Origin of the sequence: Aeromonas sp. 604176, assembly GCF_049170755.1 — a bacterium.
Lineage (GTDB): Bacteria > Pseudomonadota > Gammaproteobacteria > Enterobacterales > Aeromonadaceae > Aeromonas > Aeromonas veronii_A.
Genome location: NZ_JAAKNE010000008.1, coordinates 1 through 57234, shown reverse-complemented (window position 1 = coordinate 57234; position 57234 = coordinate 1). Strand labels below are relative to the sequence as shown.

Annotated in this window: 51 protein-coding genes, 2 tRNA genes and 1 pseudogene (1 of these 54 only partly in view); 25 read left to right on the top strand and 29 right to left on the bottom strand. The window is 60.4% G+C overall.

Annotation, left to right across the window (positions count from 1 at the left end):
- Positions 1–662: pseudogene (gene glk, locus G5358_RS02830) on the top strand (glucokinase) (its annotated part extends 310 nt beyond the left edge of the window); the annotation flags it as partial.
- Between the two features lie 205 nt (positions 663–867).
- On the opposite strand, the gene G5358_RS02825 reads toward glk, so the two are convergent.
- The gene (locus G5358_RS02825; protein WP_421254481.1) at positions 868–1368 is read right to left on the bottom strand and encodes an SRPBCC family protein; all 501 of its coding nucleotides are present in this window, start codon (positions 1366–1368) and stop codon (positions 868–870) included.
- Between the two features lie 155 nt (positions 1369–1523).
- Between G5358_RS02825 and G5358_RS02820 the strand changes: the two genes are divergently transcribed.
- Positions 1524–1946: a GNAT family N-acetyltransferase gene (locus tag G5358_RS02820; RefSeq protein ID WP_421323573.1), complete on the top strand. Its 423-nt coding sequence runs from the start codon at positions 1524–1526 to the stop codon at positions 1944–1946.
- Between the two features lie 154 nt (positions 1947–2100).
- Here G5358_RS02820 and G5358_RS02815 read toward each other — a convergent pair whose 3' ends face one another.
- The 3 genes from G5358_RS02815 to G5358_RS02805 all read right to left on the bottom strand — a co-directional run bounded on the left by G5358_RS02815 (position 2101) and on the right by G5358_RS02805 (position 6188).
- Positions 2101–3627, bottom strand: coding sequence for a methyl-accepting chemotaxis protein (locus G5358_RS02815; protein ID WP_421203055.1), 1527 nt, complete (start codon positions 3625–3627; stop codon positions 2101–2103).
- A 40-nt stretch (positions 3628–3667) separates the two neighbouring features.
- Positions 3668–4399, bottom strand: a complete 732-nt coding sequence (locus G5358_RS02810) for a substrate-binding periplasmic protein (protein WP_227342193.1) — start codon at positions 4397–4399, stop codon at positions 3668–3670.
- A gap of 550 nt (positions 4400–4949) precedes the next feature.
- On the bottom strand, positions 4950–6188 hold the full coding sequence (locus G5358_RS02805) for a uracil-xanthine permease family protein (protein ID WP_005334784.1): 1239 nt from the start codon (positions 6186–6188) through the stop codon (positions 4950–4952).
- A 305-nt stretch (positions 6189–6493) separates the two neighbouring features.
- Between G5358_RS02805 and G5358_RS02800 the strand changes: the two genes are divergently transcribed.
- Positions 6494–7777 (top strand): hypothetical protein, encoded by a 1284-nt coding sequence (locus G5358_RS02800; RefSeq protein WP_421323571.1) that lies wholly within the window; start codon positions 6494–6496, stop codon positions 7775–7777.
- Positions 7774–8115: an RT0821/Lpp0805 family surface protein gene (locus G5358_RS02795; protein ID WP_216953134.1), complete on the top strand. Its 342-nt coding sequence runs from the start codon at positions 7774–7776 to the stop codon at positions 8113–8115. Before G5358_RS02800 ends, G5358_RS02795 begins: the two co-directional genes overlap by 4 nt.
- Before the next feature lie 87 nt (positions 8116–8202).
- On the opposite strand, the gene G5358_RS02790 is transcribed toward G5358_RS02795, so the two are convergent.
- Positions 8203–9918 (bottom strand): NAD-dependent malic enzyme, encoded by a 1716-nt coding sequence (locus G5358_RS02790; protein ID WP_421323570.1) that lies wholly within the window; start codon positions 9916–9918, stop codon positions 8203–8205.
- Positions 9919–10193: 275 nt separating this feature from the next.
- Between G5358_RS02790 and G5358_RS02785 the strand changes: the two genes are divergently transcribed.
- Positions 10194–10958 carry a substrate-binding periplasmic protein gene (locus tag G5358_RS02785; protein ID WP_216953132.1) on the top strand — a complete coding sequence of 255 codons (765 nt, stop codon included), beginning with the start codon at positions 10194–10196 and terminating at the stop codon, positions 10956–10958.
- A gap of 87 nt (positions 10959–11045) precedes the next feature.
- Here G5358_RS02785 and G5358_RS02780 read toward each other — a convergent pair whose 3' ends face one another.
- The 10 genes from G5358_RS02780 to G5358_RS02735 all read right to left on the bottom strand — a co-directional run bounded on the left by G5358_RS02780 (position 11046) and on the right by G5358_RS02735 (position 20933).
- Positions 11046–11456, bottom strand: coding sequence for a DNA breaking-rejoining protein (locus G5358_RS02780; RefSeq protein ID WP_288729494.1), 411 nt, complete (start codon positions 11454–11456; stop codon positions 11046–11048).
- Between the two features lie 159 nt (positions 11457–11615).
- A complete protein-coding gene (locus G5358_RS02775) occupies positions 11616–12587 on the bottom strand; it encodes a formate dehydrogenase subunit gamma (protein ID WP_216953131.1) in 972 nt (323 codons plus the stop codon).
- A complete protein-coding gene (gene fdh3B, locus G5358_RS02770) occupies positions 12584–13210 on the bottom strand; it encodes a formate dehydrogenase FDH3 subunit beta (RefSeq protein WP_005334799.1) in 627 nt (208 codons plus the stop codon). The genes G5358_RS02775 and fdh3B overlap by 4 nt, the downstream gene beginning before the upstream one ends.
- Positions 13211–13214: 4 nt before the next feature.
- Entirely contained in the window at positions 13215–16091 is a 2877-nt protein-coding gene (locus G5358_RS02765; protein ID WP_421323569.1) for a formate dehydrogenase subunit alpha, read from the bottom strand.
- Positions 16092–16114: 23 nt separating this feature from the next.
- Complete coding sequence (locus G5358_RS02760; protein ID WP_041208942.1) at positions 16115–16318, bottom strand: transcriptional initiation protein Tat; 204 nt, start codon at positions 16316–16318, stop codon at positions 16115–16117.
- Positions 16319–16419: 101 nt separating this feature from the next.
- Positions 16420–17037 (bottom strand): TorD/DmsD family molecular chaperone, encoded by a 618-nt coding sequence (locus G5358_RS02755; protein WP_421323568.1) that lies wholly within the window; start codon positions 17035–17037, stop codon positions 16420–16422.
- A 10-nt stretch (positions 17038–17047) separates the two neighbouring features.
- The gene (locus G5358_RS02750) at positions 17048–18787 is read right to left on the bottom strand and encodes a 4Fe-4S dicluster domain-containing protein (RefSeq protein ID WP_421323567.1); all 1740 of its coding nucleotides are present in this window, start codon (positions 18785–18787) and stop codon (positions 17048–17050) included.
- 103 nt (positions 18788–18890) lie between these two features.
- Positions 18891–19484 carry a DUF3306 domain-containing protein gene (locus G5358_RS02745; RefSeq protein ID WP_421323566.1) on the bottom strand — a complete coding sequence of 198 codons (594 nt, stop codon included), beginning with the start codon at positions 19482–19484 and terminating at the stop codon, positions 18891–18893.
- Positions 19477–20031, bottom strand: a complete 555-nt coding sequence (locus G5358_RS02740; RefSeq protein WP_421323565.1) for a DUF3305 domain-containing protein — start codon at positions 20029–20031, stop codon at positions 19477–19479. The genes G5358_RS02745 and G5358_RS02740 overlap by 8 nt, the downstream gene beginning before the upstream one ends.
- A 251-nt stretch (positions 20032–20282) precedes the next feature.
- Positions 20283–20933 carry a hypothetical protein gene (locus tag G5358_RS02735; RefSeq protein WP_421323564.1) on the bottom strand — a complete coding sequence of 217 codons (651 nt, stop codon included), beginning with the start codon at positions 20931–20933 and terminating at the stop codon, positions 20283–20285.
- Positions 20934–21202: 269 nt separating this feature from the next.
- Here G5358_RS02735 and G5358_RS02730 point away from each other — a divergent pair, with 269 nt between their 5' ends.
- Entirely contained in the window at positions 21203–22060 is an 858-nt protein-coding gene (locus tag G5358_RS02730; RefSeq protein ID WP_421323563.1) for a formate dehydrogenase accessory sulfurtransferase FdhD, read from the top strand.
- A gap of 15 nt (positions 22061–22075) precedes the next feature.
- A complete protein-coding gene (locus G5358_RS02725; protein WP_013723539.1) occupies positions 22076–22942 on the top strand; it encodes a helix-turn-helix transcriptional regulator in 867 nt (288 codons plus the stop codon).
- A gap of 80 nt (positions 22943–23022) precedes the next feature.
- On the opposite strand, the gene G5358_RS02720 is transcribed toward G5358_RS02725, so the two are convergent.
- The gene (locus tag G5358_RS02720) at positions 23023–25101 is read right to left on the bottom strand and encodes a sensor histidine kinase (protein ID WP_421323562.1); all 2079 of its coding nucleotides are present in this window, start codon (positions 25099–25101) and stop codon (positions 23023–23025) included.
- Positions 25102–25126: 25 nt separating this feature from the next.
- Entirely contained in the window at positions 25127–26482 is a 1356-nt protein-coding gene (locus tag G5358_RS02715; RefSeq protein ID WP_421323561.1) for a sigma-54-dependent transcriptional regulator, read from the bottom strand.
- A gap of 251 nt (positions 26483–26733) precedes the next feature.
- Here G5358_RS02715 and G5358_RS02710 point away from each other — a divergent pair, with 251 nt between their 5' ends.
- From G5358_RS02710 to G5358_RS02685, 6 genes are all read left to right on the top strand, one after another.
- Entirely contained in the window at positions 26734–27576 is an 843-nt protein-coding gene (locus tag G5358_RS02710) for a substrate-binding domain-containing protein (RefSeq protein WP_421323560.1), read from the top strand.
- Between the two features lie 64 nt (positions 27577–27640).
- Positions 27641–28342 carry an ABC transporter permease gene (locus G5358_RS02705; RefSeq protein WP_005347674.1) on the top strand — a complete coding sequence of 234 codons (702 nt, stop codon included), beginning with the start codon at positions 27641–27643 and terminating at the stop codon, positions 28340–28342.
- A 34-nt stretch (positions 28343–28376) separates the two neighbouring features.
- Positions 28377–29072: an energy-coupling factor ABC transporter ATP-binding protein gene (locus G5358_RS02700; protein WP_201907221.1), complete on the top strand. Its 696-nt coding sequence runs from the start codon at positions 28377–28379 to the stop codon at positions 29070–29072.
- The gene (gene mobA, locus G5358_RS02695) at positions 29044–29688 is read left to right on the top strand and encodes a molybdenum cofactor guanylyltransferase MobA (RefSeq protein ID WP_111900511.1); all 645 of its coding nucleotides are present in this window, start codon (positions 29044–29046) and stop codon (positions 29686–29688) included. Before G5358_RS02700 ends, mobA begins: the two co-directional genes overlap by 29 nt.
- Entirely contained in the window at positions 29685–31448 is a 1764-nt protein-coding gene (locus tag G5358_RS02690) for a bifunctional molybdopterin-guanine dinucleotide biosynthesis adaptor protein MobB/molybdopterin molybdotransferase MoeA (protein ID WP_421323559.1), read from the top strand. The genes mobA and G5358_RS02690 overlap by 4 nt, the downstream gene beginning before the upstream one ends.
- Before the next feature lie 62 nt (positions 31449–31510).
- Positions 31511–32569, top strand: coding sequence for an FUSC family protein (locus tag G5358_RS02685; RefSeq protein ID WP_042082535.1), 1059 nt, complete (start codon positions 31511–31513; stop codon positions 32567–32569).
- Positions 32570–32627: 58 nt separating this feature from the next.
- Here G5358_RS02685 and G5358_RS02680 read toward each other — a convergent pair whose 3' ends face one another.
- The 8 genes from G5358_RS02680 to G5358_RS02645 all read right to left on the bottom strand — a co-directional run bounded on the left by G5358_RS02680 (position 32628) and on the right by G5358_RS02645 (position 38331).
- Positions 32628–33182 carry a DUF3332 domain-containing protein gene (locus tag G5358_RS02680; RefSeq protein ID WP_421323558.1) on the bottom strand — a complete coding sequence of 185 codons (555 nt, stop codon included), beginning with the start codon at positions 33180–33182 and terminating at the stop codon, positions 32628–32630.
- A gap of 180 nt (positions 33183–33362) precedes the next feature.
- The gene (locus G5358_RS02675) at positions 33363–34664 is read right to left on the bottom strand and encodes a methyl-accepting chemotaxis protein (protein WP_421323557.1); all 1302 of its coding nucleotides are present in this window, start codon (positions 34662–34664) and stop codon (positions 33363–33365) included.
- Between the two features lie 90 nt (positions 34665–34754).
- Positions 34755–35234: a GNAT family N-acetyltransferase gene (locus G5358_RS02670; RefSeq protein WP_421323556.1), complete on the bottom strand. Its 480-nt coding sequence runs from the start codon at positions 35232–35234 to the stop codon at positions 34755–34757.
- Between the two features lie 97 nt (positions 35235–35331).
- Positions 35332–35775 (bottom strand): DoxX family protein, encoded by a 444-nt coding sequence (locus G5358_RS02665; RefSeq protein WP_005362129.1) that lies wholly within the window; start codon positions 35773–35775, stop codon positions 35332–35334.
- Positions 35772–36524: a putative DNA-binding domain-containing protein gene (locus tag G5358_RS02660; RefSeq protein ID WP_421323555.1), complete on the bottom strand. Its 753-nt coding sequence runs from the start codon at positions 36522–36524 to the stop codon at positions 35772–35774. The genes G5358_RS02665 and G5358_RS02660 overlap by 4 nt, the downstream gene beginning before the upstream one ends.
- Positions 36517–37365 carry a DUF692 domain-containing protein gene (locus G5358_RS02655; protein WP_421323554.1) on the bottom strand — a complete coding sequence of 283 codons (849 nt, stop codon included), beginning with the start codon at positions 37363–37365 and terminating at the stop codon, positions 36517–36519. The genes G5358_RS02660 and G5358_RS02655 overlap by 8 nt, the downstream gene beginning before the upstream one ends.
- Before the next feature lie 72 nt (positions 37366–37437).
- Positions 37438–37701: a DUF2282 domain-containing protein gene (locus tag G5358_RS02650; protein ID WP_005334862.1), complete on the bottom strand. Its 264-nt coding sequence runs from the start codon at positions 37699–37701 to the stop codon at positions 37438–37440.
- A 429-nt stretch (positions 37702–38130) separates the two neighbouring features.
- Positions 38131–38331: a YbfA family protein gene (locus G5358_RS02645; protein ID WP_005334863.1), complete on the bottom strand. Its 201-nt coding sequence runs from the start codon at positions 38329–38331 to the stop codon at positions 38131–38133.
- 212 nt (positions 38332–38543) lie between these two features.
- On the opposite strand from G5358_RS02645, the gene G5358_RS02640 reads away from it, so the two are divergent.
- The gene (locus G5358_RS02640; RefSeq protein ID WP_005347702.1) at positions 38544–38837 is read left to right on the top strand and encodes a hypothetical protein; all 294 of its coding nucleotides are present in this window, start codon (positions 38544–38546) and stop codon (positions 38835–38837) included.
- Between the two features lie 48 nt (positions 38838–38885).
- Here the strand turns inward: G5358_RS02640 and G5358_RS02635 are convergent.
- Positions 38886–38959, bottom strand: a tRNA-Cys gene (locus G5358_RS02635).
- 57 nt (positions 38960–39016) lie between these two features.
- A tRNA-Gly gene (locus tag G5358_RS02630) sits at positions 39017–39092 on the bottom strand.
- A 249-nt stretch (positions 39093–39341) separates the two neighbouring features.
- On the opposite strand from G5358_RS02630, the gene G5358_RS02625 reads away from it, so the two are divergent.
- The 11 genes from G5358_RS02625 (at position 39342) to G5358_RS02575 (ending at position 55676) form a co-directional block, all read left to right on the top strand.
- The gene (locus G5358_RS02625) at positions 39342–42779 is read left to right on the top strand and encodes an ATP-binding protein (RefSeq protein WP_421245051.1); all 3438 of its coding nucleotides are present in this window, start codon (positions 39342–39344) and stop codon (positions 42777–42779) included.
- 415 nt (positions 42780–43194) lie between these two features.
- Positions 43195–44880, top strand: coding sequence for an ABC transporter substrate-binding protein (locus G5358_RS02620; protein ID WP_005347706.1), 1686 nt, complete (start codon positions 43195–43197; stop codon positions 44878–44880).
- Positions 44881–44998: 118 nt separating this feature from the next.
- The gene (locus G5358_RS02615; RefSeq protein ID WP_421245052.1) at positions 44999–45982 is read left to right on the top strand and encodes an ABC transporter permease; all 984 of its coding nucleotides are present in this window, start codon (positions 44999–45001) and stop codon (positions 45980–45982) included.
- 1 nt (position 45983) lies between these two features.
- A complete protein-coding gene (locus G5358_RS02610; protein WP_421323553.1) occupies positions 45984–46904 on the top strand; it encodes an ABC transporter permease in 921 nt (306 codons plus the stop codon).
- The gene (locus tag G5358_RS02605; protein WP_421323552.1) at positions 46901–47920 is read left to right on the top strand and encodes an ABC transporter ATP-binding protein; all 1020 of its coding nucleotides are present in this window, start codon (positions 46901–46903) and stop codon (positions 47918–47920) included. The genes G5358_RS02610 and G5358_RS02605 overlap by 4 nt, the downstream gene beginning before the upstream one ends.
- Before the next feature lie 11 nt (positions 47921–47931).
- A complete protein-coding gene (locus tag G5358_RS02600; protein ID WP_421323551.1) occupies positions 47932–48924 on the top strand; it encodes an ABC transporter ATP-binding protein in 993 nt (330 codons plus the stop codon).
- A 114-nt stretch (positions 48925–49038) separates the two neighbouring features.
- On the top strand, positions 49039–50772 hold the full coding sequence (locus tag G5358_RS02595) for a glycoside hydrolase family 9 protein (protein ID WP_421323550.1): 1734 nt from the start codon (positions 49039–49041) through the stop codon (positions 50770–50772).
- Positions 50765–51637 carry a BadF/BadG/BcrA/BcrD ATPase family protein gene (locus G5358_RS02590; protein WP_421245199.1) on the top strand — a complete coding sequence of 291 codons (873 nt, stop codon included), beginning with the start codon at positions 50765–50767 and terminating at the stop codon, positions 51635–51637. The genes G5358_RS02595 and G5358_RS02590 overlap by 8 nt, the downstream gene beginning before the upstream one ends.
- Positions 51622–53487, top strand: coding sequence for a beta-N-acetylhexosaminidase (locus G5358_RS02585; protein ID WP_421323549.1), 1866 nt, complete (start codon positions 51622–51624; stop codon positions 53485–53487). Before G5358_RS02590 ends, G5358_RS02585 begins: the two co-directional genes overlap by 16 nt.
- A 212-nt stretch (positions 53488–53699) precedes the next feature.
- The gene (locus G5358_RS02580; protein WP_421323548.1) at positions 53700–55253 is read left to right on the top strand and encodes a methyl-accepting chemotaxis protein; all 1554 of its coding nucleotides are present in this window, start codon (positions 53700–53702) and stop codon (positions 55251–55253) included.
- Between the two features lie 66 nt (positions 55254–55319).
- Positions 55320–55676 carry an MGMT family protein gene (locus G5358_RS02575; RefSeq protein WP_337072399.1) on the top strand — a complete coding sequence of 119 codons (357 nt, stop codon included), beginning with the start codon at positions 55320–55322 and terminating at the stop codon, positions 55674–55676.
- 16 nt (positions 55677–55692) lie between these two features.
- On the opposite strand, the gene G5358_RS02570 is transcribed toward G5358_RS02575, so the two are convergent.
- Together G5358_RS02570 and G5358_RS02565 are read right to left on the bottom strand one after the other, a co-directional pair.
- The gene (locus G5358_RS02570; RefSeq protein WP_005334891.1) at positions 55693–55857 is read right to left on the bottom strand and encodes a hypothetical protein; all 165 of its coding nucleotides are present in this window, start codon (positions 55855–55857) and stop codon (positions 55693–55695) included.
- Positions 55858–55965: 108 nt separating this feature from the next.
- Positions 55966–57234: DNA topoisomerase (locus G5358_RS02565; RefSeq protein ID WP_421323547.1), on the bottom strand; the 1269-nt coding region annotated here is incomplete at its 5' end.

Sequence of the window (57234 nt, the reverse complement as noted above, 5' to 3'; positions counted from 1 at the left end):
CCGCGGTCTCGATGGCGGTACCGGTATTGGCCGAATCGGATCGCATCCAGCTGGGCGGCGCCGCACCGGTGGCTGGCAAACCCATCGCTATCTATGGAGCGGGCACCGGCCTTGGGGTTGCGCATCTGGTCAAGGCGGGCGATCAGTGGTTGAGCCTGCCGGGCGAAGGGGGTCATGTGGATTTTGCCGCCAACACCGAAGAGGAAGATGCGGTGCTGCAGGTGATGCGTGGCGAACTGGGCCATGTCTCGGCCGAGCGTTTCTTATCCGGCCCGGGCCTGGTCAATCTCTATCGCGGGCTGGTGAAATCCGATGGTCGTGAGCCGGAGCCGTTCGCCCCTAAAGACATTACCGAACGTGCGCTGGCGGGCGAGTGTCTGGATTGCCGCCGCACCCTGAGCCTGTTCTGCGTGCTGATGGGCCGCTTTGCCGGCAACCTGGCGCTCAATATGGGTACCTTTGGCGGCGTCTATATCGCAGGGGGCATAGTGCCGCGCTTCCAGGAGTTCTTCACCAGTTCCGGTTTCCGGGTTGCCTTTGAAGACAAGGGCCGTTTCAAATCCTACCTCAAGGATATTCCGGTATTCCTGATCACCCATGAAGGGCCTGGCCTGCTCGGCGCTGGCGCTTACCTGCGCCAGTCGATGGGGATTACCATCTGATTGTAAGGTGGAGTGAAACTGAAACATCCGTGGTTCAGCATCGATTCAGTGTGGATGGCATATAGTAATGGCACGTAACCAAGAGGGTTGTACTTCACAAGGAGTGGAAAGCGACTCTCATCCGCTGGATACGTTTGTCACCTGACAAGCCTGAACTGTTTCAACCGGCCTTTTGGCCGGTTTTTTTTATCTCTGTGCCCCGAAATTACTGGGACAACGCCTTCAGCTGTGCCTTGTCGGGCGGGTTGTTCCAGTCGATGGGGCCGTGGGTAAAGCGGTACTGCAGCCGTGGCAGGCTGGTCTCCAGCCACTCTTCCCTAAAGTAGGCATACCCATGATTCCAGTCAGGATCATTGGCCCAACCAGTTTGCAGGAAGTAGAGGCGAGTGCCCTGCCCTTCCGGCACAAAGCGCAGACAAACCTGAGTCTTCTGCTGACGAATATGGGGCAGACTGGGCGGAAAATTCCAGCTAAAGCTGAGCAAATCATAGGGCATGACAGCCATGACCCTGCACCCTTCACTGCCCCGTTCACCCAGTGGAGCATCCGGCCTGAAGTAGATTTCGAAGGGGCCATTCGGTTCGGCTACCATCAAACACTCGGGAGCCAGAAAACTGCGCAGACCACTCTCTGTCGTCCAGGCGTGCCACACGTCATCGATATGAGCCGGAACAAAAATGTTGCCTTCAATCTGTTTATTGTCCATAAATCAACAATCCTCACGCCATCCATACAGGGGACTTCGGCAGTATAGCCCCATGACAAATGTATTGGACAGCCCTTAATCACACCCTTGTCATTTGCCCCAGATAACCTTGCCCGCGTGCAACAGGGAACAGTGACCGCCCTTGGGAGAGCATGATGATCAGGCGCATGGAAGAACGTGATATCACCCCGCTGGCCAAGCTGTTTTTACAAGGCCGCAGACAAACCTTTCACTGGGTAGACCCCTCCCTGTTTCACCTGGATGACTTTATCGAGCAGACCCGGGGAGAAGAGATATGGGTGGCTGAGCGAGGGGGGACGCTCTGCGGATTTATCGCCGTATGGCAACCCGATCACTTTGTGCATCATTTGTACGTTGCGAGCGACTGGCATGGTCAGGGGATTGGGCGAGCGCTGCTCGAACATGGTCTGGCAAATAATCCCCGCACGGCATCACTCAAGGTGGCAACCCGCAATACGGCGGCCGTGGCCTTCTATCATCGGCTTGGCTGGCAGCATGGCGACGAGACCGGGTACTGCGAGCTCACCGGTTCCTGGTGCAAGCTGTGTCGTGAGTAGACAACAGCTCTCCAGACTGTCATGCATGGGCCCGTAAAGGGAAAATATCGATCCGGGATTGCATGGCAGAATATGAGAACACCACGACCCCCGTTGCGCGCGTGATCGCGACCACCGCTCGCACCGAGGATCCCCCGCAGGGCGTATGTGCTCTCTAGACCCGAAACAGCTTGAGCAGGGTATCGAGCTGACCGGAGAGCTGGCGCAAATCGCTGCTGGCTTCAGCCACTTGCACCACCCTGGCCGCGCTCTCGCTATTAAGGGTGGCAATCCGGTTCACGCTATGGCTCACCGCCTCTGCTACCGAGTGTTGCTCTTCCGAGGCTTGGGCAATATACATGTTCATCTCGCGGATCAGACTGACCTGGTTTTTAATTTTCTCCACCGATACCTGTACATCGGCGGCTTCGGCTCCCGCACGAGAGGCCTGCTCCTGGCTCAACTGCATCCCGGCACCGACATTCTGGGTCGCCTGTTGCAGCCGTTTGATGCTGGCACTGATCTCTTCGGTCGACTGACGAGTGCGCCCCGAGAGGGTTCGCACTTCATCGGCCACCACCGCAAAACCTCGCCCCTGATCCCCAGCCCTCGCCGCCTCGATGGCGGCATTGAGCGCCAGCAGATTGGTCTGCTCGGCAATACCATTGATCACTTCGATAATATTGCCGATGCTGCTGCTCTCGGTAGAGAGGGAGCGCATCAGCCCCGCCACCCGTTCCACCTCTCCCACCAGCTGATGAATCGCCTGATTGGCATGACCGGCCAGATTGTAGCCCTGCTCGACATAAAGGTTGGCCTCATCGGTCGCCGTAGCAGTCTTCACTGCATTACCTGCCACCTCCTGCACCGCCTGGCTCATCTCGGTAATGGCAGTCGCGACCTGATCCAGCTCCAGTTGCTGGGCATCACTGGCGCCCCGAGTATCCGCCGCAAGGGTGTCACAACGTTCCGCGGTCTGCAGCACGCCAGCAGAGAGCTCGTTGATTTCGGCCACCATCTCCTGAAGCTTGGCAATAAAGTGATTGATGTTGGTGGCCAGCGCGCCCATCTCATCCTGACGGAGGATCTTGAGACGCCGGGTCAGATCCCCCTCTCCCCTGGCCAAATCGAACACCGCCAGATTCATCTGATGAAGTGGTCTCAGCACATTGCGATGAATGAGTACCATCAACAAGGCAATGATACAGATATCAAGTACCAGGATCTGCCAGACAGTGGTGATCAACTGCTGGCGCAAGTTGGCCTGAATGGCCGCATCACTGGTTTCGACCAGCAATCTGGCCACGGTATTTTTCTGGCCGCTGTCGTCGTAGACCAGATCATACCCCCCATAGGCCGCCGTATCGGCGGGTATGGCCGCTACAGGGGAAATAGTGCCCGCTGCATCGCGGGCAAACCCGGCCACCAGCTTCTCCTTGTTGACCACCAGCAGTGTGCTGAGCATATCGGCCGCCAGCTCGGATTTGAGCGATGCCTCGATAAAGGCCGACTCATAATTCCACAAAGGGCCAGGTAAGGAGAGCTGCAGTCGCTTGATCGCCTGCTCGACCAGCTGAGCCTGTTTGCTGTAGCTCTCTTCCCTCACCGAGCTGTAGTTATAACCACCAAACAGTACCAATAGCAGACTCACCGAGAGGGAAGTCAGTACGGCAATCCTGAACTTCAGACTTTTCCAATCCATGACTTCCTCCCGGTATTAACGGCAGCAGGAACAGTACAACTTACTGGTACTTGGCGTTGATTTTCTCGATGGTGCCGTCGGCTTTCATGGCTGCCAGAACCTCGTTGAGCTTGTTGATGAGTTCATCGGGCGTATCCTTGTTAAACGCCAAACTCATCTGGGTTTCCTTGAACACGAAGACCGGCTTGGGTGAGGCCACCTTCTCCTTGCTGGCCAGATAAGGCGCCAGATACTGGCCGGTTGCCCAGAGATCGATACGACCGGCCTCCAGTTTTTTCACGTTGGCGGTGTCATTGGCTGCCAGCTGCAACTTGGCAAATCCCTGTGCCTTGAGATACTCGGCTGCCGCATCACCGTTGTAGCCCCCCACCGAATACTGCTTGGCCTCTTCCAGTGAAGAGACTGTGATATTGGCCGTCGAGCTGGAGAAGAACACCCAGTTGTTATTGACCAGCGGCCCCACCCATTTAAACAGCGCCTCACGCTCCGGGGTACGAGTCGTGGAGTAGAGTGCGGTGTTGGGAGTGCTGAGGGTATCTTCATACGCCCGCTTCCAGGGCATCAGGGTCAGCTTGTATTCGACGCCGGCACGCTTGAGCAGCTCTTCGACCACCTCGGTCGATAGCCCGACAATCTTGCCCCCCTCCCCCTGCATGTTGAACGGAGGGTAATCCTCGGTCATCACGTTCAGTGGCGCAGCCTGAACCGCGCTTATCGCCATCATGGAAGAGACTGAAAAAATTGCACTTTTCCACAGCAGTTGATAGTTCATTGCAACCTCGCTTTGCTTGCCATTCATCCCTGAACATCCGCCGTTACCGATGGCGGTGCACATCTGACCCGCAGGGGTCATGCCGGCTTTCACGGCTCGCCGCCCACCCATGTGCAGCAGCAAACAGATCCAGATTTTGCCAGTGCGCAACGAAACGCAATCGGCGGGGGAGGCTCACGACAAATCGAGGTGGAAACATGCCAGGGCAGCATGAGGGGAGTGTGGAGGGGGCGGATAAACCTCTGCCATACAACAGCGCTGTGGCGAAGCAGAAGCGCATCGTTTAATGACCAGGGTCTGGGAGAGAAATGATAGAAAACGCCAACATCCATTTTCCCATACTGCTCGAGGAGACCTCAGAGCCAAACCTGTCCTTTAGCTAAGGTCACGAAAAGAGATACGTCAAATGAGAATGCTAACCCCCTCATCTGCTTCCAAATTAGATTCCAGACGAGCTCCGCCGAGCAGAAAAGTGGCGCGAGATACCCGAAAAAGAGAAGGCCACCGCGAGGTGGCCTTCTCCAAATCAACAATCAACGTCTGGTGGAACTCAGTCCTTGGCCGCGTCCATCACACCCTCTTCGGAGTGCGCAGGCAGGATCAGGTTGAGCAGGATGGCGGCAACGGAGGCCAGGCCAACACCGGCCAGCGCGAAGTCGCCAATCTTCATCTCCAGCGCACCGACACCGACGGTCAGAGTCACGGCGACGATGGCGATATTGCGTGACAGTCCCAGATCCACCTTGGATTCCACCAGCGTCTTGAGACCGATGGCAGCGATGGATCCGAACAGCAGCAGCATGATACCGCCCATCACCGGCATCGGGATGGAGGTGAGCAGCGCATTGAACTTGCCGAAGAAGGCCAGAATGATGGCAAACACCGCAGCCCAGGTCATGGTGACCGGATTGAAGTTGCGAGTGATCATCACGGCACCGGTCACTTCGGCGTAGGTGGTCACGGGTGGGCCACCGATGAAACCGGCGAAGCAGACGCCGATGCCGTCACCGGCCAGCGTACGGTGCAAACCCGGATCCTTGGTGTAATCCTTGCCAGTCACGCCACCAATCGCCAACACGCCACCGATATGCTCGATACAGGGGGCGATGGCTACCGGCAACATGAACAACGCAGCAGCCCAGTTGATCTCCGGGGTTTCGAAGTGGGGCAGCGCCAACCAGGGGGCGTTCACCATGCCATCGAAACTCACCTGGCCCATGAAGACCGCCGAGACATAACCGGCAATCACGCCGCACAGGATGGGGATCAGCTTGATCCACCCCTTGCAGAACACAGCTGCAATCAGGGTGACCGCCAGCGAGATACCGGCCAGCGTCAGCGCAGTCCCCGCAGGAACCACCTGCTCACTACCGGCGCGGCCCATCGCCATGTTGCAGGCAACCTGCGCCACAGAAAGACCGATCACCATGATCACCGGGCCAATCACCACCGGGGGCAGCAATTTGTGCACAAAACCCATCCCTTTTGCCCGGATCAGCGCAGCCAGAATGAAATACATGAAACCGGCGGCAAACAGGCCAAACATGGTGGATGGCAATCCCCAGGTCTGGGTGGCGTAGATGATGGGAGCGATAAAGGCAAAGCTGGAACCGAGGAAAATCGGTACCTGGCGGCGGGTGCAGAGCTGGAACAACAGGGTGCCCACACCGGCGCCAAGCAGGGCCATGGAGGGGTTCAGTCCGGTGAGCAGGGGCACCAGAACCATGGCACCGAAGGCGACAAACAGGATTTGCAGCCCGGCGACACTTTGCTTGACTAAGGAAAACATGGATGTCCTTAATTTTTTGATAACTGATGGGGATATTTATCACTTTTCAGTTATCACAAGACTTTTCCAAGGCACAAAATGAACACAAATGCGTCACTTGTTACCTTTTACTGCTTGGGAAGGGCATGAAACTGGCTTTTTAGGCGGGATTCGTTGCTACAAGCATCGAGTATGCGATTTTACGCATTATTGTGACGAACGCCAATCGTTTTTCCATCATGTTTATTGTGTTCATAGTCAAAAATGCCGCCGCTTGGGGGCGCTCTATACTGGATCCTGTGAATCAAGATGGACAAGGAGTCCCCATGTCACAGCCCTCATTCAAGGCCAGCCAGCGCAGATTGCTTATTGGCTCGGCCATCGCACTCGCCCTGTTTGCGAACCCGTTCAGTTATGATTTCGCCCACAATGAGTGGCAAATGAATCAGGCCTATGCCAAGTCCTGCTTTATCGCCGGCACTCGCATCACGATGGCCGATGGCTCCACCCGCCCCATAGAGACGCTCAGGGTCGGTGAACGAGTGCTGGATCAACACGGCGGCAGTAACCGGATCCTGGCGGTCGAACGGGTCATACTGGGCAAACGCAGACTCTACGGGATCAATGATCTGCCCCCGTTCTTTACCGCAGAACACCCTCTGCTGACCACGCGGGGCTGGGCAGCCATCTCACCGGCCATGACACGAACCGAAAACCCGCAACTGGCAGTGCTGCCGCTATTTACCGGCATGCAGATAATGTGTCGCCCGGCACCTGTCATGGTGACGGGCAACCTGGCCCTGCAATCCCAGCCGGAATTACTGCTGGTTGAGTCACTCTGCTGGATCGAGGCGCCTCCCACTACCGCACTCTTCAATCTGCTGCTCGATGGCAGCCACAGCTACATCGCCAATGAGCTGATCGTTCACAACAAAGATGGCGATGGTGGCAGTGGGGGCAGCAGTGGTGGGGGCAGCAGCAGTGGTGGTGGCAACAGCGGCGGAGGCAGCAACAGCGGCGGAGGCAGCAACAGCGGCGGTGGCAGCAACAGCGGCGGAGGCAGCAACAGCGGCGGAGGCAGCAACAACGGCGGAGGCAGCAACAACGGCGGAGGCAGCGACAGCGGCGGTGGCAGCGATGGGGGCAGCGATGACAGTGGCGGCCAAGGCGAGCATGCCGGCGGAGAGCAGCATGGTGGAGGTGAACGGCATGCTGGTGGAGAAAAACATGCAGGGGGAGAACGCCATGGGGGTGGCCGCGGGTTTGGCAATGGCGTTGATGACAACGGTGTGGATGCCGTCGATGCCAACGGCAACAAGCTCAGAGGCGATGGCACCATCGATGACAACGGCGTAGATGCCGTCGATGCCAACGGCAACAAGCTCAGGGGGGATGGAACCATCGATGACAACGGTGTGGATGCTGTCGATGCCAACGGCAACAAACTAAGAGGTGATGGCACGGTCGATGACAACGGTGTGGATGCTGTCGATGCCAACGGCAACAAACTAAGAGGTGACGGCACGGTCGATGATCGCCAGCAAGTGCTTACCGATGAGCAGGAGCGGGTGCTGCTCAACAACGGTTTTCGCCAACAGGGGCAACCATGATGCGATATCTGTTACCACTCCTCCTGCTCGGCCTCACTGGCTGCGCCACGGTCGACACTCCGCCGCTTTACCATCAGATGGATAAGGCAGATGTTCAACTGGCCAATCAGGCCCTTGCCAAGGCGCTGGAAACCCGTACCAAAGGGCAGAGCCTCACCTGGTTCAATCCGGCTAATCGTCACTCGGGCAGCGTCACGCCGCTACGCACCTTCCGCCATGCCAGCGGGGAGTGGTGTCGCGACTATCGCGAGCAACTCTATATCGGCCAGGCCAGTCAGCAGTGGCAGGATACCGCCTGTCGCAATCAGCAAGGGCGCTGGCGACCATTGCGAACTTAGTGAATGCCACGGGGTAAACGAAAGGGGGTAGCAGCGCTACCCCCTTGTCATCTTTACCGACCCTTTATCGGGGCGGTGAATACGCGGTTATACCCGACGATAGGGCAGGTAAACCGGCTCCCACATGTGGTTGAGGATATGCTGCTGCAGATCCTGCCCGATCAGCGGGTGGGACGGATCCCGACGCACGATATCCTTGAGCACGGCGGTGGCCACATGCACCGAGATGTTGCGCAGTTCGCGAATACGCGGATAGACGGCTCCCTTGGCCAGATCCTCTTCGCTTACGCACTCGGCCAGCGCAAAGGCGGCGGTGGTGAAGATATCCGGGCTGATCTCGCGGATCTGGCTGACGATGGCCGCCAGACCTACACCGGGGAAGATAAAGACGTTGTTGCCCTGCCCCACCCGGAACTCCTGCCCCTCGTAGCTCACGTCCTTGAAGGGACTACCGGTCGCCACGATCGCCTTGCCCTTGCTCCAGCGGTAGATATCCTCCGGCAGCGCTTCACAGTTGGCGGTCGGGTTGGAGAGCGGGAACACCATGGGGCGCTCGCAATGCTGCAGCATCAGCTGGATGTGTTCTTCCTGGAAGGCACCGCCCGAGCCACTGGTACCCAGCAACACGGTAATGGGCACATGACGCAGTACATCGGCAAGATTGGCCTTGCCGGGCACCTCGGTGTCCCAGCCTGCCAGCAGCAGCCCCGGTTTGGCGTAACGACGCTTGTACTCGTCAAGTCCCTCGCGGTTGTCGCACACCAGCCCCTGGGTATCCAGGATGTAGATGCGATCCCGCGCGGCCTGCGGATCCATCCCCTCACGGATCATCCCCGCGCAGATCTGATCCGCGACACCAACCCCGCCAGCGCCAGCGCCATAGACCAGATAGTTCTGCTGGCCCAGGGTCTCCCCCTTGACCTTGACCGCGCCTATGATACCGGCCAGCACCACGGCACCGGTGCCCTGAATGTCATCGTTGAATGACGGCAGTGCCTGCTGGTAGCGGGCCAGATTGTTGAAGGCGTTGGATTTGCTGAAGTCTTCCCACTGCAGCACGGCGTTGGGGAAGTGACGCTTGACCCCCTGCACGAACTTGTCGATGAACTCTTCGTACTCCTTGCCACGAATACGCTTGTGGGGGCGGCCCAGATACATGGGATCATCGAGCAGTTTCTGGTTGTCGGTGCCCACATCCAGCGCGATGGGCATGCAGCAGGCGGGGTGAATACCGGCCCCAAGGGTATAGAGCGCCAGCTTGCCGATGGGGATCCCCATGCCACCAACACCCTGGTCGCCGATCCCCAGAATGCCCTGGCTGTCGGTGACGACTATGATGCGGATCGATTTGGCATCGAAGTGACGGGCCTGACTGCCCATATCATCTACGTTGTCCGGGGTGATGTAGAGGCCGCGCGGCTTCTGGAAGCGGTGGCTGAACTCCTGGCACGCCTTGCCCACGGTCGGGGTATAGATGTAGGGAGTCATCTCCTCCACATGGCGTGACAACAGGGCATAGAAGAGAGTCTCGTTGCGATCCTGCAGAGCACGCAGGTTCTGGTACTTCTCGATATCGCTGCAAGCGCTCTTGAACCCCTCATACACTCGCTCGAGCTGGGCTTCAAAGGTTTGTACCTGAGGCGGCAGCAAACCATCGAGATCAAAATCGGCCCGCTCCTGTTCGGTAAAGGCCGTGCCCTTGTTGAGGTATCGATTGTTAAGCAGATCAGTGCCGGTCAGTGCAACGGGGCGAAAATCCTCTCCCTGTGCATCTTTCCACAGCAGATATTGTCCGGTAGCCATAGTCATTCTCTTTGATTTACGTGAAATTGCCGTTCGGCAGGAGAGCAAGACTCATAATGAAATCAATCATATGACGTTTACTCGATCGGTTTTGTGAGCTTGGGCATACCCTGTGGCCAAAATCCGCTCATCTCGCTCCCCGAGTGATAAATATCCACGGAGAGGAATGAGACTCATGCTAGCATTGCGATCAATTCCGCAACGTTTCACCATGCCGCAGCCGGGAGTGACCTGATGCCCTCGACTTTTTCAGCCAGCTTTTGCCTCCTCTCGCCATGCGTCTGATACTGCTCCTTGCCCTGTCACAACTGCTTGCCTGCCAGTCAGCTCTCGCCGCACAAGGGAGAGAACTGAACATCATCGTGGGTGAATGGCCCCCTTTCGTCTCCGAGCAGTCAAAACAGCACGGTCCCGTGGCCCACCTTATCAGCGATCTGTTCAAGGAGGCGGGCTATGAGGTGAAGTTCCACTTCGCCCCCTGGGGCCGGGTCTATTCGCTGGCGGCCAACAGCCAGCTCTACGACGCCACCGCCGTCTGGATGCACAAACCGGAGCGGGAGCAGGATTTTCTGTTCAGCGAAGCGGTGCTGCAGGAGCAGTTTGTCTTCTTCTCCCTCAAATCACGGCAGCTGCAAGCCGAGCGCCTTGAGCAGATCATCGGCATGCGGTTGGGGGGCGATATCGCCTATAGCTACGGGCCAGATCTGGACAAGATGGTGGTCGATGGCAAGGTAACCCAACAGAAAGTCACCGACGTGAAACAGAATTTCGGCAAGCTGCTGCGCGGGCGGATCGACCTCTATCCGCAAGAGCTGCGAGTCGGTCTGGCCGAGTTGCAGAGCCAGCTCGACCCCGCCAGCGCGGCACTCATCACCCACAGTCAGACCCCTTTTCTGCGCAACGACAGCTTCGTGATGTTCCCGCGCAAAATGCCGGATTCAGCCAAACTGCGGGATCAGTTCAATCAGCAGTTGCAGCAGGCCATCGCCAGCGGACGTTATAAGCGCTACTTCGAACGGCTGGCCCGGGGGGGCTATTAACCTTGGCGAGGCAAAAACAGAGGGGATAAAACAACGGTGGCGGCCCTTTGTGGCCGCCACCTCTGTGATGCTTGTCAGCTGCTGGCATTAGCCGCTGATGCCCACTTCCAGCTTGAACGGCGTCTTGGCCTTGCTGCTCTCGGCCGCCCCCATCTGGTAGACCCGAATGGTATAAGTGCCCTTGGCGGGCAGGGTTGCCTCAAAGTTGTTCCCTTCCGTAGAGCCGATAAACATCGCCTCCCCCTTGCTGCCCGGCGGCAGAATATTGAAGTAGGGCTTGCCGGTCAGGATCACCACCATGCTCTGGCCCTTGTTGGCCGTCAGCTTGTAATCGAGGGTCTGGCTACCTTGAATGGTGCCGTTGATGGTTGCCCCTGACTCCCCCTTCTTGAACTGCACCTGCTGGGTCTTGATCCCGTCAGCCGCATGCGCCACGCCCGCAATACCACCGAATAGCGCAGATGCACATACCGCTGCCAGCCATGCTTTTCTCATCATTTGTCATCCCTTGTGTGAATGGAACCCCTGTTACTGTTGCTCAAGGTGGCCCAAAAAACCATCGCCGTTTGCGGCATCGCTCAATCAATTTGCCATCACGATCGACCCGCCATCAAAAGGGGCGCCGCAGCGCCCCTTCTCTTTACTCTTTGTCGACCATCAGCTTGATTTGCCCGCCTTGGGCTCATCGAGAGTGTGTTTCACCTCTTCATACCAGAGGTCGTGGTGCTCCTTGGCCCAGGTCTCGTCCACCTCGCCGGTCACCATCCCCTCCAGCGCCCCTTCCAGCTGGAACAGACCCATGTAGATATGGAAGATAAAGCCGCAGATAAGGATCAAGGCGCCTACGATATGGATAAAGCTGGCCCACTCCATCTGACGGCGCAGCTGGCCGAAGATGGGGAAGTCGAGGAACAGCCCGGTCGCCACGACGATGCCGCCAAACCAGATCAGTAGCCAGAAGATCGCCTTCTCGCCGCCGTTGGAGAAGCCCGCCGAGGGGTGACTTCCCTTGTGCTTACCGAGCATGCCGCCAAACTTCATGAACCACTGCACATCCACCATATTGACGATGTTGTGGCGGAACCACTTGATGAGTACCCCCATCAGGCAGAGGAAGAAGAGCGGCCCCATATAGTTGTGGAACACCTTGGCAAACCAGATCCAGTTCTCCCACACCCCGAGGCTCACCACCGGCTTGATGAAGTACTTGCCGTAGATGATGGCCAGCCCCGACCCGGAGAGGGTCAGGAACATGGCCGCCGTGGTCCAGTGCAGCGCCCGATCCAGCCGACTCCAGCGCTTGAGCTTGCGCCCGGTGCGCGGTTTGGAGAGCTTGGTCTGCCCCACCACCAGATACATCAGGCCACACATGGCGAGCGACCCGAAAATGGCGATGGCACCGAGCGGCGACACCCACTTGGTCTTCACCTCGAACCAGAGCTGACCCGGCACCGAGATAAGCACCCCGTGCTCCGGCGAGCGGGAGGTGGTCACCCCCTCCTGCCCATCCTTCACCGCACGCCAATAATCGGCGCCGGCAAAGCCGACCGCCTCTTTCTCGGCATCGGCGAAACTTGCGGTACTCACCAGCAGCAGGGCCGCAAACAGGGCCATTAGCCAGGTTTTCATGCCGCCCCTCCCTGCTTGTTCAGCTTGCTGGCATCGTGGAACAGCTCATCGCCATTACCCCAAGCCGCATCCTTGGCACCGCGATAGGCAACCCGCTCGCGGAAGATGTCGGAGATCACCTGCGCATCCCCCGCCAGCAGCGCCTTGGTGGAGCAGAGCTCGGCACACATCGGCAGCTTGCCTTCGGCGATGCGGTTGGCACCGTACTTCTGGCGCTCCGCTTCGCTGTGATCCTCTTCCGGGCCACCGGCGCAGAATGTGCACTTGTCCATCTTGCCCCGATCGCCAAAGGCGGCGGTCTTCGGGAACTGGGGCGCCCCGAACGGGCAGGCAAATAGGCAGTAGCCGCAACCGATGCAGAGATCCTTGTTGTGCAGCACTATGCCGTCGTCGGTGTGATAGAAGCAGTCGGCCGGGCAGACCGCCATGCAGGGGGCATCGGTGCAGTGCATGCAGGCGACCGAGATGGAGGTCTCCCCCGGTAGGCCGTCGTTGAGGGTCACCACCCGGCGGCGCTGGATGCCCCACTCCAGGGCATCGTCGTTCTCGTTCTTGCACGCCGTCACACAGCCGTTGCATTCGATGCAGCGCTTTGTGTCACACATGAATTTCATTCTGGCCATGGGATCAGGCTCCTACTTTGCGAAAACGGCACAGGGTGACCTTGGTCTCCTGCATCTGGGTGACCGGGTCATAACCATAGGTGGTGACTATGTTGACCGACTCCCCCAGCACATAGGGGTCAGACCCTTCCGGATACTTGGATCGCAGATCCTTGCCCTCGAAGTGGCCGCCGAAGTGGAACGGCATAAAGGCGAGCCCCGGTTTGACCCGCGGGGTCACCAGCGCCTTCACCTTGACCCGGCCCCCTTCCGGCCCCTCGACCCACACATCCTGACCGTCGCGCACGCCGACGTCATTGGCATCCGCTGGGTTCATCTCGACGAACATCTCCTGCTGCAATTCAGCCAGCCAGGGGTTGGAGCGGGTCTCGTCGCCGCCCCCCTCGTATTCGACCAGACGGCCGGAGGTGAGGATGATGGGGAACTCCTTGCTGACATCCTTCTCCTGCACCGAGGCGTACTGGGTCGGCAAGCGCCACAGGCTCTTCGAATCAGGCCAGGTGGCGTAGTCGGCCAGCAAGTCGCGGCGCGGGGTGTAGAGCGGCTCGCGGTGCTTGGGCACCTGATCCGGGAAGGTCCACACCACGCAGCGCGCCTTGGCGTTGCCGTAAGGGACGAAGCCGTGCTTGATGGCGACCCGCTGGATACCGCCGGAGAGATCGGTCTTCCAGTTCTTGCCCTCGGCCTCTTTCTTCTCGGCCTCGGTCAGCTCATCCCACCAGCCGAGCTGTTTCATCAAGTCGGCGGTGATCTCGGGATAACCGTCTTCCACCTCGCTCCCTTTCGGCCAGGAGTCTTCGGCGAGCAGCGAGACGCCCTGATACTCGATGCCGAAGCGGGCGCGGAAACCGCCACCCCCTTCCGAGACCGGAATACTGGTGTCGTAGAGGATATGGCTGCCGGGGTGCTTCATCTCAGGGGTGCCCCAGCAGGGCCAGGGCAGACCATACACTTCGCCGCTGACCGGGCCGCCTTCGGCCTTGAGGTTGGTCTTGTGGAAGGTGTGCCAGTTCTGCTGGTGTGCCTTGAGCCGCTCCGGGCTCTGGCCGGTGTAGCCCACGCTCCACATACCGCGGTTGTATTCACGGGTGATGTCTTCCAGCAGTGGCTGGTTGTTCTCCACCTTGATGTGTTTGAACAGCTGGTCGGCAAAGCCGAGCTTCTTGCTCAGGAGATACATGATCTCGTGGTCGACCTTGGATTCGAACAGGGGCTCAATCACCTTGTCGCGCCACTGCATGGAGCGGTTGGTGGCGGTGACGGAACCATAGGTCTCGAACTGGGTGGTGGCCGGCAGCAGGTAGACGCCGTCGGTGCGATCGTTCATCACCGAGGCGACGGTGGGATACGGGTCGACAATCACCATCATGTCGAGCTTTTGCATCGCCTTCTTCATCTCGGGGCCGCGGGTCTGGGAGTTGACCGCATGACCCCAGTAGAACATGGCGCGGATGTTGGAGCCCTGCTCGATCAGATCGGCATTCTCCAGCACCCCGTCCACCCAGCGGGAGACCGGAATGCCGTTGTTGTTCATCGGCAGCTTGCCGTTGTAGGCCTTGTTGTCGAAGCGCGCCTTGATCCACTCGTAATCGACATCCCACACCCGGGCCCAGTGCTTCCAGGAGCCCTCTTCCAGCCCGTAGTAACCGGGCAGAGAGTCGGAGGTGACGCCAAAGTCGGTGGCACCCTGCACGTTGTCGTGGCCACGGAAGATGTTGGTGCCCGCCCCGCTCTTGCCCACGTTGCCGAGGGCCAGTTCGAGGATGCAGTAAGCGCGGGTGTTGTTGTTGCCGGTGGTGTGCTGGGTGCCGCCCATGCACCAGACCACGCAGCCGGGGCGGTTGTCGGCCAGCAGCTTGGCTGCGCCATAGACCTGCTGTTCGTTGAGGCCGGTTACCCGCTCAACTTCCGCCGGGGTCCAGCGCGCCACCTCTTTTTGCACCTCGTCCATGCCATAGACGCGGGTACGGATAAACTCCTTGTCTTCCCAGCCGTTCTTGAAGATGTGCCAGAGCATGCCCCAGATAAAGGCGACGTCGGTGCCCGGACGCAGGGAGAGGTACATGTCCGCCTTGGCGGCGGTGCGGGTGCGGCGCGGGTCGACCACCAGGATCTTGCAACCGTTGCGCTCTTTCGCCAGCAGGATGTGCTGCATGGCGACCGGGTGGGCCTCCGCCGGGTTGGAGCCGATAAACATGATCGACTTGCTGTTGTGCATGTCGTTCAGGCTGTTGGTCATGGCGCCGTAGCCCCAGGTATTGGCTACGCCAGCAACCGTGGTGGAGTGGCAGATGCGCGCCTGGTGATCCACGTTGTTGGTGCCCCACAGGGAGGCCATCTTGCGAAACAGGTAGGCCTGCTCGTTGGAGTGCTTGGCAGAGCCGAGCCAGTAGACGCTGTCGGGGCCGGACTCCTTGCGCAGGCGCAGCACCTCGTTGCCCACCTCTTCGATGGCCTGATCCCAGCTGATGCGCTGCCACTTGCCGCCCACCAGCTTCATCGGGTACTTGAGGCGACGCTCACCGTGACCGTGCTCGCGCAGGGCCGCCCCCTTGGCGCAGTGACCGCCAAGGTTGAAGGGGTGATCAAAGGCCGGCTCCTGACCGGTCCAGACGCCGTTTTGCACCTCGGCATAAACGCCGCAGCCCACCGAGCAGTGGGAGCAGATGGTGCGCTTCACCTCGACCGGCACCTCGGCCGCCACTGTTTTGGCCTCGGCCCGCTGCATCATGGCTGGCGCCAGCCAACCGGCGGCCACGGCGCCACCGGCCACCAGACCCGAGTTGACCATAAAGGCGCGACGGGTCAGCCCCTGACCGCGAACAGTATCATTGCCCTGCTCGCCCGCGCGGGGCTGCTCGGCACGTTTTGTCAGTTTCATGAATTCTCCTTCACTGATCCGGCTCAGTCAGTGCCGCGCAGGGTGCGATAAAAGTCGTGAACATGGGGGGTCTCCCTATAGCCCTGATCAGGCTTGGTATCGTGGGTCAGCGCCTCTTTGCTCACCACCCGACCGGCAGCACCGGCCAGCACGCCTATGGTGGCGACCACGCCAACTCCCTTGATCAGATTGCGGCGAGACGGGTCTTTCAGCTTTTCATCGCTCATTCTTGTGACCTCTGTTGTTGTTCTTGCCGGCGCCTGCGCGCCAGCTTCGCGTCCAATGGGATATCTCGTCTGCTCGTCTTGTTGTGGGTGGATAAGGGCGTTCAGCCCGTCACCACGCAGGCGCCAAACGGCAGGCGCAATTCGTTTTCCAGCTTGAAGAAATCTTCGGCAAGGGCCCCGACCGCCCGGTAGAAGCTGCCCCCTTTCGCCTGTTGTTGATCGCGGCAGCAGGCGAGTACCCAGGGGGCAAGGTGGCGTTCATAGAAGCGGTTGCGCTCCGGGTGCTGCTCGGCAATCAGTACCGCCATCACCTCGCAGAGGGCGGCCAGATGATCTTCCGGCTCGCACACTCCGCTCTGGCGCTCGAAGCCGAGGGACTGCAGATCTGCGCGCAGTACCGCCAGCGGCAGCTCCATCAAAGAGCCGGTGAGATACCAAGAGGCAAACGGCACAATCTCCCCGCGCCCCAGCCCGATAAAGAGATCCTGATACTCCTCGGCAAGCTCGTTTTCGTGGTGGCTGCTGGCCGCCAGCTGCACCAGCCCCAGCCCTCTGGCAAAGGGGCCCGGCATCGGCTGCAACCCTTGCAGCCAGGCGAGCTGTTCACCACGGGGGGCGGCGCGCCAGAGGCTTGCCAGCAGGGCGTAGAGATCGACGCTGCTCTGTTCCAGTTCGGTCATGGTCAGTTCGCCAGCCTTTTCGTTATGTTGTTCATTCATCACTGCCCCCTCATACCTTGAGCTGGGAGACGGGATCCGCCGCCAGCGCCGCAAACACATCCTTGACCCGGCACTCCTCGCACATCAGCAACCGCTGGGCGGCCTCGTTCTGGAAGTGGGAGTGACCGGCCAGTTTTTGCTGGATACGGCGGATCATCGAGGCAGGCGCGAACGGCTTGGCGCAGCGAATGCAGCAGGCAGCCTCTTCGGCTTTCAGGCTCTGCACGGCGCGGCGCGCCTCGGGCACCGGCTGCAGGCGGGGCGTGAGCACGATGGCCTGCTCGGGGCACGCCTTTTCGCACATGCCGCACTGGATGCAATCCTGCTCGATAAAGTTGAGGCCGGGGACATGACCCACCGCATGCAGGGCGCGACTCGGGCAGACCGCCACGCAGCCCATGCAGAGGGTGCAGTCTGCGTCTTTCAGCTCCACGCTGCCGTATGGAGCGCCATGAGGCACCGCCAGCGGCTCGCGGCTCCCCTCGTTGGCCTGCCAGAGGACATCGAAGGCGGCAAACAGGTTCTCCCGTTTGTCTCCTTTCAGCGGCTTATCCAGCAGGGCAACGGTTGGCTGGCCGGAAACAGGCTCACCAGCATCTGCGTCAAACAGAGCAATACGATTGGCAGCAAGGCCGGCGCCCGCCAACAGCACGGCGGCGCTCGCCAGCTCCCGCTCAACCAATGCCCGCACACTTGCGGGAGCATCATCACCGAGCGCAATGCACACCGCACTGGCGCCATAGGCGAGGGCGGCGAACCAGCTCTCGATACCCAAACTCGCGCTCTCCTCCACCCAGACTGGCAGCCAGTTGGCAGGCAAACGGGTGAGTTCGGCTTCCACCCATTCGCGCTCGTTTTCGCCGGCGATCAGCAGTCGAGGCGCTTCGCCGCCCGCATCCCGGTAGTGCTTGAGCAAGCGCAGCAGATAGTCGCCGCTGGTGTTGGCGTCGGGCTGGTGATAGGCAATCGCCCCGGTCGGACAGGCCGAGGCGCAGCTACCAAAGCCCTGACAGAGATGGGGATCGATCTGGATGCGGCCATTGATGGGCTTGAGCGCATCAGTCGGACAGACATCAAGGCAGCGGCTGCAACCGGGCACGCCACGGGCGGTAAAGGCGCAGGCCTCGGGGTCGAGACGAAAATAGCGAGGTTTGTCGAAGATACCGGTCAGCGCACAGAGCTCAGCGAGTCGTTCGACCAAGCCAACATCATCGGCCAGATGCAGATAGCCGACCGGCGGGCGCTCCAGCGCAAAGAGCGGGGCACGGCCCAGATCGGCCACCAGATCAAAGCGTGGTTCGCCATTTTCCGCAGCCTGCTGAGTAAAACAGAGCGCCGCCAGATTAACCCGCTCACCCTGACCATTGAGGCCGGTAAGCTGGAACTGCCCCAGATACCCTGTCAGGCCCGGTTCGCGCAGGGTCAGGGCCGCGAGGGATGCGGTGGCATCGAAAATGGTTTCGAGATCGGCCGCCTCGGCATCAAAAACGGATTCGGTCACCAGCAGGATGGGCGTCACCCCGGCGGGCAGCAGGCTGGCGGCGCGGCGAATCCGATCTTCCGGGCCGACCAGCAGCAGGCGCCCCTGACTCTGGTAAGAGACAGTGGCCGGGATCAGGTTGTCGGTCTTGACCGTATGCTGCAGGGCATAGGCGCGAGCGCGCGCGCTATGCTCGGCCGCCCCCTCCCCATGGGCAAGATTGGAGGCCAGATTTGGGCTCAGATTTGGCAATGTTTGTTCAGTGCTCACATACGCTCCTGTGCGCGCCACCTCATGGGATGGGCGCTTGTTGGTAAGCCGAGAGAGCAAGAGGCGAGCCAACTCCCCCGGAAAAAAAGTGACTGACAGGGAGTCAGGATCCTGAGGGTTCCATTCCACCACCTTTGGTTGGGACATTTTGTCCACCAGAGTAAACCAAAATGTCCCGATCGTCGGTGTGGGTTTGAGAATGGTTATCAGCCAGCTCGTCGGCGGCAGGCTCGCTGGCAAGCGCCACCGGTTCAGCGGATCCGCTGGCCGGATTGGCCGATTCGCTGTCAGGGGCAGTCACCTGATCCACCAGCCAGTTGCGCAGCCCGGCGGTCAGGGCCGCAGGCAGCAATTCGGGCTGGCTGAAATCCTGGGTGTAGTCGTCGAGCCCATCCGGTTTATGGCTGCGAAACATGGCCCGCAGCGCCTCCTTGTCGGGGAGTTTGGCCTTGCGCTGCGGGGCTGTTGTTAGCGGCGGTTCGCCACTCTCGGCCCCTTCAAAGGCAAGGGGGTCACAGCTCCCCTTGTCAGTGCTGACTACGGGGCTATCCAGCGCGACATCTGGAGTTTCAGTCTCGCCACTGCCTTCGATGGGGGCGGAAACCGCCTCGGGGATAACCTCTTCCCTTGGCTGCAATGCCTGATGCTTGCGCGCCTCACTCTTGCGAGATGACCAGCGTTTGAGGAACTCACTCATGGGCGCGATTTCCACTGTCACAACCACGCTCGCGGCCATCGGGGCCGGTGGCTTTAACGGCGCCACAGCTGGCTTGATCCTGGCTATCGACACCCAGCTGATCCTGCGCCCGCCCCTTGCCCTTTTTGCCCTTGCGACGGGCCTCCAGCAGCTCGCCGTGGCGGCCGATAAAGGCCTCCACCCAGGCTTGCAGCGCCTCGGGCAGCGGGCAGGAGAGCACCTGCCGCTCGCCATCCATATAGGCGGCGGCCACGGTCTGGCTCAGGGTCAGCCCATCGGCCACAAAGCCACTATCCACGCGGCTTCCGGTCACAAAGAGGCGGGGCGAGCCGGAGCTCAAATTGAAGCGATAATCCCCCCGCTCGTCGCGAAACAGGGTAAGGGGCAAGGCACCGGCTGCCTCAGGTTCGGCGGGGTGGAGCGCCGCAATCTCGAAACGGCGGCTCTGCCAGCGGCCAACCTGGCTGTCGATGGCCTTTAACTCCAGTTGCAGCCAGCGCTGCGGGGGCAAGGTATTGGTGGTGTCTTGCACTGTCACGGCTCCCATCAGAAGGTCTCTGCCGGGCCGCCCTCCCCCGTGATCCACCCCGTTCGGGGCGGATCAGGGCAGGAGTTTTATGGCGGCCACGGCCATCAATGGGATAAGACTTAGCAAGAGTGGGGCCAAGGCAGGTTTGGTGGTGGATGGAGGCTTTAATGCGGGTTGGCCTGTCATGCGGAGTATGGGTTGGCGCGGGCGTAGGTTGGTGCAGAGCGCAACGAAGCCCAACATACGGTGTTATATGTTGAGTTATGAACTCATTTTTTTCGCAACATTTCGTATAAAGCTTGCCTTTCTTCAGAACAAAATTCGTGGTCTGGCTGAGGATCATCGCTATCGATTGGGCGCCTAGCAATTCGTGCCACTTTGGGAAACCAAGATGTAATACCGGAATTGGTTTTCACAGTCATAATATAATCATCACGAGTAAGTGTTAAATTCGCAAATTCCTTTTTATGTCCACCTACAACATCCCACGCAATAACATTGGCTTCATTCCCTGAAATACTTCCACGCAGCAATATATAGTTAAATACTGGTATTGACTGACAAATTCCATGTGTAGCAATAGTGCCATCAATCTGGCCATTTTTGGCCCTAATAGTAATCTGCAAATCTACCTCTGATAAATTCATATCAGCTATATCGACCATACCTTCAGGAAAGGCCGACCAATGCCCTGTCCATTGCTCATCCTCTTTAACCCAAGATTGAAATTGATCTGACGTTTTTTGGATTTCAGAAGGTATAACTCTCATATTTTGAAGTAGTGTTGGCCCTTGAATTAATACTGCAGATACAGACGCACTAGTTAATGCAGCAACAACCCATACCCGTTTGTACCAAGGCTCCTTTTTCTCATTTTCTATTGACAATCGACCATTTCTAATTCTTCTTTTTATTGACATTTACCCTCCTGAATTTATAGTCTTTAGTCCAAAAAACTAAATCACTCACTCGACATTGAGCAAATCAACATGAATGGCGCTATTTAATTTATCATAAATCCCCAGACCAGTGATGCTTTAAATACACAGTTCTACTAAAACTCTAATTTCTCAACTTGCGATCTCAATATAGAATCTTATTTTTCGAGATTACGTCACATCAATAATATCTGGAACAAAACTTGCTGTATCCCTCCCCTTAGATCCCGGCAACCGGTCGCGAGGGGCCCATGACACCGACCTTTATCAAAAGCAATGCTGCCGCCCAGCTCACCATGGCCGTCGAGGTGATGGATGAGCAAGGCACGCTGCAAACCCGCCAAATCGCCTGTGAGCGGCCACTGACGGTCTACCTCAACTGGAAGGAGATAGTAACCCTGATGACGCTGGGGGCCCGCCCCGAGGCGCTGGTGCTGGGTTATCTGAAAAATCAGGGCTTTATCGAGGATATCTCGGCCATCGAGTCGGTGATCGTCGACTGGGATAGCGAGGCCGCCGCCGTGGTGAGCAGCCAGCAGGCCGACGATCTCGACAAATCGCTGGAGAAGAAGACGGTCACCTCAGGCTGCGGTCAGGGCACCATGTATGGCAGCGTGATGAAGAAGCTCGAAGGGGTGGTCTTGGCGGCGCCCGAGCTTAAACAGAGCACCCTCTACGCCCTGCTGAAAGCCCTGTCGGCCCATAACGAAACCTACAAGATGGCCGGTGCCGTGCATGGCTGCGCCATCTGTCGCGGCGCAGAGATCCTCTCCTTTGTCGAGGATGTGGGGCGCCACAATGCGGTGGATACTCTAGCGGGCGAGCTCTGGATGCGCGGCGAGGCTGGCCACGACAAGATCTTCTACACCACCGGGCGGCTCACCTCGGAGATGGTGATCAAGGTGGCGCAGATGGGCATTCCGGTGCTGCTGTCGCGCTCCGGCGTCACCCAGATGGGGCTGGATCTCGCCCGCCAGCTCGGCATCACCATGATTGCCCGCGCCAAGGGGCGCCATTTCGAGGTATTCAGCGGCCACGACCATATGGTGCTGGACGAGAAGCCGCCGGTGCTGGCGCCCAGTCCGGCCGGTCGCGGGATGCGGGACTAAGCCATGAATGAGTTTATGAACGTCAAGCAGGTGGCGGAATACCTCGATCTCAACGAGAAGAAGGTCTACCAGCTCGCCAACGAGGCGCGCATCCCCGCCACCAAGGCGACCGGAAAGTGGCTGTTTCCCCGCTCCCTGCTCGACCGCTGGCTGCTCGGCAGTTGCCACGAGGGGGTGATGAACGACCGGCTGCTGCTGGCAGGCTCGGACGACGTGCTGCTGCACTACGCCAGCAGCCGCTTGGCGCAGCAGCTCGGCACCCAGGCACTGGTGGGCTACACCCCGTGCGGCACCCGTCAGGGGCTGGCGATGCTGGCGCGCGGCCATGTGGATCTCTGCGCCATCCACTGGGGGCAGGCCGAGGAGGCGCACCTGCGCCACCCGGCGCTGGTGCAGCAGTATCAGGGCCACCGGCAATGGGTGATCGTTCATGGATTTCGCCGGGTGCAGGGGCTGGTGCTGCGCCAGGGGTTGCAACCCAAGGAGGCGAAAGAGGCGCTCGACTGGCGCTGGGCCATGCGTCAGGAAGGCGCCGGCAGCCAGCGCGCCCTGCAGGAGTGGCTGCAAACCCAGGGGGAGTCGCTGACCCGGCTGGAACGCACCCTTGAGGTCAACAGCGAGCGGGAGCTGGCTGCCGCCATCAGCCGTGGCGATGCGGATGTCGGGCCCGGCGCCCAGAGCACCGCCACCGAGTTTGGCCTCGGCTTTATGCCCTTGTCGCAGGAGTGCTTCGATCTGGTGATGCCGCAGGGGGTCTTCTTTCGTACCCTGCTGCAACAGCTGATCGGCTGGCTGCAATCCCCAGAGGGGCGCGAGCTGGCGGCCCGCCTCGGCGGCTATGACCTGACCCAAAGCGGCAAGCTGGTGTGGAGTCCGCAGTAAATAACCACTCACCCACCGACAAAACAGCCCGCCAACCATGTTGACGGGCTGTTTTTATAACGGGCCTTTTTATAACAGCCTCAATCGCTTGTCTCACGCCCCTCGGCATTGAGCGCAATGCGCCACCCTTCCAGTTTCGCGGGCTCGCTGCCGCTGGGCAGCAGGGCGTGGCTGCGCAGCCGCACGGTAAAGCAGCTCCCCTGCCCCGGGGTGGAGTCCACCAAGAGCTCCCCACCCCAGCGACTGATGATGCGGTGGCTCAGGGCCAGACCCAGCCCGGTGCCGGTAGCGCGGGTGGTGAAGAAGGGGTCGAAGATCTTGTCGATAATCGCCGCTTCGATGCCGCTGCCGTTATCGATCACCCGCACCTCGGCCCCGCGCAACTGACCCAGTTCATCGACCCAGTCGCGGCTCTCGACCCGGATCTCCCCCTGCTCCCCCAGCGCGTGACTGGCATTGACCAGGAGGTTGATCAGCACCTGCAACAGCTGCTGGCGATCCGCCTCGATGGGCTGCAGGGCCCTGAGATCGGCCACCAGCTCCACCTGCTGCTGGCGCAGGGCGGAACGCACCAGAGTCAGGCTCTCCTCAATGATGGGGTTGAGGTGCTGCCACACCGGCGCGGTCTCGTAATCGCCAGGGCGAGAGTATTGCAGCAAGCTGCGGGTGATGGCACGAATGCGCTCGATCTGGGCCAGCACCAGCGCCAGCTCTTCGCGCACCGGCTCGGCCGCTTCCCCCAGCTCCAGCTTCATCAGCTCCACATTGCCGAGGATCACCGCCAGCGGGTTGTTGATCTCGTGGGCCACACCGGCCGAAAGCTCGCCAAGGGCCGCCAGCTTCTCGCTGATCAGCAACTGCTGGCGCGCCTCGGTCAGCATATGGATATGATCTTCCAGCTCGGCAGTCTTGAGCTCGAGGCTTTGGGTACGCTCGGCCACCTTCTGCTCCAGTTCGTCGGCGCTGCGAGCCATCTGCTGCTGGTGCGCTTCTTGCCTGTCCAGCATGGCGTCAAACTGGCGACCGAGTTGGGCCAGCTCGTGATCGGGGTCGAGGGCCAGCGGGCCGATGCGGGCCGACTCCCCGGCCTGCACCTGCCGCACCACCTTGTGCATCCGCTCGATGGGGGTGAAGAGATCCCGCGCGCCGCGATAGACCAGCAGGCCGGAGAGCAGCAACAGCAGCACTACGCCGGAGCCCAGCTCCACCAGATTGGTGAGGTAGGTGCGGATGATGGGCCACTCGAGAAAGCCGACATAGAGCATGCCGAGCCGTTCGCCCCTGGCCCCCAGCAGCGGCTCGTAGCCAGAGACATACCAGGCGTCGTGGACGAAAGCGCGGTCTATCCAGATATCCCCCTGCCCCAGCACCTGTTCGCGCACCGGGGGCGAGACCCGGGTGCCCACCGCCCGGCCAACCTGACGCCTGCTGCTGACCGGCACATTGGTGCTCACCCGCAGATCATCGAGAAACAGGGTGACCGTACCTATGCTCCCCTCTGGCAGGGTGTTTTTGGCAAACACCTGACCCTTGATCTCATCCACCAGCCGGGTGCTGCCGTTAATCAGCTCCCCCCCCTCCAGCACTGCCCAAAGGGATCCGTCGCGCCCCATCACAGGCGTCAATGACAGACTGATCAGCCCCCGGCTCTCCACCGCTTTGGTGCCATCCCGCTGCCACAGCACGGCTCGCTTGGCCAGTTGCGGGGAGAGGGCGAGCATCTCCTGCTGCGACCAGACCACGAAGTGACTGACGCTGCGTCCGGCATTCAGGGTCGTCAGCTCCTGCGCCGTCAGAGCCTGAAGCTCGGCGCCGCTACGCAGGCGCAGAAAATCGAGACCATAGTTGGCAGCCAGCGGCATCACCCACTCGTCCAGCCGGGTTGGTGACTCACGCAGCCGCAGCTGAAAAGCCCAGGCATCCCGAAGATGTTCGAGGTGCTCGGCCTGACGCTGCTGCTGCACGCTGACCGCATGATGGGCGACGCCAAGGTCGCTGCGCACCGTGGTGAGCAGGTTCTGCCAGCTGTAGGTGAGGGTCCAGTAGAGGGTGAGCGCAATCATGCCCACCAGGGTGAGCATGATGGGTACCGAGGTGAGCAACAGCAGGCGCCAGCGCACTTTGGTTCGCACGCAGCGGGGGAGCAGAGTCAGTTTCATCGCCACCCCATCCGATCACCCTTTATCATTCGATGGCCCACTCCTTGAACTTGCGATCCAGCGTCTTGCGCGCCACCCCGAGCACCCGGGAAGCGGCCGACTTGTTGCCATCGTGATTCGCCACCACTTGCAGGATGTGGGCCTTCTCCACCTCCGCCAGCGGCCACGCCAGCGGATAACCCTCCTCGCTCGTCCCCTGTTCGGCAGGCTTGCTGCTCTGCCAGTAATCCGCCGGGGGCTTGCCCAGCAGCAGGCAGCGCTCGATGAGGTTGCGCAGCTCCCGCACGTTGCCGGGCCAGGGGTAGGCCTGCATCGCCACCACATCCTCGTGGGTCCAGCTCAAGGAACCCATCCCCATCTCGGCGGTGAGCTGGCGGGTGAAGTGGTGTACCAGCGCGGGGATATCGTCGATCCGCTCCCGCAACGGGGCGACCGGCAGCGCCACCACGTTGAGGCGATAGAAGAGATCTTCGCGAAAGCGGCCCGCCTCCACCTCTTCCTTGAGGTTGCGGTTGGTGGCGGCGACGATGCGCACATCCACCGCCAATTCGCGCTCGGCACCGACCGGGCGGATGGCCTTCTGCTCCAGTGCCCGCAGCAGGGAGGCCTGCATGGCGAGCGGCATCTCGCCGATCTCGTCGAGAAACAGGGTGCCCTGATGGGCGACCCGAAACAGGCCGTCACGCCCCTTGCGGGCGCCGGTAAAGGCCCCCTGCACATGGCCGAACAGCTCGCTTTCCAGCAGCTCCGGCGCGATGGAGGCGCAGTTGAGGGGCACAAAGGCCCCCATCCGGCCAGAGAGTTGATGCAGGGCGCGGGCCACCAGCTCCTTGCCGGTGCCGGACTCCCCCTCCACCAGCACGGCGGCGTTGGAGGGAGCCACTCTGGCGATGAGCGTCTTGAGCTCGCGGGTCTTGGCACTGTCGCCGATCAGGGTGGGCGGGAAGAGCTTGCTCACCTCCCGGCGCAGCAGCAGGTTCTCCCGCTCCATCTGGCGGCGCTCGATGACTCTGTCCACCGCCTGCACCATTTGATCGAGGTTGAAGGGCTTGAGGATAAAGTCGCTGGCGCCGAGGCGCAGCGCCTTGAGGGCGGTCTCCATATCGCCAAAACCGGTCATGAAGATGATGTCGCTGCGGCGGGTGGCCGGGTCGATAGCCTCGTGCCACTCGATACCGGAGCGTCCCGGCATCCGGATATCGGCGATGATGAGATCGAAGTGAAGGCGGCAGCGCAAGGCTTCCGCCTCCTCCACACTGGCGGCTGTCTCTATCTGGGCGAAACGCTTGGCCAGCGCCTTGGCCAGAAAACTGCGCATGCCGGGCTCATCGTCAACGATAAGCAGGGAGAGGGCAGACCAGAGACCGGGAGAGGCTGTCATGGAAAAAAGTACCTCGAATACAGGTAAGGTCGAAGAATGTCCCGATAACCGGAACCTTTGTGGGACATTTTGTCCTTCCCGCAGCAAAATCACCAACACCAATTATTAAAAGCGATAACCGGCTCACCTAATTGCCACCATTAAATAACTGTTTTTTAAGGGCAAAGAGCTAATCTCTGTTATCAGAATCAGTTTGGCACCCCGCTTGCTTGGTCGTTTCCTCTCTCACCGACCCTGAAAGTTGCATCACGATGACGATTAAAACCAGCCTCAAACGTTTTGCCCTCTCCCTCGCCGCCAGCCTGCTGATCGCCGGTGCGGCCCACGCCGAAGCGGATACTAATGCCACAAAAGCGCCGATCCGCCTCGCCACCACCACCAGCACCGAGCAGTCCGGTCTGCTGGGCTGGCTGCTGCCCCAGTTCACCAAAGAGACCGGTTATCCGGTGCAGGTGATGGCGGCCGGTACCGGCCAGAGCCTGAAGATGGGCGAAAACGGCGACGCGGATCTGGTGATGACCCACGCACCGTCTGCCGAGAAGAAGTTCGTTGATGCGGGCTTTGGCATCGAGCCGGTGCACCTGATGTACAACGACTTCGTTATCGTCGGCCCGGCGAACGATCCGGCGGGTCTCGGCAAACTGCACGACGCGTCCAAGGGGCTGCAAGCCATCAAGGAGCAGGGCCAGATCTTTATCTCCCGCGGTGACGAGTCCGGCACCCACATCAAGGAGAAGACCCTGTGGCAGGCGGCTGACGTCAAACCCGAGTTTGCCGGTTACAAGTCCATCGGCCAGGGGATGGGGCCGACCCTGACCATGGCCTCGGAGCTCGGTGCCTACACCCTGACCGACCGCGGCACCTGGCTCGCCTACCAGAGCAAGCTGGATCTCGCCGTGCTGCTGGAGGGTGACAAGCGCCTGTTCAACCCCTATCAGGTGATCCTGGTCAACCCCAACCGCTACCCGGATCTCAACACCGAAGGGGCCCGCACCCTGAAGAACTGGCTGGTCTCCGAGCATGGCCAGAAGCTGATCGGTGACTTCAAGGTGGCGGGTCAGGCGCTGTTTGTAGCGGATGCCAACGGGAAATAATGGCAACCCTGACCCCTGCGATGACCTTGCTGGCCCTCCCCCGGTTCGCTGAGGGAGGCGCCTGATGCCGACCCTGCTCGACACTACGTTGGCTGCCCTCGCCCTGCTGTTCAGTGGTGACACTGAACTGTGGCAGGTGGTGGGGGTCTCCTTCTCCGTCTCCTGCATCGCTCTGCTGCTGGTGCTGCTGCCCGCCTTGCTGCTGGGCTTTGCGCTGGCCTATCTGCCGCTGCCCGGCCGCTGGCTCTGGCTCTCCTGCATCAATACCCTGCAATCGGTGCCGACCGTGGTGATTGGCCTCTTGCTCTACATGCTGCTGTCGCGGGCCGGCCCTTTTGGCGACTGGAAGCTGCTCTTTACCCAGCAGGCGATGGTGGTGGGGCAGATGCTGATCGCCTTTCCGGTGATCGCCACCATGGCTCACGCGGCGTTTGTCCAGAGCGACCGGCGTGCCTGGGAGACCGCCCTGACCCTGGGGGTCTCCTGGCCCAAGGCGCTTATCGGCCTGATGCACGAGTGCCGCTTTGGCCTGCTGGCCGCCATCATCGGCGCCTTTAGCCGCATCGTCACCGAGGTGGGCTGCTCCATGATGGTGGGGGGCAATATCCTGCACTTCACCCGCAATATCCCCACCGCCATCGCGCTGGAGACCCAGAAAGGGGCCTTCACCCAGGGGGTGGCGCTCGGCATAGTGCTGCTTACCCTCGCCCTCTTGCTCAACCTGCTGCTGACGGCCTGTCGCGGCCACAGCTATCTGAAGAACTGACCATGCCCCCACTGTGTATCAACAGGAGTACCCCATGGCCCTGACCGCCCACCAGCTGACGATGCGCTTTGGCGAGCGCCAGCTGTTCGAGATTGACCGGCTCGCCATCGCCCCGGGGGATGCCATCTGGCTGCATGGAGCCAACGGGGTGGGCAAGACCACCTTGCTCAAGATCATGGCGGGGCTGCTGGCACCCACACGCGGCCACACCAATCTGCCGGGGCGCTGGCAACAGCGGCTCAACCGGTTGCTCAAGCGGGATCTGGGGCCGGGCCGGGTTACCTATCTGCACCAGACTCCCTATCTGTTCGATCGCACGGTGCACGATAACGTGGCCTGGGCGCTGGATAAACAACTCGGCAGCGAGATCCGGGTGTTCGAGGCGCTGCGCCGGGTCGAGCTGGAGGGGCTGGCGCGGGAGCACATCAGCATTTTGTCCGGTGGCGAACGGCAACGTCTGGCGATGGCCCGAGCCTGGGCACTGCAACCGGCCTTTCTGCTGATGGATGAGCCCACCGCCAATCTCGACACACATTCGGTTGCCCTGATGGCCGCATTGGCGCAAGATCTGCGGGAACATGGCAGCGGCTTGGTCGTCATCAGCCACCAGAGCAACGCCCTGACCGACCTGTGCGAGCGGCAATGGACCCTCGCCCGTGGCCAGCTGCAAGAGACGACCCCTTTAAAAATCATCGAGCGACATGACTTCAAAAAGCGACAGCCACTCTGATCCCGTTGCCGTATCAGCAGTGATCCTGGCAGGAGGCCGCGCCACCCGGATGGGGGGCGAAGACAAGGGATGGGTAGCACTGGCGGGACGCCCTCTTATCGACCACGTTCTGGCACGGCTGCGCCCCCAGGTGGATGAGGTACTGATCAACGCCAACCGCAGTCAGGCCCGCTATCAGGCGCTAGCCCCGGTCATCAGCGATGACAACAACGACTATCTCGGCCCGCTGGCGGGCATGCAGGCAGGTCTTGCTGCCGCCCGTCACGACTGGGTGCTGTTTGTCCCCTGCGATGGCCCCGCCCTGCCGCTGGATCTGATGAGCCGCTTTCGCGCCGCCCTGACCCCGGATACCGAGCTGGTAGTGGCCCACGATGGCGACTGGCTGCAACCCGTGGTGGCCCTGCTGCACAAATCCCTGCTCCCCTCCCTCACCGCCGCGCTGGCAGAGGGTGAGCGCAAAATCGATATCTGGTTTGCCCGCCACAATATGGCGGTGGTGAGCTTTGCCGATCAGCCGGATGCCTTTATCAATCTCAACAGCCCTGCCGAACTGGCCGCCTACGAGGCCCGTCTGCTTGCCCCGGCTATCGACCCCCAACAAGGAGTCACCTCATGACCCCGGCCCCCACTCTTCCCCTGCTCGGCTTCGCCGCCTGGAGCGGCACCGGCAAGACCACCTTGCTGGAGCAGTTGATCCCCCTGCTGGTGGATCGTGGCCTGCGCATCGGGGTGCTCAAGCACGCCCACCACGACTTTGATATCGACCAGCCGGGCAAAGACAGCTATCGCCTGCGCAAGGCGGGTGCCAAGCAGATGATGGTCGCCTCCCGTCGTCGTCATGCCCGTATCATTGAGACGGAACTGGCCGAAGCCGACTTTCGCCAGCTGCTGGCAAGCTTTGATCAGAGTGAACTCGACCTGCTGCTGGTAGAGGGGTTCAAGCACGAACACTTCCCGAAAATCGAGCTGCACCGCGCCGAAATTGGCAAGCCGCTGCTCTTCCCCGAAGACGGCGACATCATCGCGCTGGCCAGCGATCAGCCCCAACAGAGTGGCGAACAACAGCAGACAAGCCTGCCCCGACTCGATATCAACGATCTGGCGGCTATCGCCGACTTCGTCTGCCGCTGGCTTGACGGCTGCCAGAGCAAGGAGCCGGAGGCGGGCAAGGGCTTTCTCTCGGTCGAGGCGGCCCGCAATGCCATTCTGGCGGCCCTCACCCCGAGCACGGCCTGCAGCGACAAACCGCTGGCCCAATGCCACGGCGCCGTGCTGGCCGCCGATCTGATAAGCCCCATCAATGTGCCCCCCCATGCCAACTCGGCGATGGATGGTGTTGGCCTTCGTGGCGACGATCTCGCCGCCGGTCGCTGGCAACTGGTGGGAGAAGTGCTGGCGGGCCAGCAGCGCCACGAGCCTGTGCTGGCCGGTCAGGCGGTGCAGATCATGACCGGCGCTCCGCTGCCCCCCGGGGTGGATACCGTGGTGATGCGGGAAGAGACGCATATTGAAGGTGAGTGGGTCACGGTCACCGCACCGATCCGCGCAGGGCAGAATGTGCGCCTGGCCGGCGAAGATCTCGCCAAGGGCGCGGTCGCCATCCCGGCCGGGACCTGGCTGGGCGCCCCCCAGCTGGGGCTGGCGGCATCGCTCGGTCAGGCCGGTCTCACGGTGCGCACCCCGCTGAAAGTGGCGCTGTTCAGTACCGGCGACGAGGTGCAGGCGCCGGGCGAGCAGCTCGCCCCCGGCCATATCTTCGACAGCAACCGCTTCACCCTGATGGCCCTTATCCGCGCCGCCGGTTGCGAGGTGATGGACCTTGGCATCATTCCCGATGACAAGACCATTCTGCGCCAGCAGCTTGAGCAGGCCGCCGCCAGCGCCGATCTGGTGCTGAGCTCGGGTGGGGTCTCGGTGGGCAACGCCGACTTTATCAAGCTGGTGCTGGCTGAGCTTGGCCAGATCGATTTCTGGCGCATCCAGATGCGACCGGGCCGCCCGCTCGCCTTTGGCAAGCTGGGGCAGACCCCCTTCTTCGGCCTACCCGGCAATCCGGTAGCCGCCATGGTCTGCTTCCTGCAATTTGTCGAGCCTGCCATCGCCCGCTTGCAAGGCAAGCGGTGGCAGCCGCTGCGCCTCTCGGCGCTGGCGGACGAGAAGATGAAGAGCCGCCCGGGGCGCACCGAGTTTCTGCGCGGCATCTTCTATCAGGACCGTAACGGCCAGCTGCGGGTGCGCACCACAGGGCCACAGGGCTCCGGCATTCTCAGCTCCATGGCCGATGCCAACTGTCTGATTGAAATCGTACCGGATCAACCCGGGATCGCCGTTGGCGAGCGGGTCTGGATCCACCCCCTGCAGGGACGACTGGCCTAAATCCCGACGGGGCGTCGGCCGGATGCACGCCGCCCCGTCACCCACCTGACAGGAGGCAGACTGTGCGTCTTGATGCCCCCCTCTCCCGACTCGATCTGCTGGTCTATGGCCGCTACCGGATCGTCCATGGCCTGCGCATTGCGCTCGCCTTTATGCTCACCTTTCTGCTGACCCGCGAGCTGAAACTGCCGGAGAGCACCTGGCCGCTGATAACCTTGGTGGTGGTGATGGGCCCCATCTCGTTTTGGGGCAATGTGCTCTCCCGCGCCCTGCAGCGGGTGGTGGGCACCATCTTCGGCGCCAGTTGCGGGGTGGTGGCGCTCTATCTCGAGATCTACTCCCTGCCACTCACCCTGATCTGGTGCGGGTGCATCATGTTCCTCTGCGGCTATCTGGCCCTCGGCAAGCGCCCCTATGTGGGGCTGCTGATCGGCATCACCCTGGGAGTCACCATGGGGGCCATGCCGGGGGACATAGAGACGGCGCTGTGGCGCAGTGCCGACGTGATACTGGGCTCCCTGCTGGCGCTGCTCTTTTGCAGCATCTACCCCCAGCGGGCCTACAGCCACTGGCGGCTGCAACTGCACCAGATCCTGCAGCAGTCGGGGCGGCTCTATCACACCCACCTCTCCCCCAATGTGCTGGAGCGCCCTCGCCTCAAGCACAATCTCTCCCAGTTGCTGGCACAGACCGGCAAACTGCGGGCCCTGCTGGCCCCGGCGGCCAAGGAGACGCGCCACAGCGTCGCCCTGTTTGATGCGGTGCAGGTCACCATGCGCAACACCCTCTGCACTCTTGAGATGCTGGCCAACACCTACTGGAACGATCGGGAGAGCCACTTCCTGATGCAGAGCACGGCTGCGCTGCAAGCCTGCCATCTGGCCACCGAGGAGGCGATCAACCAGCTTGCCCTGATGATGCAAACCGGTGACGGGCGTGGCGCGGATGCCGCCATCGCCCGCCTGCACGAGGTGGCGACCCAGGTATCGCTCCCGCCCAACGCAGAGGCAGCCATCAATGGCTACCTCTGGCTCAACGTCCAGCTGACCGAGCAGCTCACCCACCTGCGCCGCCTGCTGGGGCTGATCCTCACCCCACCCCATCGCAAGCAGCCCGAGTAGGCCCAATGTAAAACGCCCCGCTGTTGCGGGGCGTTCCTGTCGGCATAGGCACTGATGATCAGGCCGCCGTGCGGGCGTTCTCGCTCATCTGCTCCAGCTCCGCACGGCTCAGGGTAGAGACAAAGCGGCCATCGAAGTAGATATCCATCAACTCGCCACGCTTCTCGCCACGCATCATGCTGCGGCGGCCATCCAGATAGTGCACCTCCATCTGGGCGGTATGCTCGTCCGGGTAGCTGATCTCCACCTCGCGCACCCCTTGCGGCAGCATGGCCAGCGGCACCGTCTTGAGGGCCGGATCCAGGTGCTGGTTCACCTTGATCACCGGATTGGCCTTCATGTCCACCACTGCCGGGGATTTGCCGGTGATGGGGTTCTTGCCAGACCAGAACTCGATGGTATTGAAAATGAACAGGTCAGCGGTCGCGGCCAGACCGTAGACAGGGGAAAGCAGCATAAAGACACCGGCCCGGCCGTAGCGGTTATCCACCACGCTCAGGTTGCCCTTGGTGACCATGCCGGAAAGCCCCATCTGCCCCATACAGCCGCCCAGACCCATGCTCGCGACCATAACCAGCAGGGCCATTGCCCGCCCCTTCTGTTGTAATGCCATCTTGTTCTGTTCCTGCTCTGAAATAAATGAGGCGGCAAGCCTAATCAAGGGGCCAGAAGAGGACAATTCACAATGGCGGGACGATACAGGAGGGGTTCAGATTGGCATATCAAGTGCGCAATAAATAAGCACCGATGGGATTGTCATCCGATCGGTGCCTCATTCAACAATCAATAAACGTCAGGAGCCGATGGCCAGATTGGAGACTGTCTCGGTCACATTGATGGCGCCTTGCTCGATCTGTGACATCACGCCACTCACCTCGCCGATCTGCTCCTTGCCACGCTGGGCACTGGTGGCCACCTCATTGATGTTGCCGGTGATCTGGGCCGTCAGTTCGCGGTTTTTCTGAACCACGCTGGCGATCTCGCCGGTCGAGAGGGAGGTGCGCGCAGCCAGCTGACGTACCTCGTCGGCCACCACCGCAAAGCCGCGTCCCTGATCGCCGGCCCGGGCGGCCTCGATGGCTGCGTTAAGGGCCAGCAGATTGGTCTGCTCGGCAATACTGCTGATGGTCGAGACGATAGCTTCAATGCTTTTCGACTGCTCATTGAGCTGGCCAATCAGGCCGGAAGTGCGACTCACCTGTTCGGAAATGGCGCTGGAGATGGCAACCGATGCCGCCAGCAGTTCAGACCCGGTTTCGGCAAAGCGGGTGGTCTCCTGCGAAATGGTCTGGGCTATGTTGGCCGCCTCGCTCACTGCCTGGGCGCGCTTGATCCGCTCTGTCACCTCACTGGCAAACTTGATCACCTTGACCACCTTGCCGCTCTCATCCTTGATGGGGTTGTAGGTAGCCTCCAGCCAGATCTCGTTACCGTGGCTGTCACGGCGACTGAACAGCCCCGACTTGAGCTGGCCGTGGGCCAGATCGTCCCAGAAGTGGGGTTGCTCGCGATAGAAGCTCTCATCGCAAAACAGCCTGTGATGCTGCCCCTTGAGCTGCGAAAGGGAGTAACCGACGCAGGAGAGGAAATTCTGATTGGCCGTCACAATCTCCCCCTTGGGGGTGAACTCGATAATGGCGAGCGCCCGATCGAGTGCCGAGATGATCGCTTTCTGACGACTCAACTGCTGATAACTCTCGGTGATATCGGAGGCTATCTTGACGACCCTGACCACCTTGCCCTCAACCTTGACCGGGAAGTAGGTAGCCTCCAGCCACAACTCCCTGCCATGTTTGTCAATGCGCTGGTAGATGCCACTGTGGGAATGCCCCTGACGCAACTGTTCCCAAAACTGGGCATAGGAGGATGACTGGGCGTAGTGGGCATCACAAAAGATCCGGTGGTGTTTACCAATCACCTCCTGCTCGCTATAGCCCACCACACTCAGAAACAGCGGGTTCGCCTGGAGGATCTCGCCGCTTGGAGTGAAACTGATGGTAGCGACACCGACTTTTACTGCATCAATAAATGCCTGGGCCTGGGCCAACTGCATTTGACACGCTTGTAATTCCGCTTTGAGTTTGAAGTTGAACATCTTGCCCTGCCCCTCTGTTACTTGGTTACAACTACGTCACATCTGCATGAACTTTAGACGAGAAACCATAGAGATAACGGGGCCCATCGATTAAGGTGCCAGGTCCCACTCCAGATAGGCTGGATTGGCGACAAAGCCGATCCGCTCATAGAGAGGGCGCCCCTGCTCGCTGGCATGGAGCCACACCTTGCCCAGCTGACGCGATCTGGCGAAGGCTGTAATGGTATCGAGCAGCGCCGTGGCGATCCCCTGCTGGCGCCATTGTGGCCGCGTATACATGTTGAGCAGATACCCCTTCATCCCCGCCAGATTGCCGGGATAGGGTGGCCGTTCAAACAGTGCCAGCGTCCCTGCCGCCACGATCTGTTTGCCGCCCTCCTGCGTATCGGCTTCGGCCAGCCAGGATAGAGCCCTCTCTTCACTCATCGCCTGGGTAAAGTAGTCAAGGGTGGCCTGCCACAATGCCGGGTCTGCCTGCGGCGTCACCAGCTCACCGACCTCACAAAACAGCTCCATGCGCAGCGCCACCATTGCGGGAATATCTGCGGCCCTTGCCTGACGAATAATCATTGGCTGCTCCTTTTCTCTCATGGGAAATTTCGCCGGCCGTCATTATGACAAAGAGCGCCTTGTGGCGCTCTTTGTCATTGGGGAAATCACTGATAAATCAATGGCTGCGACGTGTCAGCCAGTGATCCAGGCTCAGCACACCGCCGCCCCAGATGGTCAGGGTTAGCAGCATCCAGCCCCACAGCTGGTGATCGTAAAAACCGCCCGCCCAGAGGGTCGGGTAGGAGATAACCGCCATGATATTGAAGCCAAACAGCAGCAAGGCGGCCGGGCGAGTAAAAAGCCCCGCCAGCAGGAAAAGCGGCAGCAGCAGCTCGGTCGCCGTACCCAGATAGGCAGCCCACAACCAGGGCAACAGGGGCACCTGATACTCGGATTCAAACAGATAGAGGGTTGAATCCCACGCCGTCAGCTTGAGCCAGCCTGAAGTGATAAAGACCGAGGCGACCCACAGCCGCGCCAGCAACAGCACACCGGCGCTGCTCCAGCGCGGCAAATCACCACTCGAGCTGGCCAGCGCCAGCCATTTGTTTGCCATCATGGCATTACCTCCATATCCACCAGCAGGCCAAGGGTTATCAGGCGAGTGAGATGTTCACTGGCCGCAGGGTCTGCCGCCAGCAGCTCGACCAGCGCCGTACCAGCGAGACAACCCTGTAGCAGCGCCCACTCACCAGCCGTCAGGGGCAAGGGGGCAACCCGGCAATCCGGCTGTTTCTTCAATGCCAACCAGACGGGGGCATCAAGCACCTCCACCGCTTCACCACCGTGCAGCGCCATCTGCCACAGGGCCAGCACCGGATAGTCGCTGGCAACCAGCAGCAGATCCGTGGCTGGCAACAGTCGCAGCCGCTCCCATTGTTGCGGCGATAATCCGGCCAGACGATCGGCTGGCCAGCAGCGAGATTCCAGCTGCAGCAGACTGGCACGCTCAAGCTGCCACTCGAACTGAGCCAGCGCCTCCAGCCAAGGCAATCCGGTAGTGGTTGGCAAGCGGGCAAGCCATTGGCCAAACCCGGCGCCATAGTGCATAACGCTCCCTTCCCTGAGGGGCTCGGCCAATACGAAGCCACGGGCCGCCGCTGCAAAAAAGTCATCCCCGACCATGGCCATAACGGCGGGATAACTGCTCGCCAGCACTTCGCCAAGGCTAAGGATGAAGTGGTTGCGATAGACCTGCAGCACCGATTCGGCAGGAAAGAGCCGGGAGCTGATGTGAGGGGCAATGGCGTCAGGCTCCCCCAGCAGGCTGTCAGCAAAGTGCCGTTGCAGCTGTGCCAGTTCAGCCATGGGCCACCTCCCGTGGCGCACTTATGGGATGCGCCTCATCCAGAATGGCACTGGCCTGTGTTGCCTCTGCCAGCAAAACCGGCAACGGCGGGATCTCGAGATCCCACTCAATCAGGGTGGGAATGGCCTGCTTGCGGCAGATCTGGCGATAGAGTTCCCAGACCGGCTCCACCACAGGGGCGCTGTGGGTATCGATATAGAGGGAGCCTTCCGGCAGTTGCTTCTCGGTATAACCGGCCAGATGGATCTCCCCGACGGTGGCGAGATCGATCGCCGCCAGATACTCATCGCAAGAGAAACCGTGATTGAAGGCACTGACATAGAGATTGTTGAGGTCGAGCAGGATGCCGCACTCGCTGCGCTGCTGCAGCTCGGCCAGAAATTCCCACTCGCTCATCTCCCCGGGCAGTTGCAGATAGGAGGAGGGATTTTCAATCAACATGCGGCAACCCAGGGTCTGTTGTACCTGCTGGATCTTGTCGCTCATGTTGCGCAGGGAGGCGCGGGTATAGGGCACCGGCAGCAGATCGTTGAAGTAACGCCCACCAATGCTGCCCCAGCTGAGATGTTCGGAGATCCGTACCGGTTTGATCGCCGCGGCCAGTGTCGACAACTGCTGCAGATGGTGCGGATCGAGCGGGTCGGCAGAACCGAGGGACATGCCAACGCCGTGAAGACTGACGGGGTAGTGTTGCGCCAGTTCGGCGAGCACCTGAAAACCCTGGCTGTGCCGTTCGAAGTAATTTTCACTGTGCACCTCCAGCCAACCGACTGCCGGCAGGGTTTGCCGGATCTCATCGTAATGGGGAGTGCGTAATCCGATACCAATCAAAGGGTTCATCGCAAGACTCGCTTTCGCCAATCAGAGAAGATGCAGGGGGCGACCCATTGGCCATCCCCTGCCCGATGTCTCTTACTTGGGTTGCAGCGAACCGCCGACCAGCTTCTCGCACAGCCCTTTGGGCATCACCACAAAGGCATCACCCTGAGCATCTTCCTTGGCAGTACCGGCGCAGGAGCTGCTCTTGGTCGCACAGTCATTCTTGCTGGCCTTGACCACGCCGTAGCACTTCTCCTTTTCATCGGCAGCCATGGCTGGTGCCGCGATAAATTGGGCGCCCAGCGCCAGCAGACCGGTCATGGCGGAGGCAATAGCGGTGCTTTTTTTAACATTCATGTTCATGTTCCTTTTGATGTCGTTGGATATTGCTGATATCCCCGATTTGTCGCAACCGGGTACCTGCAATAGAACCGGCAAACGGGATATTCCCTTTCAAAAAAACACAAAAAGAGTTAAAAAGCCCAAAGACAAACTCTCAATCAATTGATTTTAAACAGCTATTTCATCATTTAAAATTTCTCGACGACCACCCATTAATGAACAAGAAAAGTGCCATATGGTGCTTTCATCCCGTTAATCTTCTTCACTGCTTCCATCAAAAGAGATGCGTCAGACATAAAAAAGCGCCGCCAGCAGGGCTGAATGCAACTTTAAAGAAACAAGAAATAAACAATCTGAGTGGTATTGGGAGCCAGAAGTTGCGGCAAGCAGATAAAAAAAGAGACAGCTTTGGCTGTCTCTTTTTGCACATGGTGCGAATGGGGTTTAATAGAAGATCCGCTCGCCACGCTCGCTCATTTTGAGCCACACCGGTTTGGTGCTGGTTTTGTTCCAGATCCGGTGCAGATAGCTGTAGAAGCGGGCGCGATCGCTGCGAAACAGCATCACGGGGAAAGCCAGAATGCCCACCAGCAATACATAAATGCGACGAAGAATAATCTGAGTCAGGGAAAAGGGATGAAACATGATGTAACTCCTTACTGGTAAGACCACTGAGCAAAGATTACCCCACTCCATGTAGGATTACTACATCACCAACGCATTTTTTTATAAAAAAATGGTGAAAAACGGGAAATACTGAAAACGGGTTACGTCATTAACCAACAGTTAACAAACTTGCGAAAATCGTGCGCTTTGCCACAGTTATCAGGGGAAAAACATGCAGTAGGGAGACACGCATGAAACTGCCGGAAGTGGCACTGCTGGTGCTGATGGTTGCCCTGACACGGGCACAACTGGAGGAGTGGCAACTGAATCGGGAAGATGCCATTGTGCTGGCTGAACGGGGCGTGCCCACCGTCAGCCTGTGGCAATGCGGCACACTGAAGCAACGGATTGCGGATCTCAACCAGCACAGTGCCGAGGTGCAGTTTCAATATCGGGGGCAAAACATGGCGGATGTGAGCCACTATCTCGAGCGCGAGTGGAAACAGGCTGGCTGCGAACAGTTACTGGTACAGCAAGGATACTGACCAAGGCTCAGACTCGAAGAGTGATGATTGAGATAAATAGAGAAAAGATGGAGGCACGTTCCGGAGTCGAACCGGACTAAACGGATTTGCAATCCGCTGCATAACCGCTTTGCTAACGCGCCATGCTGACAAGACTGATAGTCTTGAAAGTGAGTTCCATCGTTGGTGTGATGGAAAATTGGAGCGGGAAACGAGACTCGAACTCGCGACCCCGACCTTGGCAAGGTCGTGCTCTACCAACTGAGCTATTCCCGCGTTACTGCTTTCGTGCCAGTTGCCTGACAACGAGGCGCATTATACGTACCACGAGCGCCAGCACAACCCCTTTTTCGCAATTTAAGCCCTGATGCAAACTGTTTGCTCAGGGTTTAAACGCCTTGCTGCATTTTTCTCCAGCCAGCTGTGACCCACCAAGCGAATTTGGGATAAAGTCGTTGAAATGATTACGCTTTCGTTCGAGACTTGAGCGGCTTAATAACCGGATTCTCAATTGAAAATCACAAGATGAAATGGATCTTCACGCTTCGTGGGCTCAGGCCGCAGTTAATGCTGGCTTTTTTCATGTTGGGCATGGTGCCCTTTTTGGTCATCACCCTCTTCTTCCTATACAGCCACGGCAAGGATCTCACCACCCAGACCTCCAACCATCTGGTCTCCGTTCGTAATATCAAGAAGAGTCAGCTCGAGGATTACTTCAACAACCTCAAAGAGCAGATCATCAACTTCTCCCAGCAGGATTTTGCCGGCAACAGTATCGGCCGTTTCTATGGCTTTACCGGCGCCTTCGAGAAGCTGGGTACCACGCCGCAGGAGGCCCGCAGCCGCGCCCAGGCCCGCTATCTGCCCGGCTCCTGGGATCAACTGCGCAAACCGGACAGCCAAGTAGAGATCGAACCCTCCATCACGGCGCTTATCCTCGCCGACGAGATGTATGGCCGGGTGCACCAGCGCTTTCATCGCGGCTATGCCGACATGGTGCGCAAGTCCAACTACAGCGACATCTTTCTGGTGGACCTCAACGGCGATGTGGTCTATTCGGTCACCAAGCACCCTAACTTTGCCACCAATCTGCTCTCCGGCCCCTATCAGGGCAGTGGCTTGGGCCAGACCTTTGCCAAGATCAAACGCCGCCTCGATGGTGGCCAGAAACCACAGCAGATCTTCGAGTTCACCGATTTTGGCCGCAACGAGCTGACCGGGCAGGTGGTCGCCTACATGGCAGCCCCCGTGATGCAATACGACTATGTGCGCGGGGTGGTGATTTTCGAGCTATTGCCGGACAAGCTCAACCAGATCATGGCGGAGCGGGAGGGGCTGGGCGAGACCGGCGAAACCATACTGATCGGCCCGGACAAGCGGATGCGCGCCGATGCCTGGCTGGCACCACAGTTCAGCGTCGAGAACAGCTTCAGCCCCAATTTCCGGCCGCTGCAAACGCCCCTCATCACCAAGACTCTCTCCGGCGAGCAGGGGGTCGGGCTGTTCCACTCCTATCAGGATGACGAGGTGCTGGCTGCCTACACCCAGGTGAAGGTGTTCGATACCGAGTGGGCCTTTATCGCCGAGATCTCCACCCGGGAAGCCTATGCCCCGATCCGCCAGCTGGAAACCCTGGTGATTGTGCTGGGTGCAGGCTCGGTGCTGCTGCTGATCCTCTTCTCCCGCTGGCTCTCCCACTCCATCACGGCGCCGCTGCGATCCCTGACCGAAGCAGCCGAGCAGGTGGCCGACGGCGCGCTGGATCACCCCATCGCCATCGAGCGCACCGGCGATGATATCGACCGGCTGGCCGAAGCGTTTCGCCATATGCAGCGCTCGGTGAAGGACAAGATCGAACTGATCGAACAGCAGACCCAGGAGCTGCAACAGCAGGTCAAACTGACCCACAAGCAGAACCTTAGCCTGCAGCAAGCGGACAAACTCAAGGATGAACTGCTGGCCAACACCTCCCACGAGCTGCGTACCCCCATTCACGGCATCAAGGGGATGGCCGAGTCCATGCTCGCCAGCCAGCAGGATTTGACCGAAGGGCAGCAAAAACAGCTCGGCCTCATCATCAAGAGCGCCGACGGCCTGGCCCGTCTGGTTGACGATCTGCTGGACTACCACCAGATGCGCTACGGCCAGCTGGAGATCCACTCACAACCCGTCTCATCAAAAGGGGTGATCCGGCTGGTGCTGGATCTCTGCCAGCATCTTGTGCAGGCCAAACCCCTCACTCTGGTGGATATCAGCCCGGCCGAACTGCCGCCGGTGCTGGCCGACGAGCAGCGGCTCGAACAGGTGCTCTACAACCTGGTGGGTAACGCCATCAAGTACACGCCGCAGGGCAAGGTGGTGCTCAGTGCCATCGTCGAGAACAACTTCCTGCGCATCAAGGTCACGGATACCGGCATCGGCATCGCCCCCGATCATCTGGAACACATCTTCGAGCCGCTGGTGCAGATGAGCCCGGAGGTAAGCAAGCAGGGGGCAGGCCTTGGCCTCTCCATCACCCGCCAGCTGGTGCACCTGATGGGGGGCGAGCTGTTTGTCGAGAGCGAGCCGAGCGTTGGCTCTACCTTCGCCTTTACCCTGCCCCTTGCCACCGGCAAAGCGGCCAATCTGACTCTCGACAGCCGCCAGATCGAGCATCAGCTGGTGCGCCAGCAACCTCTGATCCTGCCGGACTGGGAGAGCGACGATCTGCCCCCTCCCCCCGAGGGTGCGCCGCTCATTCTGGTGGTGGATGACGAGCCCATCAACCTGCACATCCTGCGCCATCTGCTGCAGCCCTGCGGCTACCGCATCCTGCCCAGCAGTGACGGCCACGATGCGCTGGCCAAGCTGGCCGAGGAGCAGGTGGACCTCATCCTGCTCGATGTGATGATGCCGACCCTTTCCGGTTTTGACGTCTGCCGTCGCCTGCGCCAGCAACACCCGAAAGATATGCTGCCGGTGCTGCTGCTCACCGCCCTCAACCAGCCCAAGGATATCGAGGAGGGCTTCGGGGCCGGTGCCAACGACTATCTGGTCAAACCCTTCTGCAAAGAAGAGCTGTTTGCCCGGGTCAAGGCACTGCTGGAGGCCAAGGCCGGACGCGCCTCGCTGGTAGAGAACCGGCTATTGAAGCAGGAGATCGAACATCGCCTCACCCTGCAGGATCGGCTGCATCAGGATCAGCAGCGGCTGCTGGCCCTGCTCGGCGAAGGGGCCGACCCCATGATCTTTATCGACGAGCAGGGCACAGTGCTGTTTGCCTCCCGGGTACTGGCGCGCCTGCTGGGACAGGAGCCGGAAGCCATGGAGGGGCAGCCCCTCAATGAGTGGCTCGCCACTCCGCTGCAACAGCAGTGGCCCGATCTAGCCAGCGAGCGGGAACACAATCTGGAATTTCTGGTGGCCGGGCAAAAAGATGTGCTCAACGCCCGTGCCCTGCCCATCGCGCTCGGAGGACAGGCCGCTTTCGCCCTCACTCTGAGTACCGAGCTGCGTCAGGATGAGAACCGGGTAATGGCGCTGGAGAACGCCCTCAAGAACCTCTCGCGGCAAGCCATCATCGAAGATGAACAGCTGCTGGGCGAGCTGAGCCGCCTGGGCGGCGAGTTCCGTTCGCTGGCCGACGACCTTATTCGCCAGCAGGATGACGAGCCGCTGCGCCGTGCGCTGGTAGAGACCATGCAGCTCACCCTGGATGCCTGGCAGCAGGGGACCGGCAAGGGCAAAATTGTGCTGGCAGAGAAGAGCAAGCTGTGGCGGGTCTATATGGACAGATCCAGCCCGCAGACCCGTACCCTCGACAAATACCTGAGTCTGGACACCCTGCCCAAGTCGCCACGCTGGAAGACGGTGGTGGCCACCACCGAGTATGTGCTGGGCCACTGCCCACTCAATGACCACCAGCGCCAGCAGTTGCAGCACAGCGCACAGACCCTGCGTCAACTCGCCAACCGCAAACCGTGACACGGCGCCCTAAACGGGCGCCGGATCACAATTGGCAATCTGGTTTCTTTTTATGCAAAACAAAGCCCCGCCCGATCCCGAAACCGAGAGCAGATCCAATTCACAAATTTGTCATATACGCCATTTTCACAGCCACTTTTTACGCGAGAGCAAATAACGCAAACCAATGATTTTAAACACATAAAAATATATTTTGACGAGATTGACGTAACACCGTCAATTTTTACGAAAACAACGAAATCAATAGTTGTTGTTTTCCTGTTAATTCTGGTTTGCTTAGGGCGTTGGAAAACAGAACGACAAAGGTTAGACACCTGACCAACACAGAGGGCCGATTTCATCAGCATGCGAAACCGGTGCTCACACAAAACAAGGCGAACCCTCGGGAATGCCAAAAAATAAGAAAGGAAAACATATGCTTGCCAAAGTATCCAAAATCTCTACCGCTGTAATGCTGGGAACCATGATGCTTGCCGGTGCCGCCGGTAACGCCATGGCCGCAGAAAACAAAACCGTGCTGACCATGGTCGCACAGCAGGAAACCGCCTGGGTCAAGAACTTCAACCCCTTCCTGCAAGCGGGCTTGCTGCACACCACCCGTCACTTCATCTATGAACCGCTGGTGATCTTCAACGATATGCAAGGGGGCAAACCCGTCTATCGTCTGGCCACCAACTATGCGTTCAGCGATGACCTGAAATCCGTCACCTTCGATCTGCGTGACGGCGTGAAGTGGTCTGACGGCGAAGCCTTTGATGCCGATGACATCATCTTCTCCTTCAATCTGGTCAAGGCCAACAAGGCGCTGGATGAGCGCTCAATCTGGACCCAGATCAAGAGCGTCGAGAAGCTGGCCCCCAACAAGGTCAAATTCGACCTGACCGAGGTCAACACCAACGTGGTGAACGATCTGGTGCTGGTACCTATCGTGCCGGAGCATCAGTGGAAATCGGTGAAAGATCCGGTTGCCTTCACCAACGACAAGCCGGTTGGTACTGGCCCCTTCACCGAAGTGGACAACTTCTCCGCCCAGCTCTATACCCAGTGCCGCAACCCGCACTACTGGGATAACGCCAACCTCGCCATCGACTGTATCCGCATGCCGCAAATGGCCACCAACGATCAGGTGCTGGCTGCTGTCATGAAGGGTGACATAGACTGGTTCGGCTCCTTCGTGCCGGATATCGAGCGCCTCTACGTCGGCAACGATCCGAAGAACAACAAATACTGGTTCCCGGCCTCCGGTACCGTGGCGTTCAACGTCAACTTCCAGACCAAGAACCCGGGCAACCACGAAGCCTTCAACGACATCAACTTCCGTCGCGCCTTCTCCATGGCGATGGACCGCCAGTCCATGGTGGATATCGCGGGCTACGGCTACCCCACCGTCAACGAGTACCCGTCAGGTCTGGGCAAAGCCTTTGACTCCTGGAACAACCCGGAAGTGGACAAGAAGTACGGCAAGTACAACAAGTTCGATCTGGAAGGAGCCAAGGCTCTGCTGAAAGAGGCAGGATACAAGGATTGTGACGGCGACAAGTTCCTCGACACACCGAGCTGCAAAAAGATCGAGTTCAAGGTACTGGTGCCGAACGGCTGGACCGACTGGGTCAACACAGTACAGATCGGTGTAGAAGGGCTGCAGGCACTGGGCCTGAACGCCAAGACCGCGACCCCGGAAGCAACCGTCTGGACCGAGAACCTGATCACCGGTGACTTCGATGTCGCCCTGCAGGGTTACTTTGCCGGTGCCAACCCGCACAAGTACTTCGAGACTGCATTCCACTCCCGCAACATGGGTGAGCGCGGCAACCGCTTCGCCGCACCCCGTTACAAGGATCCCGAGCTCGACAAGCTGATCGATGACTTCACCCAGACCGCCGATGCGGCCAAGCAGAAGGAGATCATGTTCGCCATCCAGGATCGTGTCGGTGCCAACCAGACCATCATTCCGGTCTTCAACAACCCGACCTGGTACGAGTACAGCACCAAGCGCTTCAACGGCTGGTTCAGTGCCGACAACCCGGTCGCCAAACCTCAGCTCCACCCGGACACCCCTGAGCGTCTGCTGCACGTGTTGTCCCTCAAGCCAAACAGCTAAACAATCCCGGCCCCCTGCGGGGGGCCATCTTCCCCGTTAATCCCCTTCTTGCCCGGCACCGCCGGGGTTGGGGTAGCTATACCCGACGCGGGGCAGACTTGCAGTAAAAGGTACTATCATGGGATTCATACTGAGACGCTTTTCCTTCTACCTGGTTGCCTTTCTGGTAGCCGCCACCATCAACTTCCTGTTACCCCGTGCCATGCCAGGGGATCCTGTCTCCGTGATGTTTGCCCGCGCTGGCGCCATGATGGAACCCGCCGCCCTGGACGCCCTCAAAGCCACCTTCGGCTTTGTCGACGGCCCCATCGGCACCCAGTTTCTCACCTATGTGAAGAGTGTCTTCACCTGGGATCTCGGCACCTCGGTGCGCTTCTACCCGCAGCAGGTCTCTGACGTGCTGGGCCGTGCCATCGGCTGGACCCTGTTTCTGGTCGGCACCTCCACCATCCTGAGCTTCTCCATCGGTTCCATCGTCGGCATCTTCGCCGCCTGGTATCGCGGCGGCCGGATGGACAGCATTCTCTCCCCGCTCACCCTGGTGATGCAGGCCATTCCGCCTGTGGTGGTCTCCCTGCTCGCCCTGTTCCTGTTCGGAGTCAGCCTCGAGTGGCTGCCCATCGGCTACGCCTACAGCCCGGAGATCAAGGCTGACTGGGGCTGGGAGCACATCAAGAGCATCATGACTCACGCCATCATGCCGGTGCTGACCCTGGCCGTGGTACAGGTGGGGGGCTTTCTCATCACCATGCGCAACAACATGATCAACCTGCTGGGCGAGGATTACATCACCATGGCCAAGGCCAAGGGGCTCTCCAGCAACCGGGTGATCTTCAACTACGGTGCACGCAACGCCATTCTGCCCAGCGTCACCGCCCTCTCCATGGCGCTCGGTTTCGTCATCGGTGGCTCTCTCATCACCGAGGTGATCTTCAACTACCCCGGCCTGGGCCTGACCCTCTATCAGGGCATTCTGGCCCGCGACTACCCGCTCATTCAGGGGCAGCTGCTCATCATGACCATCACCATGCTCAGCTTCAACTTCCTGGCCGACGTGCTCTACGTCTTCCTGGATCCCCGTCTGCGTACAGGAGGCAAATAAGATGCGTATGCCGACCATTCTCAAGATCCTGCTGGGCAACAAGAAGGCTGCCTGTGGCCTCGCCATCGTGGTTGCCTTCGTACTGATGGCCCTCTTTGCCCCCATTCTGGCCAGCAACGAGCCGACCAAACGGGTGGCTCGCCCGCACCAGCCGCCCAGTGCCGAGTTCGTGATGGGTTCAACCCGCATAGGCCACGACATCTGGGCCCAGTTCACCAACGGCGCCCGTATCTCGCTGCTGGTGGGCTTCAGCGCTGGCCTGCTGGTCTGCACCCTCGCCGTCGCCATCGGCATCACTGCCGGTTACTTCGGCGGTCTGGTGGATGAGTGCCTCACCTTCCTGATGAACGTGGTGCTGGTGATCCCCAACCTCCCCTTGCTACTGGTGCTGGCGAGCTTTATCGGGGAGGCGTCACCGGCGGTGATTGCCGTGATAATAGGGTTGACCTCGTGGGCCTATGGCGCGCGGGTCATCCGGGCCCAGACCCTGGCGCTGCGCGAGAAGGAGTTCGTGATCGCCGCCGAAGTGCTGGGCGAGCCAGCCTGGCGCATCATTCTGGTGGAGATCCTGCCCAACCTCATCTCCATCATCGGGGTGAGCTTTATCGGCTCCATCATTTACGCCATCGTCACCGAAGCGACCCTGGAGTTCCTGGGGCTTGGCGACCCGACCGTAGTGAGCTGGGGCATCATGCTCTACAACGCCCAGACTTCCAGCGCCATTCTGGTCGGCGCCTGGTGGGAGATCCTGGCCCCCTGCTTTGCCATCGCCACCCTGGGTGCCGGTCTGGCCCTGCTCAACTTCGCCATCGACGAGATTGCCAACCCGCAGCTGCGCTCCCACAAAGGGTTGAGCCGCTGGAAGAAACTGGCCACACCGGTAACCACACCGGTTGCCACAGCACAGGAGAAGACAGCATGAACAAGCATCCCCTGCTGTCAGTACGCAATCTTTGCGTCGACTACATCACCGAAAATGGCGACGTACGCGCCGTCAACTCGGTGAGCTTCGATATCAGACAGGGCGAGATCTTCGGCCTCGCCGGTGAGTCGGGTTGCGGCAAGTCCACCGTCGCTTTCTCGGTGGCCCGGCTGCACAAGCCGCCCGCCTACATCAGCGGTGGCGAGATCCTGTTCAAGGGAGAGAATATCCTCCACTACAACGACGATCGGCTGCGCTCCTATCGCTGGCAACAGGTGTCGGTGGTGTTCCAGTCCGCCATGAACGCCCTGAACCCTGTGCTGCGGATGGAGGAGCAGTTCTGCGACGTTCTGCTGGCCCACAACCCCGGCATGACCCGTTACGAGGCGATCAAGCGCGCCCAGGAGCTGCTCACCATCGTCGATATCCACCCGAGCCGGCTCAAGGATTACCCGCACCAGTTCTCCGGCGGCATGCGCCAGCGGCTGGTGATCGCCATCGCCATGGCGCTCAACCCCGAGCTCCTGATCATGGATGAACCAACCACGGCGCTCGATGTGGTGGTACAGCGGGAGATCCTGCAGAAGGTCTATGCCCTGAAAGAGAAGTTCAACTTCTCCATTCTGTTCATCACCCACGACCTCTCCCTGATGGTGGAGTTCTGCGATCGCATCGGCATCATGTATGCCGGTGAACTGGTGGAAGTCGCCCCCTCCAAGGCGATCCTGACTGCACCGCTACACCCCTATACCAGAGGGCTCGGCAACTCCTTCCCGCCCCTGCACGGGCCGAAGACGGTACTGGAGGGGATCCCGGGCACACCGCTCAACCTGCTGGAAGTGCCGGTCGGCTGCCGCTTTCAGGCCCGCTGCGGCAAGGTGCACGATCGCTGCCGTCAGGAGTACACCAAATTGGCCGAGATCCGCCCCGGGCAACAGACCGCCTGCCACCTCTATGAGGAGCAGGGACTGCAACAAGATTCCGTGATCTATCTGGACAAGGCCGCTGGCTGTTAAGGATGTCTGTCATGCAAATCGCCAAAACCGATGCACCCATCATCGAAGTCCAGCACCTCTACAAGGACTTCCCCATCAACTCCAATGCCATCAAGAGTGGCAAGATGCGGGCGCTCTCCGACATCACCTTCAACCTGCACCGGGGCCGCGCCCTGGCGGTGGTCGGGGAGTCGGGCTCCGGCAAGAGCACCATCGCCAAGATCATCGCCAAGATGTACAAGCTCAGTGCCGGGCGCATTCTCTATCGCGGCCACGATCTGGAGGAGTTCAACAAGGGCACCGCCCTGCTGGACTATCGCCAGAGCGTGCAGATGGTGTGGCAAGATCCGTTCGGTTCGCTCAACCCGACCCACACCATCTATCACCACATCGCCCGCCCCCTGCTGCTGCACAGCAAGATGATCGACAAAAAAGATCTGCCAGACATGGTCTACGCTCTGCTGGAGAAGGTCGGCCTGACCCCCGCCAAGGCAACGGCGGCCAAGTATCCGCACCAGCTCTCCGGCGGCCAGCGCCAGCGGGTCAACATCGCCCGCAATCTGGCGGTGGAGGCTGAAGTGGTGCTGGCGGACGAGCCGACTTCCATGCTCGACGTCTCCATTCGCATCGGCATCCTCAACCTGATGGAGCAGATGAAGAACGAGCTCGGCGTCTCCATGCTCTACATCACCCACGACATCGCCACCGCCCGCTATGTGGCGGAAGATCTGGCGGTGATGTATGTGGGGCACATGGTGGAGTGGGGCGAGGTGGACGAGATCCTGCATCACCCGCAGCACCCCTACACCCAACTGCTTATCTCGGCGGTGCCCGACCCGGAGAAGAGCATCCATGCCGAACTGGAGGGTGGCCGCAAGGGGGAGATCCCGCTCTGGACGCCGGAATCCTGCGGTTGCCCCTTTGCCGGGCGTTGCAATCAGGCGATGCCCCGCTGCAAGGAGGCGCTGCCCCCCATCACCAAGCTTGCCGACAACCACTTCGTGCGCTGCTACCTCTACGAGTGAGGGTAAGCCTTAGACCGGCCGGACTGCACAGTCCGGCCATGCCTCGATACGGGGCGGCCATAGCCCCGTGATGTGCCTCACCGCCCGGCGGTGAACCACAGGAGTAATACCTTGATGGAACTCTTGATCAATCAGGTGGGCTACGAGTGCGACGGGCACAAGGTAGCCCTGCTGCAAGCCTCCCCCGCCCATGATCTCGGCGGCTACGTCAGGCTGCAACGCCTTGATGATGGCCAGATCCTGTTTGAAACCCCGCTACAAGCGGCTGGCAGCGTCCCCGGCTGGCAGGGGCGTGCTTACTGGCGCGCCGACTTCTCCGCCTTCAAGGAGCCCGGCCACTATCGGCTGGAGGCGATCACTGCCCAAGGCATAGTCCGCTCCACCCGTTTTGCCATCGGCCAGGATCTGCTGGCCAGCCGCTGTCTCTCCGATGTCATTCACTACTTCAAGGGGCAGCGCGCCAGCGGCACCTTTGATCGGGCCGACCGCAGCGCCCGCCTGTTTGGCACCGACCAGCACAAAGATGTGCACGGCGGCTGGTTCGATGCCAGCGGCGACATGAGCAAGTACCTGAGCCACCTCTCCTACGCCAACTACCTCAACCCCCAGCAGACCCCCATGGTGGTGTGGGCCCTGCTCAAGTGCCGCGAACTGCTGGCCCCGCGCCGCGATATCGACGGGGTAAACCTCTGCAAGCGGCTCAATGACGAGGCGCTGCACGGCGCCGATTTCCTCTGCCGGATGCAGGATGAGTCGGGCTTCTTCTACATGACCCTGTTCGACAAGTGGAGCAAGGACCCTGCCCAGCGCGAGCTGTGCGCCTATGCCACCCAGCAGGGGCTCAAGTCCGCCAACTGGCAGGCGGGTTTTCGCCAAGGGGGCGGCATGGCCATCGCCGCGCTGGCCCGCGCCGCCCGCGAGAGCGTCAGTGGCGACTTCGATGCCAGCCGCTACGCCGAGGCAGCCAAACGCGGCTACCTGCATCTGCGTGAGCACAACCTTGCCTACCTTGATGACGGGGTCGAGAACATCATCGACGATTACTGCGCCCTGCTGGCAGCTGTGGAGCTGACCCGCACCTTCGGCAACGAGTGGCTGAATGAAGCGAGAGTCCGTGCCAGCAAGCTCTGTGCCCGCCAGCGCCCTCATCCTGAGCTGGGTCACTACTGGTCGGCCAACGAGGATGGCTCGCGCCCCTACTATCACGCCGCCGAGGCGGGCCTGCCGGTGCTGGCGCTGCTGGAATATCTGGGCGTAGAGCCGGAGCAGGAGCACAAGGCCCAAGCACAGACCGTGGTGGAACAGGCGCTGGCCGCCGAGCTGGCACTGTGCGCCTGGGCGGGCAACCCCTTCTCCCTCGCCCGCCAATATGTCAAAGGGGTGGATGAAGCGCCGTGCGTCAGCTTCTTTATGCCTCACAACAACGAAACCGGTTACTGGTGGCAGGGGGAGAATGCCCGCCTCGCATCGTTGGCGGCCATGGCCTTTGCTGGCGCCCGCCACTTCCCCCGCCAGAGCCAGCCGCTAATCACTTACGGCCAGCGCCAACTCGACTGGATCCTCGGGCAGAACCCCTTCAACGCCTGCATGCTGGCGGGCCACGGCATCAACAACCCCGCCTACACCGCCGGGTATCCCAATGCGCAGGGGGGGATCTGCAACGGCATCACCGCCGGGTTCGATGACGAAAACGACGTGGCTTTTATTCCGGAGGAGTACAAGGATCGGCTGGATCAGAACTGGCGCTGGGGCGAGCAGTGGATCCCCCACGCGGCCTGGTTTGCCCTGGCCATCAGCTGGCAGAGTGCGCTGAGTGATCGACATGAGCAGGGAGGTCACCATGATTGAGTACTGGGTCGGGGTCGATGGCGGGGGCACCCACACCCGCGCCCGCATTCGGGATCGGGCAGGCAAGCTGCTCGGAGAGGGGCGCGCGGCAGGCTCCAATCTGGAGCTGGGCATCCCCCATGCCCACGCCAATGTGCTGGCCGCCATCGCCAGCGCCCGTCTTGCCGCCGGGATCGCTATCGAGAGCGAACAGCAGATGGGGGTCGGGCTGGCGCTCGCCTCCGCCGAGCTGGCCGACTGCTATCACGCCCTGCTCGAGATGCCCTTCCCCTTCGCCAGCGTCAGGCTCACCTCCGATGCCTTCGGTGCCTGCCTCGGTGCCTTTGGTGGCCGTGAGGGGGCCATTCTGATCGCCGGCACCGGCTCGGTGGGGCTTGTCTATCAGGAGGGGCAGATCCGCACCTGCTCCGGCCGCGGCTTCCCCATTTCAGACATAGGCAGCGGCGCCTGGTTGGGGCTGCGCGCCATCCAGCAATCCCTGCTCTGCCACGACGGCATTCTGCCCCCCAGCACCCTCGCCATCCGCCTGATGGATCGCTTCAAGCGGGATCAAGCCGAGGTGGTTCGCTGGGCCGCCCGCGCCATTCCGGCGGACTATGGCCACTTTGCCCCCTGGGTATTCGATGCCGCCAGCGATGGCGACGAGCTCGCCAATCAGCTGCTGGACGAAACCTGCGAACAGCTGCGGATCCTGCTGGAGGGGATGACCCAGCTGGGTGCCAGACAGATCGCCCTGCTGGGGGGGATTGGCACCCGCCTCGCTCCCCGTCTCGGCCAGCTCAACCTGACCCCCCCCCAGGCAGATGCGCTCGATGGCGCCATCCTGTTTGCCCAATCAGAGGATTTTCCATGTCTACACCCCTGATCCACACCCAGGTCGCCCGACGTGACGGCGAGGATGTCTGGTTCACCTTCACCCTCTCCCGCATGCCGGATACAAAGTGGAAGCTGCACTTCTGTCTGGCTCGCCATATCGACCCCGATTCCTTGCAAGGGGGCGTGCTGGAGCGCCAGAGCGGCAGCTACAAGGTGATTGTCCCGAACGCTGACAGCTGCGAGCTGCGCTTTTGCTGCCGCCAGACGCCCATCAAGAAGCTCTCCGACATGCCGCAGGGCTTTTTCCTCAGCTTGCCAGAGGCGACCACAGGTGCCCAGCTGCTACCGGTGGCGCTGGCGGCGCAGGATCTCGGACTGGAGAGCCCGCCGGTAACCCGCCCCGACCTGCCGGATGTCGAGCCCCAACCCGGCATAGTGCCACAACCGGCCCATCTAGTACTGCTAGAGGGGAACTTCCGGCTGGCCGAGCGGGCTCATGTCAGCGCCCCCCGCGATGTACCGAAGCTGCTGGCCCACTTCAACGAACTGACGTCGCTGGCGCTGGAGCAGGATCACGACGCTGAAATCCGGCTGACCGAGGCCAAGCTGGCCCCCGAAGCCTACCAACTCACCATCACGCCGCAGGAGGTGGTGATTGCCGCCGCCGACGAAGCGGGTTGGCGTCATGGGCTGGTGACTCTGGCCCAGTGGTATCTGCAACATGGGGAGAGCCTGCCCTGCGTCACGCTGGAGGATGCCCCGCGCTTTGGCTTTCGCGGCATTTTTCTCGACTGCGCCCGCCACTTCCACACTCCGGCAACCATCAAGCGCCTGCTCAAGCTGATGAGCCTCTACAAGTTCAACCGCTTCCACTGGCATCTGACTGATGACGAGGGGTGGCGACTCGAGATCAAAGCCTTCCCGGCACTGACCGACGTGGGTGCCTGGCGCGGCCACGATCTGGCGATCGGCCCCCAGCTCAGCGGCGGTGCCGAACCCTATGGCGGCTACTACACCCAGAGCGAGGTGAAGGAGCTGGTGAGCTATGCCAGTGAGCTCGGCATCACCGTCATTCCCGAGATCGACATTCCGGGCCACTGTCACGCCGCCATCAAGGCGCTGCCCGAGTTGCTAATCGAAACGGCGGATCACTCCCGCTACCGCTCGGTTCAGCATTTCGATGACAACGTGCTCAACCCCGCCCTGCCCGGCACCTACCGCTTCCTGGAGGCGGTGCTGGACGAGGTATGCGAGCTCTTCCCCGGCCCGCAGATCCACATGGGGGGTGACGAGGTGCCGACCGGGGTCTGGACCGACAGCCCCGCCTGCCAGCAGCTGATGACCGAACAGGGCTACGCAGACTGCCGCGAGCTGCAGGGCCATCTGCTGCGCCACTGCCAGCGCTATCTGGCCGCCAGAGGCAAACAGATGATCGGCTGGGAGGAGATCCTGCATGGCGACAAGGTGAGCCGCAAAGCGGCCATCTGTGCCTGGACCAGCTTTCAGGCGGGGCTGGATGCTGCCGCAGCCGGTTATCCTGTGGTGATGGCACCCGCCCAGTTCCTCTATCTGGATCTGGCCTGGAGCGCCGATATTCATGAACCCGGCCTCTACTGGGCGGGGACCCTCAATCTGGAGCAGGTTTATGCTTGCGATCCTGCCCCAGCCGATTTCCATGCCAACGATAACATCCTCGGGGTGCTGAGCCCCTTGTGGTCAGAATTGATCACCAGCCGTGATCGTCTCGACTACATGTTGTTCCCGCGTATGCTGGCCACGGCCGAGGTGGCCTGGAGCGATCCCGCCCACAAGGGCTGGGAGCACTTCGCCGCCCGCCTGCCGGGTCAGCTGCAGATCCTCGATCAGTTGCAGGTGCGCTACCGGATGCCACAGAGGTAATGTTGTCTCTACTTTGGCGGCCAATCGGCCGCCTTTTTTACGATTAGCCAACAAAACATCAACTTCCCCCTACCATTCATCCGCCATTATTGGCAAAATCCAGCCCCCAATGAAGCTGGTCTGCCTCCTGCTGGCGCGAGCCTGCGGCCACCTCCAGATCTGCCACAATAACAACGACAACATTATCAACAAGAACATCGGAGCGTATTCCTATGGCCCGCAGAGATGTCCATACCCTGGATAGCGAAGTGGAGTTTCCTGCCGACGTACAACTGGTCTCCACCACTGACCTGCGCGGGGTGATCACTTATGCCAATCCGGCTTTTTGCACCATCGCCGGCTATAGCGCCGACGAGCTGGTCGGTCACAACCACAATCTGGTACGCCACCCCGACATGCCCAAGGCCGCCTTCGCCGATCTCTGGGCCCGCCTCAAGGAGGGCAAACCCTGGCGCGGCATCGTCAAGAATCGCTGCAAGGATGGTCGTTACTACTGGGTAGATGCCTATGTGACCCCCATCTATGAGGCAGGGCGGATCAGTGGTTACCAGTCGGTACGCTGCAAGCCCGAGCCCCAATTCAAACGCATCGCCGCTGAGACCTACCAAGCCCTGCTCAAGGCCGAGCGCGGCAACAGCAGCAACCTCCCCTCTCTTGCCAGAGTGCGCACCCCGGCCATTACCCTGCTGCTGCTTGGCCTGATGGGCTGGACCTTCGCCAGCCAAGGGGCCATGACCGTCCTGCTAATGCTGCTGCCCCTGTTGCTTCTTGGCGGAGCCTACTGGCGCGAGCTCTTTGCCCTGCCCCACTATCTGCAGCAACTGGGCCGTGAATATGACAGCCTGACCCGGCTGGTCTACTCCGGTGATAACCCCGGCGCCATTGCCGATTTTCATATCAAGATGCTGCAGGCCCGCATCCGAACCGTGTTGGGGAGGATCAATGATGCCACGGCACCTCTGCAAACCCTGGCCATCAATCTGAAGCAGGCCTCTCATCAAGCCTGTCTCGATATCAACGAGCAAGATGCCCAGACCCAGCAGATGGCTACGGCTATGACTCAAATGGCCAACACAGCTCACGAGATCGCCCGCAACATTCAGGACTCCAACGGTCAGGTCAACGAAGCTCGCAATCGTTGTGAACAAACCAACCAGCAGTTGAACCAGACCGAACAACAGATCGAACAACTCGCTAAACAGGCAGAGCTGGCGTTCAACTCGGCGGTAGAGCTCGCCAACGAATCCGAACGGATTGGCAGTGTCATGGGCGAGATCCAGGGCATCGCCGAGCAGACTAACCTGCTGGCCCTCAACGCTGCCATCGAAGCGGCTCGCGCCGGGGAGCAGGGCCGTGGTTTTGCAGTGGTGGCCGACGAGGTGCGAACTCTATCGACCCGCACCCACAAGGCGACCGAGCAGATCCAGGGCAGCATCAAGCAGATCCAGCACACGCTGGGACGTTGGAAGGGGATGATGCAGGAGAACCTGCAACAGACCCGCGCATGTGCCGAGATGACCCGCCAGGGCGCCAGCAGCCTCCATACCGTGCTGGCAGAGATAGAGCTGGTCACCGAACACTCCACTCAGATCGCCACCGCTGCTGAGCAGCAACAAGCGGTCGTGGAGGAGATCAGCCGCAGCATCCACCAGATCTCCGAGTACTCCCACGCCAACAGTCAGAAGATGCTGGATGTCGATCACTCAAGTCAGGCTCTGCTGGAACGGGCCAAGCAACTGAAGGGGCTTAGCCAGACCTTCGGCTGAATCATTGCCAGCCCCATGACAGAAGCGCCACAATGGCGCTTCTGTTGTTTTTGACGAATCGGGTCTATGAGCATTGAACCAAGTCCATCCCCATTGAACAAAACAGCCCGTATCGAAGCGATCATCGCCCTGATCCCTGCCGGCAAGGTGGCCAGTTACGGTCAGGTGGCCGATCTGGCGGGGTTGCCCGGACGGGCAAGACTGGTAGGCAAGGTGCTGCGGGAAACCGACAAGGTACTGCCGTGGCATCGGGTGCTGGGCGCAGCAGGCACCATCTCCTTACCAAAAGGGTCGGCTGGCTTCGACAGACAGGCGGGATTGCTGCAGGAAGAGGGCGTGCCCGTGATTGGTGGGCGGGTCAGAATGAAGGAGTGGCAATGGCAGCCCGACCTGGCCGAGCTGCTTTTTCTACTGCCGTTTTGAGGGGATCACAGACGGATCACTCCAGCGGCGCCAGGATCTCGTCGCTGCGCACCTGCACCGGTATGGTTTCATCCGCGCGCTGCAGCAGCACCAGCAAGCTCTGTCGGTCCACTTCCAGCACATAGGCCGCTCCTTCACGGGTCATGCAGCTCATGCCCGGCCGGATCTCGTTAATCTCCATCTCAACCTCCTTGTCTACTTCGCGATTGACGACAGCTGCACTCCTTGCAGCTGTCTCAGTATACCGCTATCCATAAGCAAAGAGGCCCCTTGTCGGGGCCTCTTTTCATCAGGCTTTTTTAGCCTTTGGCAAACTCTCTTGCCAGGTACCGTTGTCGTAGTGAGCGGTCCAACCGGTCGCCTTGCCGTTGACCTCGCTCATCACGTACTGCTCCTTGGTCTTGCGACTGAAGCGCACGATGGCGGGATTGCCGTCCGGATCGGTGAGCGGGGCACCGGCCAGATACTTGTGCTTGGCCGAGATGCGGTCCTTGAAGCGCTTGAGCTCTTCCACCAGCGGCGCGCGGGTCTCGCGGGATTTGGGGAAGTTGCTGGCTGCCAGGAACAGACCGGCAGCCCCGTCACGCAGCACAAAGTGGGCATCGGACTGGGTGCACTTGAGCTCCGGCAGCGGCACCGGATCCTCCTTCGGCGGCGCGATGTCGCCATTTTTCAGGATCTTGCGGGTGTTCTTGCAGGTCTCGTTGGTGCAGCCCATGTACTTGCCGAAACGGCCGTTCTTGAGCTGCATTTCGCTGCCGCAACGGTCGCACTCGATGCTCGGCCCTTCGTAGCCCTTGAGCTTGAACTGACCCTTCTCGATCTCGTAGCCATCGCAATCCGGGTTGCGACCACAGACGTGCAGCTTGCGGCTGTCATCGATGATGTAGGCATCCATCGCAGTGCCACATACACCGCAGCGGTGCTTGGCGCGCAGCGCTTCGGTTTCGGCCTCTTCGCCGTCAGTGGCGGAGACAAACTCGTCGGCAGAGACCAGGTTGATGGTCTTCTTGCAGCGCTCTTTCGGCGGCAGGGCATAGCCGGAGCAGCCAAGGAACACGCCGGTGGTGGCAGTACGAATGCCCATCTTGCGGCCGCAATCCGGGCAGTCGATGTCGGTCATCACCATCTGGTTGGCACGCATGCCGCCCTCTTCGGGTGCCTTGTCGGCCTTCTCCAGCTCCTGGGTAAACTCGGCGTAGAAGGCGTCCAGCACCTTCTTCCACTCAAGGCTCCCTTCGGCGATGCCATCGAGCTTGTCTTCCATCTTGGCGGTGAACTCGTAGTTCATCAGCTCAACGAAGTTCTCCACCAAACGATCGGTGACGATCTCGCCCATCTTCTCGGCGAAGAAACGGCGGCTCTCGACCCGCACATAACCACGATCAACTATGGTGGAGATGATGGAGGCGTAGGTTGACGGACGGCCGATGCCGCGTTTTTCCAGCTCGCGCACCAGCGCTGCTTCGGTGAAACGGGCAGGCGGCTTGGTGAAGTGCTGGCGCGGATCCAGCTTGACCAGTTTCAGCACCTCGCCAACGGTCACCGCCGGCAGCTG

Excerpts from the sequence above, each read along its gene's own strand:
- G5358_RS02825 (WP_421254481.1), bottom strand. The coding sequence starts at position 1,368 with ATGGACAATAAACAGATTGAAGGCAACATTTTTGTTCCGGCTCATATC.
- G5358_RS02820 (WP_421323573.1), top strand. The coding sequence starts at position 1,524 with ATGATCAGGCGCATGGAAGAACGTGATATCACCCCGCTGGCCAAGCTG.
- G5358_RS02815 (WP_421203055.1), bottom strand. The coding sequence starts at position 3,627 with ATGGATTGGAAAAGTCTGAAGTTCAGGATTGCCGTACTGACTTCCCTC.
- G5358_RS02810 (WP_227342193.1), bottom strand. The coding sequence starts at position 4,399 with ATGAACTATCAACTGCTGTGGAAAAGTGCAATTTTTTCAGTCTCTTCC.
- G5358_RS02805 (WP_005334784.1), bottom strand. The coding sequence starts at position 6,188 with ATGTTTTCCTTAGTCAAGCAAAGTGTCGCCGGGCTGCAAATCCTGTTT.
- G5358_RS02800 (WP_421323571.1), top strand. The coding sequence starts at position 6,494 with ATGTCACAGCCCTCATTCAAGGCCAGCCAGCGCAGATTGCTTATTGGC.
- G5358_RS02795 (WP_216953134.1), top strand. The coding sequence starts at position 7,774 with ATGATGCGATATCTGTTACCACTCCTCCTGCTCGGCCTCACTGGCTGC.
- G5358_RS02790 (WP_421323570.1), bottom strand. The coding sequence starts at position 9,918 with ATGGCTACCGGACAATATCTGCTGTGGAAAGATGCACAGGGAGAGGAT.
- G5358_RS02785 (WP_216953132.1), top strand. The coding sequence starts at position 10,194 with ATGCGTCTGATACTGCTCCTTGCCCTGTCACAACTGCTTGCCTGCCAG.
- G5358_RS02780 (WP_288729494.1), bottom strand. The coding sequence starts at position 11,456 with ATGATGAGAAAAGCATGGCTGGCAGCGGTATGTGCATCTGCGCTATTC.
- G5358_RS02775 (WP_216953131.1), bottom strand. The coding sequence starts at position 12,587 with ATGAAAACCTGGCTAATGGCCCTGTTTGCGGCCCTGCTGCTGGTGAGT.
- fdh3B (WP_005334799.1), bottom strand. The coding sequence starts at position 13,210 with ATGGCCAGAATGAAATTCATGTGTGACACAAAGCGCTGCATCGAATGC.
- G5358_RS02765 (WP_421323569.1), bottom strand. The coding sequence starts at position 16,091 with ATGAAACTGACAAAACGTGCCGAGCAGCCCCGCGCGGGCGAGCAGGGC.
- G5358_RS02760 (WP_041208942.1), bottom strand. The coding sequence starts at position 16,318 with ATGAGCGATGAAAAGCTGAAAGACCCGTCTCGCCGCAATCTGATCAAG.
- G5358_RS02755 (WP_421323568.1), bottom strand. The coding sequence starts at position 17,037 with ATGAATGAACAACATAACGAAAAGGCTGGCGAACTGACCATGACCGAA.
- G5358_RS02745 (WP_421323566.1), bottom strand. The coding sequence starts at position 19,484 with ATGAGTGAGTTCCTCAAACGCTGGTCATCTCGCAAGAGTGAGGCGCGC.
- G5358_RS02740 (WP_421323565.1), bottom strand. The coding sequence starts at position 20,031 with ATGGGAGCCGTGACAGTGCAAGACACCACCAATACCTTGCCCCCGCAG.
- G5358_RS02735 (WP_421323564.1), bottom strand. The coding sequence starts at position 20,933 with ATGTCAATAAAAAGAAGAATTAGAAATGGTCGATTGTCAATAGAAAAT.
- G5358_RS02730 (WP_421323563.1), top strand. The coding sequence starts at position 21,203 with ATGACACCGACCTTTATCAAAAGCAATGCTGCCGCCCAGCTCACCATG.
- G5358_RS02725 (WP_013723539.1), top strand. The coding sequence starts at position 22,076 with ATGAACGTCAAGCAGGTGGCGGAATACCTCGATCTCAACGAGAAGAAG.
- G5358_RS02720 (WP_421323562.1), bottom strand. The coding sequence starts at position 25,101 with ATGAAACTGACTCTGCTCCCCCGCTGCGTGCGAACCAAAGTGCGCTGG.
- G5358_RS02715 (WP_421323561.1), bottom strand. The coding sequence starts at position 26,482 with ATGACAGCCTCTCCCGGTCTCTGGTCTGCCCTCTCCCTGCTTATCGTT.
- G5358_RS02710 (WP_421323560.1), top strand. The coding sequence starts at position 26,734 with ATGACGATTAAAACCAGCCTCAAACGTTTTGCCCTCTCCCTCGCCGCC.
- G5358_RS02705 (WP_005347674.1), top strand. The coding sequence starts at position 27,641 with ATGCCGACCCTGCTCGACACTACGTTGGCTGCCCTCGCCCTGCTGTTC.
- G5358_RS02700 (WP_201907221.1), top strand. The coding sequence starts at position 28,377 with ATGGCCCTGACCGCCCACCAGCTGACGATGCGCTTTGGCGAGCGCCAG.
- mobA (WP_111900511.1), top strand. The coding sequence starts at position 29,044 with ATGACTTCAAAAAGCGACAGCCACTCTGATCCCGTTGCCGTATCAGCA.
- G5358_RS02690 (WP_421323559.1), top strand. The coding sequence starts at position 29,685 with ATGACCCCGGCCCCCACTCTTCCCCTGCTCGGCTTCGCCGCCTGGAGC.
- G5358_RS02680 (WP_421323558.1), bottom strand. The coding sequence starts at position 33,182 with ATGGCATTACAACAGAAGGGGCGGGCAATGGCCCTGCTGGTTATGGTC.
- G5358_RS02675 (WP_421323557.1), bottom strand. The coding sequence starts at position 34,664 with ATGTTCAACTTCAAACTCAAAGCGGAATTACAAGCGTGTCAAATGCAG.
- G5358_RS02670 (WP_421323556.1), bottom strand. The coding sequence starts at position 35,234 with ATGATTATTCGTCAGGCAAGGGCCGCAGATATTCCCGCAATGGTGGCG.
- G5358_RS02665 (WP_005362129.1), bottom strand. The coding sequence starts at position 35,775 with ATGATGGCAAACAAATGGCTGGCGCTGGCCAGCTCGAGTGGTGATTTG.
- G5358_RS02660 (WP_421323555.1), bottom strand. The coding sequence starts at position 36,524 with ATGGCTGAACTGGCACAGCTGCAACGGCACTTTGCTGACAGCCTGCTG.
- G5358_RS02655 (WP_421323554.1), bottom strand. The coding sequence starts at position 37,365 with ATGAACCCTTTGATTGGTATCGGATTACGCACTCCCCATTACGATGAG.
- G5358_RS02650 (WP_005334862.1), bottom strand. The coding sequence starts at position 37,701 with ATGAATGTTAAAAAAAGCACCGCTATTGCCTCCGCCATGACCGGTCTG.
- G5358_RS02645 (WP_005334863.1), bottom strand. The coding sequence starts at position 38,331 with ATGTTTCATCCCTTTTCCCTGACTCAGATTATTCTTCGTCGCATTTAT.
- G5358_RS02640 (WP_005347702.1), top strand. The coding sequence starts at position 38,544 with ATGAAACTGCCGGAAGTGGCACTGCTGGTGCTGATGGTTGCCCTGACA.
- G5358_RS02625 (WP_421245051.1), top strand. The coding sequence starts at position 39,342 with ATGAAATGGATCTTCACGCTTCGTGGGCTCAGGCCGCAGTTAATGCTG.
- G5358_RS02620 (WP_005347706.1), top strand. The coding sequence starts at position 43,195 with ATGCTTGCCAAAGTATCCAAAATCTCTACCGCTGTAATGCTGGGAACC.
- G5358_RS02615 (WP_421245052.1), top strand. The coding sequence starts at position 44,999 with ATGGGATTCATACTGAGACGCTTTTCCTTCTACCTGGTTGCCTTTCTG.
- G5358_RS02610 (WP_421323553.1), top strand. The coding sequence starts at position 45,984 with ATGCGTATGCCGACCATTCTCAAGATCCTGCTGGGCAACAAGAAGGCT.
- G5358_RS02605 (WP_421323552.1), top strand. The coding sequence starts at position 46,901 with ATGAACAAGCATCCCCTGCTGTCAGTACGCAATCTTTGCGTCGACTAC.
- G5358_RS02600 (WP_421323551.1), top strand. The coding sequence starts at position 47,932 with ATGCAAATCGCCAAAACCGATGCACCCATCATCGAAGTCCAGCACCTC.
- G5358_RS02595 (WP_421323550.1), top strand. The coding sequence starts at position 49,039 with ATGGAACTCTTGATCAATCAGGTGGGCTACGAGTGCGACGGGCACAAG.
- G5358_RS02590 (WP_421245199.1), top strand. The coding sequence starts at position 50,765 with ATGATTGAGTACTGGGTCGGGGTCGATGGCGGGGGCACCCACACCCGC.
- G5358_RS02585 (WP_421323549.1), top strand. The coding sequence starts at position 51,622 with ATGTCTACACCCCTGATCCACACCCAGGTCGCCCGACGTGACGGCGAG.
- G5358_RS02580 (WP_421323548.1), top strand. The coding sequence starts at position 53,700 with ATGGCCCGCAGAGATGTCCATACCCTGGATAGCGAAGTGGAGTTTCCT.
- G5358_RS02575 (WP_337072399.1), top strand. The coding sequence starts at position 55,320 with ATGAGCATTGAACCAAGTCCATCCCCATTGAACAAAACAGCCCGTATC.
- G5358_RS02570 (WP_005334891.1), bottom strand. The coding sequence starts at position 55,857 with ATGGAGATTAACGAGATCCGGCCGGGCATGAGCTGCATGACCCGTGAA.